General features: G+C 57.1%; 37 protein-coding genes, 2 tRNA genes and 2 pseudogenes. 15 read left to right on the top strand and 26 right to left on the bottom strand.

Translation table 11 applies throughout. The features are described 5' to 3' along the window. Positions 1–32: 32 nt before the first annotated feature. Positions 33–1,134 (bottom strand): annotated as a pseudogene (locus BM160_RS19205) (IS3 family transposase). A gap of 263 nt (positions 1,135–1,397) precedes the next feature. Further along, the gene (locus tag BM160_RS19200; RefSeq protein ID WP_092007779.1) at positions 1,398–4,610 is read right to left on the bottom strand and encodes a VanZ family protein; all 3,213 of its coding nucleotides are present in this window, start codon (positions 4,608–4,610) and stop codon (positions 1,398–1,400) included. A gap of 248 nt (positions 4,611–4,858) precedes the next feature. Between BM160_RS19200 and BM160_RS19195 the strand changes: the two genes are divergently transcribed. From BM160_RS19195 to BM160_RS19160, 8 genes are all read left to right on the top strand, one after another. Further along, complete coding sequence (locus BM160_RS19195; RefSeq protein ID WP_092007774.1) at positions 4,859–5,947, top strand: right-handed parallel beta-helix repeat-containing protein; 1,089 nt, start codon at positions 4,859–4,861, stop codon at positions 5,945–5,947. A 12-nt stretch (positions 5,948–5,959) separates the two neighbouring features. Next, positions 5,960–7,525 (top strand): asparagine synthetase B family protein, encoded by a 1,566-nt coding sequence (locus BM160_RS19190; RefSeq protein WP_255369007.1) that lies wholly within the window; start codon positions 5,960–5,962, stop codon positions 7,523–7,525. A 301-nt stretch (positions 7,526–7,826) separates the two neighbouring features. Next, the gene (locus tag BM160_RS19185) at positions 7,827–8,054 is read left to right on the top strand and encodes a hypothetical protein (RefSeq protein ID WP_092007773.1); all 228 of its coding nucleotides are present in this window, start codon (positions 7,827–7,829) and stop codon (positions 8,052–8,054) included. 9 nt (positions 8,055–8,063) lie between these two features. Then, positions 8,064–8,270 (top strand): MBOAT family O-acyltransferase, encoded by a 207-nt coding sequence (locus BM160_RS19180; RefSeq protein ID WP_143093291.1) that lies wholly within the window; start codon positions 8,064–8,066, stop codon positions 8,268–8,270. A gap of 404 nt (positions 8,271–8,674) precedes the next feature. Beyond that, on the top strand, positions 8,675–8,890 hold the full coding sequence (locus BM160_RS19175) for a hypothetical protein (protein WP_092007771.1): 216 nt from the start codon (positions 8,675–8,677) through the stop codon (positions 8,888–8,890). Positions 8,891–9,391: 501 nt separating this feature from the next. Continuing rightward, positions 9,392–9,808: an IS66-like element accessory protein TnpA gene (locus BM160_RS19170; protein ID WP_255369006.1), complete on the top strand. Its 417-nt coding sequence runs from the start codon at positions 9,392–9,394 to the stop codon at positions 9,806–9,808. Then, the gene (gene tnpB, locus BM160_RS19165; protein ID WP_143093290.1) at positions 9,775–10,122 is read left to right on the top strand and encodes an IS66 family insertion sequence element accessory protein TnpB; all 348 of its coding nucleotides are present in this window, start codon (positions 9,775–9,777) and stop codon (positions 10,120–10,122) included. The genes BM160_RS19170 and tnpB overlap by 34 nt, the downstream gene beginning before the upstream one ends. 9 nt (positions 10,123–10,131) lie before the next feature. Then, on the top strand, positions 10,132–10,383 hold the full coding sequence (locus BM160_RS19160; protein ID WP_092007770.1) for a hypothetical protein: 252 nt from the start codon (positions 10,132–10,134) through the stop codon (positions 10,381–10,383). A gap of 136 nt (positions 10,384–10,519) precedes the next feature. Here the strand turns inward: BM160_RS19160 and BM160_RS19155 are convergent, their stop codons facing one another. The 18 genes from BM160_RS19155 to BM160_RS19070 form a co-directional block, all read right to left on the bottom strand. Then, positions 10,520–11,464, bottom strand: a complete 945-nt coding sequence (locus BM160_RS19155; RefSeq protein ID WP_092007769.1) for a polysaccharide deacetylase family protein — start codon at positions 11,462–11,464, stop codon at positions 10,520–10,522. Positions 11,465–11,467: 3 nt separating this feature from the next. Then, positions 11,468–12,772: a putative O-glycosylation ligase, exosortase A system-associated gene (locus BM160_RS19150; protein ID WP_092007768.1), complete on the bottom strand. Its 1,305-nt coding sequence runs from the start codon at positions 12,770–12,772 to the stop codon at positions 11,468–11,470. Then, on the bottom strand, positions 12,765–14,108 hold the full coding sequence (locus tag BM160_RS19145; RefSeq protein WP_092007767.1) for a phenylacetate--CoA ligase family protein: 1,344 nt from the start codon (positions 14,106–14,108) through the stop codon (positions 12,765–12,767). Before BM160_RS19145 ends, BM160_RS19150 begins: the two co-directional genes overlap by 8 nt. Before the next feature lie 15 nt (positions 14,109–14,123). Continuing rightward, positions 14,124–15,218 (bottom strand): glycosyltransferase family 4 protein, encoded by a 1,095-nt coding sequence (locus tag BM160_RS19140; protein WP_092007766.1) that lies wholly within the window; start codon positions 15,216–15,218, stop codon positions 14,124–14,126. After that, positions 15,215–16,417, bottom strand: a complete 1,203-nt coding sequence (locus tag BM160_RS19135; protein WP_092007777.1) for a TIGR04063 family PEP-CTERM/XrtA system glycosyltransferase — start codon at positions 16,415–16,417, stop codon at positions 15,215–15,217. Before BM160_RS19135 ends, BM160_RS19140 begins: the two co-directional genes overlap by 4 nt. A gap of 2 nt (positions 16,418–16,419) precedes the next feature. Then, on the bottom strand, positions 16,420–18,360 hold the full coding sequence (locus BM160_RS19130; RefSeq protein WP_092007765.1) for an XrtA/PEP-CTERM system amidotransferase: 1,941 nt from the start codon (positions 18,358–18,360) through the stop codon (positions 16,420–16,422). A gap of 5 nt (positions 18,361–18,365) precedes the next feature. Then, the gene (locus BM160_RS19125) at positions 18,366–19,544 is read right to left on the bottom strand and encodes a TIGR03088 family PEP-CTERM/XrtA system glycosyltransferase (RefSeq protein ID WP_092007764.1); all 1,179 of its coding nucleotides are present in this window, start codon (positions 19,542–19,544) and stop codon (positions 18,366–18,368) included. A 27-nt stretch (positions 19,545–19,571) separates the two neighbouring features. Then, on the bottom strand, positions 19,572–20,852 hold the full coding sequence (locus BM160_RS19120) for a nucleotide sugar dehydrogenase (RefSeq protein WP_092007763.1): 1,281 nt from the start codon (positions 20,850–20,852) through the stop codon (positions 19,572–19,574). A gap of 50 nt (positions 20,853–20,902) precedes the next feature. Then, positions 20,903–22,486, bottom strand: a complete 1,584-nt coding sequence (xrtA, locus tag BM160_RS19115) for an exosortase A (RefSeq protein ID WP_092007762.1) — start codon at positions 22,484–22,486, stop codon at positions 20,903–20,905. Then, on the bottom strand, positions 22,483–23,736 hold the full coding sequence (locus tag BM160_RS19110; protein WP_092007761.1) for a TIGR03087 family PEP-CTERM/XrtA system glycosyltransferase: 1,254 nt from the start codon (positions 23,734–23,736) through the stop codon (positions 22,483–22,485). The genes xrtA and BM160_RS19110 overlap by 4 nt, the downstream gene beginning before the upstream one ends. A 10-nt stretch (positions 23,737–23,746) precedes the next feature. Then, the gene (locus BM160_RS19105; protein ID WP_092007760.1) at positions 23,747–24,808 is read right to left on the bottom strand and encodes a FemAB family XrtA/PEP-CTERM system-associated protein; all 1,062 of its coding nucleotides are present in this window, start codon (positions 24,806–24,808) and stop codon (positions 23,747–23,749) included. Next, positions 24,792–25,655 carry an XrtA system polysaccharide deacetylase gene (locus BM160_RS19100; RefSeq protein WP_092007759.1) on the bottom strand — a complete coding sequence of 288 codons (864 nt, stop codon included), beginning with the start codon at positions 25,653–25,655 and terminating at the stop codon, positions 24,792–24,794. Before BM160_RS19100 ends, BM160_RS19105 begins: the two co-directional genes overlap by 17 nt. A 42-nt stretch (positions 25,656–25,697) precedes the next feature. Next, positions 25,698–26,831: a non-hydrolyzing UDP-N-acetylglucosamine 2-epimerase gene (wecB, locus tag BM160_RS19095; protein ID WP_092007758.1), complete on the bottom strand. Its 1,134-nt coding sequence runs from the start codon at positions 26,829–26,831 to the stop codon at positions 25,698–25,700. Beyond that, positions 26,828–27,934 (bottom strand): XrtA/PEP-CTERM system-associated ATPase, encoded by a 1,107-nt coding sequence (locus BM160_RS19090; RefSeq protein ID WP_092007757.1) that lies wholly within the window; start codon positions 27,932–27,934, stop codon positions 26,828–26,830. Before BM160_RS19090 ends, wecB begins: the two co-directional genes overlap by 4 nt. Before the next feature lie 3 nt (positions 27,935–27,937). Further along, a complete protein-coding gene (locus tag BM160_RS19085; protein WP_092007756.1) occupies positions 27,938–29,497 on the bottom strand; it encodes a TIGR03016 family PEP-CTERM system-associated outer membrane protein in 1,560 nt (519 codons plus the stop codon). 2 nt (positions 29,498–29,499) lie between these two features. Continuing rightward, positions 29,500–30,420: an XrtA-associated tyrosine autokinase gene (locus tag BM160_RS19080; RefSeq protein WP_092007755.1), complete on the bottom strand. Its 921-nt coding sequence runs from the start codon at positions 30,418–30,420 to the stop codon at positions 29,500–29,502. Positions 30,421–30,427: 7 nt separating this feature from the next. Beyond that, positions 30,428–32,002 carry an XrtA system polysaccharide chain length determinant gene (locus tag BM160_RS19075; protein WP_092007754.1) on the bottom strand — a complete coding sequence of 525 codons (1,575 nt, stop codon included), beginning with the start codon at positions 32,000–32,002 and terminating at the stop codon, positions 30,428–30,430. Between the two features lie 80 nt (positions 32,003–32,082). Next, on the bottom strand, positions 32,083–32,652 hold the full coding sequence (locus BM160_RS19070) for an XrtA/PEP-CTERM system exopolysaccharide export protein (protein WP_092007776.1): 570 nt from the start codon (positions 32,650–32,652) through the stop codon (positions 32,083–32,085). 319 nt (positions 32,653–32,971) lie between these two features. Between BM160_RS19070 and BM160_RS19065 the strand changes: the two genes are divergently transcribed. Then, positions 32,972–33,286, top strand: coding sequence for a hypothetical protein (locus BM160_RS19065; protein ID WP_092007753.1), 315 nt, complete (start codon positions 32,972–32,974; stop codon positions 33,284–33,286). A 451-nt stretch (positions 33,287–33,737) separates the two neighbouring features. Here the strand turns inward: BM160_RS19065 and BM160_RS19060 are convergent, their stop codons facing one another. From BM160_RS19060 to BM160_RS19050, 3 genes are all read right to left on the bottom strand, one after another. Next, entirely contained in the window at positions 33,738–34,226 is a 489-nt protein-coding gene (locus BM160_RS19060) for an Arm DNA-binding domain-containing protein (protein WP_255369005.1), read from the bottom strand. A 164-nt stretch (positions 34,227–34,390) separates the two neighbouring features. Further along, positions 34,391–34,467: transfer RNA gene (locus BM160_RS19055), tRNA-Arg, on the bottom strand. Between the two features lie 42 nt (positions 34,468–34,509). Next, positions 34,510–34,586 (bottom strand) — tRNA-Pro (locus tag BM160_RS19050). A gap of 210 nt (positions 34,587–34,796) precedes the next feature. Between BM160_RS19050 and BM160_RS19045 the strand changes: the two genes are divergently transcribed. From BM160_RS19045 to BM160_RS19020, 6 genes are all read left to right on the top strand, one after another. Next, positions 34,797–35,195 carry a DUF488 domain-containing protein gene (locus BM160_RS19045; RefSeq protein WP_092007752.1) on the top strand — a complete coding sequence of 133 codons (399 nt, stop codon included), beginning with the start codon at positions 34,797–34,799 and terminating at the stop codon, positions 35,193–35,195. A gap of 86 nt (positions 35,196–35,281) precedes the next feature. Continuing rightward, positions 35,282–35,773: a flavodoxin domain-containing protein gene (locus BM160_RS19040; protein WP_092007751.1), complete on the top strand. Its 492-nt coding sequence runs from the start codon at positions 35,282–35,284 to the stop codon at positions 35,771–35,773. A 195-nt stretch (positions 35,774–35,968) separates the two neighbouring features. Next, positions 35,969–37,003: an amino acid ABC transporter substrate-binding protein gene (locus tag BM160_RS19035; protein WP_092007750.1), complete on the top strand. Its 1,035-nt coding sequence runs from the start codon at positions 35,969–35,971 to the stop codon at positions 37,001–37,003. A 149-nt stretch (positions 37,004–37,152) separates the two neighbouring features. After that, positions 37,153–38,328, top strand: a complete 1,176-nt coding sequence (locus tag BM160_RS19030) for an amino acid ABC transporter permease (RefSeq protein ID WP_092007749.1) — start codon at positions 37,153–37,155, stop codon at positions 38,326–38,328. A 15-nt stretch (positions 38,329–38,343) separates the two neighbouring features. Then, positions 38,344–39,450 (top strand): amino acid ABC transporter permease, encoded by a 1,107-nt coding sequence (locus BM160_RS19025; protein ID WP_092007775.1) that lies wholly within the window; start codon positions 38,344–38,346, stop codon positions 39,448–39,450. Between the two features lie 39 nt (positions 39,451–39,489). Then, complete coding sequence (locus BM160_RS19020) at positions 39,490–40,233, top strand: amino acid ABC transporter ATP-binding protein (RefSeq protein WP_092007748.1); 744 nt, start codon at positions 39,490–39,492, stop codon at positions 40,231–40,233. An 82-nt stretch (positions 40,234–40,315) separates the two neighbouring features. Here the strand turns inward: BM160_RS19020 and sbcB are convergent, their stop codons facing one another. From sbcB to BM160_RS19005, 3 genes and pseudogenes are all read right to left on the bottom strand, one after another. Then, the gene (sbcB, locus tag BM160_RS19015; RefSeq protein WP_092007747.1) at positions 40,316–41,758 is read right to left on the bottom strand and encodes an exodeoxyribonuclease I; all 1,443 of its coding nucleotides are present in this window, start codon (positions 41,756–41,758) and stop codon (positions 40,316–40,318) included. 637 nt (positions 41,759–42,395) lie between these two features. Then, positions 42,396–42,812 (bottom strand): VOC family protein, encoded by a 417-nt coding sequence (locus BM160_RS19010; RefSeq protein WP_092007746.1) that lies wholly within the window; start codon positions 42,810–42,812, stop codon positions 42,396–42,398. A gap of 586 nt (positions 42,813–43,398) precedes the next feature. Next, positions 43,399–43,641: pseudogene (locus tag BM160_RS19005) on the bottom strand (group II intron reverse transcriptase/maturase); the annotation flags it as partial.

Genomic DNA, 43,641 nt, shown 5'->3' with positions numbered 1-43,641 from the left:
TGACCTGCTCGGTTTAATCGAGACATTTATAACTAGAAGACGGCAGGTTGCAGGTCTTGGCGAAGTTGCTGCTTGAACTCCGCCGGGGTCAAGTATTGCAGACTGCTGTGTGGACGGAGCTCGTTGTAGTGAATGCGCCAGGATTCGATCAGAACGACGGCTTCGCGGCGTGAGCGGAACCACTCCAGCGACAAGCACTCGTCGCGAAACTTTCCGTTGAAGCTCTCGTCGGTGCCGTTCTGCCTGGGTTTGCCGGGGTCGTTCAGCACGGTGGCGATGCCGCAGCTCGATATCCACTCCAAGATGGCCTGGCTGACGAACTCCGGCCCGTTGTCCGAACGCATGAACAGTGGCGCACCGTGCAGGCTGACGAGCCGCGAAAGCACCTCGATCACCCGCGTAGAGCGAATGGCCCCAGCCACATCGATGGCCAGGCATTCCCGTGTGAACTCGTCCACGACCGTCAAGCACTTGATCTGCTGGCCGCTGGCCGTGGTGTCGAAGACGAAGTCATAGGCCCAGACCATGTTGGCTTTGAACGGCGTGTGGATGCGTGGTCGCACCGACGAGATGCGTTTGCGCGAACGCTTTCTGGGCACCAGCAGGCCCGCCTGGCGCCACAGGCGATGCGTGCGTGACCAACTCAGCTCCAAGCCCTGGCGACGTAGAAACACGCGGATACGGCGTAACCATAGCGGGGATATTGCGCCGAAAGCGCCTTCATCGCCGCGAGCACCGGGGCATCCTTGGCTGGCAGGCGCAACTGGTAGCTTGGCGTGGCACGCGACATACCGATCAGCCCGCAGGCCCGGCGCAGACTCAAGCCCCGTGCGCGCACGCAGGCCAGTTGCTCACGCCGGCCCTGCGGGCTCACCATTTTTATGCGTTGATCTCCTTGAGGATCTCGATGTCCAGCGCCGCTTCCGCCAGCAGCTTCTTGAGACGGCTGTTTTCAAGCTCCAGGGTCTTGAGCCGTTTGACATCGGCCGCCTCCATCTGTCCGAAGTGCTTGCGCCAGGCATAGATGGTGGCCTCGCTGACCTTGTGTTTCTTGGCGGCTTCGGCCACCGTGGTGCGATCCGCTTCACGCAGGATCGTGACCATTTTCTCTTCTGTGAATCGACTCTTTTTCATGAGCTCCTCTTCGGATGGGAGCCATCTTCCTAGAAATTAGTGTCTCGGAGAAACCGGGCAGGTCATCTTCTCAAATTTTATGGCGACAACCGTGTCTTTTTGCTGCTGGTCGATGACCCGCACCGAGACGTTCGGCGGAAAAAAATCGATCCCTTCTGCGGTCATCGAACCTCCAAGCCATGCGTCTTAATTTGCCGCCGATCATTGCGGTCGTGATCACTGGCGCGGCCGGGCCGCCATGCCCTGGAGGATGCAGCCGTTCGTCAAGCCACTGCATTTTTCGACACCATGTCGTCATCTGGCGGCGGCGCCGACTGGTAGCAGGCCCAGGCAAGAAGGAAGAGCAACAGCAAGAAGCGCGGCGAATCTATCAAGGTGTCGGTGAGCCCCACGACCAAAAAGCCGCTTAGCGCGGCAAGTGAGGCTCCGGCAATACTGTTGCTGCTAAAGGCGCTTCTGGCGGCCCCGCCCCATGCCAGGATTAAAAAAGCGCTCATTGCCACCAGCCCGAACCAGCCCTGGTCAAAGAGCACACCGTAGAAGAGACTCTTGACATGCCATTGGAGGTGGCTCTCACTGTTAAAAAACCAGTAATCCAGCCCATGGGAAAAGTCGCCATTGCGCAGCAAGTTGGTGCCATTCGCGGACTCAAGGCGCACGTGGTCAATATCGATGGTCGAGTTGGGTACGTCGTAATAAAGCGAGAGCTTGACAGGTCTTCGGCTGTACCAGGGTCTGATGGAAAGCTCTTGTGCCGTGAACGACGATTCGACACGACGCCAGGCGCCAAACTGTTTACCCAGCTCGATAGACTGTCGGATGCAGTCGTGAGAGGTCAACATCCACTTCTCACAAATGGGGATTGAAATCCTAGCGTCTGGGCGACTGGGGCGCACATCGAGCTTCAGCACGTACTTTTGCCCCGGTTCAATGGATACCAATTGGTCGACGAAAATAGGGTCCCCCGAGCCCAGGCGCAAATAAGTATTGCCCGCTTCGCGTTGCAACCCATAGGTGCCCGATCTCGGGTTGACGGCGCTGCGCCAAAAGCTCGTTTCAGGAAAACGGCCGATCCCCATACCAAACAGTGAGGTCTCCCAGTCGGGATTGCGAATATTGAGTGAATCTCTCCAATGCTCCTGACGCACCGCAAGGTCGGCGCTTACAGTGGCCATACGCGATTGCGCGAACTCGTCATTGAAAATTGGCACGGCTATCAAGAGTATTGCGCCAGCCATTCCAGCAAAAATGCAACCGCTTCGAACAAGTCGCTTCGTTTTGAGCATCGCTGCCACAAGCACAATAGAAACGGCAACCGCGTATGACAAGTAGCCGCCTCGGGAAAAGGTGACCATCAGTGCGTAGGTGGTGGCCACCAGGAGCAAGGCGCCTGCGAGCCCGACCAGCCAGTGTCGTTTCTCAAGCATGAGAGCAATCAAAAAAGGCGTCGCTACCGCAAGAAAGCACTCAATGTATGCGCCTCCAGTTTGCATGGCCGAGATCGGTCCCGTAACGCGATAAGTGTCGGAGAAGTTCAAAAGGCCGCTGAACGCAACTCGTTCCCACAAAACGACTGTAACCGTCAGCGCGAGCCCCAAAGCCATACCCCACGCAAATGGTCGAAGCGCATCAAGTCGCTCGGCCGCAAATCGCCTTGATAGCCCAAAGGTCAAGAATGCCCAAAAAACGCCTTTGACAATTCGCAGTGCGTTGTACGGGCTGTAGTAATTATTGAAGGAGTTGGCATCAGGCAGTTGAAACGGCAGCAAGCCACGCATGGCACTGATGGCAAAACTCAATGCGAGAAGGGTAACCGCCGTGGTAAAGAGGACATCCTTCTGTGATCGGCTGCCGGGCGACACCGGCACTCGACTGTAGGCGACAGCCAAGCAAACCAACAAGAGCGCATCAAATTCATCCAAAAAAAAGCGCCCGCTCCATGGCGCGAGATCAAACACCGGCAACGCTGCAGGAATAATGGCAAACACCCACACGGGCCGATGCCAGACGATGGCCGCGCAGGCAACCAGCACTACGCATACTAATACAGGAAAGGCGGGAAAGGTGGCCGTCCAAACCCCGGTAGCTACCAGACAAAGGAGCAGCCAAACAGGAACTCCCTTCGAGGGCTGTAAACGCTGCCCGCTTGTTTTTATTGGGGGCTCAGCGTCAACGGGCGTTCGTTCTTTCCGAAAAAGTTGGCGCATGAGGCTCACCGTAACCCAGCTTGCGGCGCAGGCGAGCAACAGGTTGGTAGGATCGGGGTGGGCTGGCTGCAAGAAGAGTTTGCTGGTTTCGACGCCCGCGGAAAGCCATAAGGACACGACAACAGCAAACCCGGATGAACGTCGATATGCCCAAGCAAAAAGGGCAACGGGCACGTATGAGAGGCAAACTACCAAAAGGCTCAACAGCGCCTGAGCTTCACCGGCATAGTAGTGGTAATAAAAAGGAACGAAATTGACTTGGGCCAATTGCGTTGCAGCAAAGTTCAAGCCATGCCAGCTTGAAGCAAACCATCGGTTGATGTACAGCAACACGAACAGATAAACCACACTGACTGGAATCGTGTAGCGCCTCAGCATCAAGGCCAAGTGGTCAGCTGTCCACCGATCACCGTATTTGCAAAACGCTACGCCGCAACAGACACCCAGCGCCCTTGAGAGTACTGATAAACCCTGCGAGATACCTGAGTACAAAAAAAACTGCGCAACTTCGATGAAACCGCCTAACAGTGTCCCTACAAGCGCAGCGTGCCGGTAGCTGGTGCCGCTTAAACCCGAAATACGAACCAGCAATATGCCCAACGGTACGGTCAGCACAACTTCAGCAAGCAGGTGAAGGCTGATGACCATGAACCTTGGGGAATCTCCCGCAACCAGCCAACCCCACGCGTTGGAATCAATTTTTGCCTGCAGTTCCGGCCACGACGACAAGATGTCATAAGGAAAAAGCGCGACAGCCAGGTAAACGAAGGCGTACCCCTCAAGTAGTCGCAACTTCAACCGTTGCGGGTCATTCCAAAATGATCTGACCAGTGTGTTGAACCAATCCAGATACCGGATGGAAAGTGCGAGCCCCACAAAGGTGCCCAACCATTCGGACAGGATGTCGTTTAGCTTGACTGTGCGCGGTGGAAAGAAAAGCTGGGCAAATTCAACTGCCACAGCCAGCAGCGCTGAAAAGGCACCAGCAATGGACAGCAACAGCAGCAGGGGCGGTTTTCTGAAAGTTTGCGTCAACAGGTAAGTAGTTAAAAACGCGACCGGAACGAAGAGCGTCCCATTGGCGATCAAGTCGGCATGGAGGTCGACGCTTAATGCGACAAATGGGATTTTTTGAAATGCAGCCCATGCGTCGGCCAGCGAACGGGCATGGTATTGGAGTGGTACCAGGCCGGCGTAGGCAACGAAAAGAACATAGCCGAGCCACAAGAAAAGTGGCACGCTTGATTGGGTGGACGATTTATTGTTCACGTTCAAGGTTCTGGCATAGGATATTGTTGTCAAACGCTTGGCTAGTATTGTCAGTCGGACAATCGACAAACTGCAATGAAATCAGACCGCCTTAAACCACAAATGCCAGACAAAGCCGAAGGGGCGATTTCACGATGGAGTGGAGTGCGTGCTCGTGATGATGCCGGTTCGCGATGGCAAGACTTTGGTTGTCATGCCGCCAATACTACCCGCGTAAATTGCCTGTTAGCCACCGAAAGGCGCCCGACATGATCGCCCGGCGCCTGCTCACTCAAACAGGGACCTCGCTGGCGCTGCTCTTCCTGATGAGTGCGCTGCCGGGCACCGCGCGCGCCGACACCGCCGGGCCTGCTCCGCAGGTCATCCATGCAGGCCCCCATCAAGCTATAAAAACAATAGCTGACACCGCACGGCTGGAAAGGGCTGGAACCACTATTGATGTAGATTCTGGCACCTACGCGGGAGATGTTGCCGTGTGGACGCAGGACAACATCACGCTGCGCGCCGTGGGTGGGCGCGTGCGCCTGCTAGCCCAAGGCGCGGCGGCGGAAGGCAAGGGCATCTGGGTGGTGCGCGCGCACGGCATGGGTGTGGACGGCTTTGACTTCGAAGGTGCGGCGGTGCCCGACCGCAATGGCGCGGGCATCCGGCTGGAGAGCGGTTCACTGCTGGTGCGCAACTGCCGCTTCATGTACAACGAAATGGGGCTGCTCACCAACAACGACCCCGCCACCGTGCTGGACATCGAAGACAGCCATTTTGCCTACAACCAGCGCCCCGACGGGCACAACCACAACCTGTACGTGGGGCGGATTGCGCAGCTGACGGTGACGGGCAGCTATTTTCATCATGCGCACATCGGCCATCTGCTCAAGAGCCGCGCGGCCGTGAGCCGCATCGTCAACAACCGGCTGGTCGACGGCGCCGGCGGCACGGCCAGCTACAAGCTGGAGTTTCCGAATGGCGGCATGGCCTATGTGGCGGGCAACACCATTGCGCAAAGCACGACGACGGAGAACCAGACCCTGATCTCGTTTGGCGCCGAAGGCTACAAATGGCCCCGCAACGAGATCGACCTGGAAAACAACACACTGGTGAACCCGCTGCCGCTCAGTGGCGTGTTCTTGCGGGTGGCGCCCGGGGCCGACGCCATACGCGCCGTGAACAACCGGCTAGCCGGCCACGGCACGCTGGAGTCAGCCGGCCCCGGCGAGTACCACGACAACATTCCTATTGACCTGCGCGACGCAGGTAGACCACCGATCGATTCCACGCATAATCCACTGACAGCAATGACAGCGCCCGTGCCGCGCAAGGCAGCTTCTCTGCCGGACTAGGACCAAAGACTCATGAGCGATGATGTTGGCGACCTGATGCCCTTGACCGACCTGGCCCCTGGCATGGGCTTGCGTTGGGCCGATGAGCCCAACGCCCTGAAGGTGGACCGGTTCGGCATCCACTCCCTATGCTACCGCGTGGACGGCGGCCAGCTGCGTTTTGCAGCGCGTGCCGATGAACTCGCCGATGCCAGCACCGAAATCGACCCGCAGGCGATTTTTGACTACCTGTACTTTCACGCCATCCCGTCGCCGCGCACTATTTACAAAGACATCTACCGACTGCCGCCCGGGCACCGCGCGGCGATGGGAAACGGCCAGCTCACGGTGACGCCCTACTGGCAGCCGCGCTTCGAGGAACAGCGCAAGCCCTCGTTTTCCGCCTTGAAGGATGAGTTCCGGCAACTGCTGCAGCAGGCCGTGGCGGCCCAGCTTGACGGCAGCAAGCCGGCCTGCTTCCTGAGCGGCGGCACCGACAGCTCGACCGTGGCCGGCATGATCGGCCTGGCCAGCGGCAAGGCGGCTGCCTCATACTCGATCGGCTTTCACGCGCAGGGCTACGACGAGATCGAATACGCGCGCCTGGCGGCCAGACACTTCAAGACCGAGCATCACGAGTACTACGTCACGCCCGAGGATCTGGTGCGCAGCATCCCGGCCGTGGCCGCGTATTTCGACCAACCTTTTGGCAACTCCTCGGCCCTGCCCTCTTACTACTGCGCCACGATGGCGCGCGAAGATGGCGTCAGCAAGATACTGGCGGGCGACGGCGGCGACGAGCTGTTTGGCGGCAACAGCCGCTACGCCAAGCAGCGGGTGTTTGGCTGGTATGGGCATGTGCCGGGCCTGCTTCAAAAAGGACTGATGGAGCCGCTGCTGGGCGGGCGCGCGGCGCAGGCGCTGACGCTGACGCGCAAGGCGGGCAGCTATGTCGAGCAGGCCCGCGTGCCCATGCCCGACCGCATGCAGATGTACAACCTCATCATCCGCCTGGGCGCCAGCGAAGTGCTCACGCCGCAGCTCATGGCGCAGATCGACACGACCGCGCCGCTGGCCTTGCAGCGCCGTGTGTGGCAAGCGCCGCAGCAGGCCAGCGCCCTGAACCGGGAGCTGGCCTACGACTGGCGCTTTACCCTGGCCGAAAGCGATTTGCCCAAGGTGCTGGGCGCCACCGGCTGCGCCGGGCTGGCGGTGGGCTTTCCGATGCTGGACCAGCGGCTGCTGGACTTTTCGCTCAAGCTGCCCACCGACTACAAGCTCAATGGGCTGAAACTGCGCTGGTTCTTCAAGGAAGCGCTGCGCGGCTTCCTGCCCGACCAGACCATCGCCAAAAAGAAACAGGGTTTTGGCCTGCCTTTTGGCGTGTGGGCCAACACGCATCCGGCTTTGAAGGCCCTGGCCACCGACTCGCTGCACAGCCTGGCCCGGCGCGGCGTGGTGCGCACTGATTTTGTGCAAACCCTGCTGACGCAGCGACTGCCCGAGCATCCTGCCTACTTTGGCGAGATGGTGTGGATCCTGATGATGCTTGAGCAGTGGCTGGCGGCCAAGGCGCCGAGTTTCAGCGTGCCCGCTTGAGGCCTGGATATGCTATCGAGTAAGTAGCTTTCCGCACCCATAGATAAGGGCTGAAGGCCTGTTTCATGCTTGATTCTTAAAAAACCAACGCACCGTACTGTTCACAAGCGCCGCCTTCATCTGCTTTTTTTTTACCGACCATCCTGATCGGTTTTTTTTGCCTTGGGCGCTTCAGTCATCCGGCGGCGGCGCTCTGGTTATTTGTGGCGTCAATGTTTGTCTAGGGCTACTGGATGCCGGAGTTCACCCTGCTCTTGCTGGCCTCGATTACCGGCAATTTTCTGGTGGGCAAAAAATTTCCTTGCTGGCCAGTGCCGACGATGAGCGCAAGCGCAGGCAGGCCAAAGGATGGATGGTTTTTGGTGTCGCAGCCAACCTCACGCTACTGGGCTACTTCAAGTACGCCAACTTTTTTCTGGACAACTTCAACACGGCAACCGGGTCAAGCTGGAACATAGGCCGCGTGATCCTGCCCATTGGCATCTCCTTTTTCAGCTTCACGCAAATTGCCTTTCTGGCCGACGCCTAGCGCAAGGGCATACGGGAATACCGGTTTGTGCATTACGGCCTGTTCGTCTCGTATTTCCAGCACCTGATCGCCGGTCCGGTGCTGCACCATGCGCAGATGATGCCGCAGTTCAGGGACGCGGCGACCTATCGCTTCAACAGCGGCAACTTCAGCGCGGGACTGGCCATCTTTGCCCTGGGAATGTTCAAGAAGGTGGTGCTGGCAGATGCCCAATAGCAACACCATCGGCGAGTACCTGCTGCGCCGCTGCCGCTGGCGCGACCCCCTACGCCCTCCTGATCGCGGGCGCCAGCACTGCCGCAGTGGCGTTTTTGCTACTGATGAACATCACCCGTGATTCGATCAGTGCTTTTATCTACTTCAACTTCTGAGATGCCGAAAAGCTTTTCCGGTGCTTGGCGGGCATGGCCGGCTTTCTGCTGCTGGAAGTTATTTTCCGGCTGCTGCCGGTCTCCACGTCGACAGAGACGGGCTATTAAATCGACCCGCTCATTCTGAGCTACCCGCCCCATCATCACTGGACCACGTCGACCGGATGGGACTTGCGCAACGCGCAGCGGCTTGAATCCAACAACCGGGGTTACGTTGCCGACCACGATTTTGCGTAGAACGACAAGACAGTGGCCTTGATCGGTGACAGTTTTGTCGAGGCTTCCATGCTCGCCGCCCCGGACCGACCCGGCGCGCAGCTTGAACGCGCGCTAGGCACGCGCCCCGTGTCTGCCATGGGCAACCCCGGCACCGCCCTGGTCGACTATGCCGAGCGCATCCGCTTTGCGCATACGCATTTTGGCGTGCGCGATTTCGTGGTGCTGATGGAGCGTGGCGATGTCTAGCAGTCCCTGTGCGGCTCCGGCAATATCAATGGGCCCTGCCTGGACGGGGCCACCTTCGCGCCACGCCTCGAAAAGCAACCGATGGATCGATGGGTGATCCGTGGGGCGCGGATGTCGGTACCCGAAGGTAAAAAATGAAGGCAAAACCTCAACGCCAATCATGAGTACCGTTCAGCATGCGCATGGCGTCGGAATTGCTGATCAGAAGAGCCGGAATATGCACTCTGGAGTCAGGCGATCGGTCCGCGGCAAGCGATCGCCGCAGCATCGCCCGCCCAGATCGATGGCGGGCTCACAGCGCCCCCTGCCGCCGCGCCTTATGTGGACGTCGTGACGGCCACTTTCTTCCAACGCACCAAACCGTACACGACGGGACGCCTGGTGATTGTGATTGACAGCAACAGGAGCGCGCTGTCGCAAGGTCAATCGTAAGCACGCGGTGATCCCATCTTGAATCGATAGACATGAACGGGCATCGTCCCCACGAAGGAGATCGTGGAGATGATGGATCAAGTGTCGACAGTGACGCGCCCCCGGCGGCGCGAGTACAGCGCAGAGTTCAAGGCCTCGGTGCTGGATCAATGCAGGCAGCCAGGCGCGTCGGTTGCCGGGATCGCACTGGGCTACGGCATCAACCCGAACATGGTGCACCGATGGATGCGCGAGGCGCGCCAAAGCCAGATGCTGGCCGATTTGCAGCAGGGGGCCACCGCCTTCGTGCCGCTGCAGTTGCAGCCGTCACCGATGGTTGATGCAGACCCCTGGCCGACAAAGCTCGATGCGCCGCTCGCCAGCCAAAGCGTCGCCGCAGAGAGCATCCGCATTGAACTCACGCGCGCTGGTGGCACGGTGACCGTGTACTGGCCGCTGGCGGCGGCGGCCCAATGCGCGCAAGTGCTGCGGGACTTGCTGCGGTGATCCGCATCGATGCAGCCTGGCTGGCCACTGCGCCGCTGGACATGCGCGCTGGCACCGACACAGCGCTGGCCCGGGTGATCGACGTCTTCGGCGCCGCCCACCCCCACCACGCCTACCTGTTTGCCAACAAGCGCGCCAACCGCATCAAGGTGCTGGTGCACGATGGCATCGGCATCTGGCTGGCTGCTCGCCGGTTGCACCAAGGCAAGTTCATCTGGCCTGCAGCCGGTGGTGTCCTGACACGGCTGCCCACGCACAAAGCCAGCCGGGTTGAGGAGTTACTGCCATATCACTGGCAGCTCATCACTGTCTGAGCAATAACCATGACCGCTGACAGCGGTCAATATGGAATCGCCGCGCGCTTACGGTCAATCGATGCCCGACCCATCACGCACGCGCTTCATGGCGCTGACGGCACCGCAGGTGCTGTCGTGGTCGACACCGAGCCGCTCTTCAAGGCCCATTTCGCCCGCTCGAACCTGAGCCTGGACATTGGCCCTTATAACGGCCACTTCAACCCCCTGGGCGTGAAGCTGGTCACAGCAGCGGCGGCGAATGCTCAGCGCGAGCCTTAGGCAAAAGGCCGGCGGCCTGCGGCGGATGCGATGGCCGGCGGCTTCGGCTTACTACCATTCATATAGCTACTCACGCCCATACAGAAAGGGCTAGAGGCCAATTTAATGCTTAACCCAACAAAAACCGGGTTCCTGATCATGCGCTGCGCAGGTTGGCCAGCATTCGGGCACCGAAACGAAGGCGGGTCTTGTCCCATGGGGTAAAACGCCGCAGTTCCAACGGCTCATCATTTTGACGCGAGGCACCCCACGCGGTGCTGAGCGCGGCATCAAAATCGAGACTGCGCACCACCGCCACTGTTTGGGGTGAGTAGTCTTCACCCGGCTTGCCGTTGGGGTAGGCAAACAGCCCTACGCGCTCGCCGAGCAGTTTTTCGAGAAAGCGCTTGCTGTCACTGATTTCCTGGCGTGCTTGGGCGTCGGTGAGCGAGGCCAGGATGGGGTGAGACACCGTGTGCGCGCCGATCTGCATACCGGCCTGGCGCATGGCCTTGAGCTGTGGCGAGCTCATCATCAGGTCCGATGGCAGCGCCACCCTGGCCAGGCCAGCGATCTGCTCCGTCAGACTGACACGCTGAGCCCGCGCGCGGTATTTGATCTTATCGATCAGTAGCGCAATAGTTGCCTGCTTCTCAGCCAGAGTCGTTAGCGGATACTGCCCCAGCCCGAGCGAAGAACAATCGAGCCGTGCGGCGGTGCTGCCTCTTACCGTCTCGATCAGGGTGTCGTTCCACATGCGGCCGCCATCGAGAAAACCGGTGGCGATAAAAAACGTAGCAGCAAGTCCATGCTGCTGCAGTATGGGCAGGGCCACCTGGAAATTATCCACATAACCGTCGTCAAAAGTGATGCAGGCGGCCCGCGCCGGCAGCGTCCCTGCCTTCAGCTGCATAACAGCCTGATCCAGCGGCAACACGTTAAACCATGACCTGAGCCAGCCACACACCTCGGCAAACCGGCGCGCATGCATCTCGCCAGGAAACAACAAATCGGGTTCAGGCAACACCCGATGAAAGATCAGCACAGACAGGCGGGCTTTTGCGCCTGCGGGGGATGCCCACCCCAGGAATTGCTTCAGCATGATTCAATCCGATTTCGCTGAAGTGGCCAGGCCAGGAATGGTCTTCCAGCCCGGCACATAGACAGGCTCCGTTTGCCAGCCCTTCTTTTCAACCCAAACCCGCGTCAGAACCACCATGACCATGATGTCGTAAGGCAGGTCAAAATAGGCAAGGCTCAAAAACGCACCGCCAACCGCATAGGCGACCAGCGCCACTTGGCTCATGGCACCAAGCTGGTTGCACCACAAGGCCTCTGGCACAGAAAATTTCTGCCGCCTCAGCCAGCCGGCCGAACGCCAGGTCGCTACGAATAAGCCCAGAAATAAAAACAGCCCACCGAAGCCATGATTGCCCAGTACCTGGAAATAAATGCTGTGAGCCGCGCGTGCTAAGTCGTGGTACGGCGAGTACAAGTCAAACAGCTCCTGGCGCGCCGAGTTGAAACCTGCGCCAAACGGGTAATGAAAGGCGCTGTTCCAGGCACTCCACCAGGCGCTGATGCGGCCCATGGCGGACGCGTCCTGTTCGTAGGAACCAATGGTGGCCATGCGTGCGTCCCACGACTCGGGCATGAACATAACGAGTGGAATGACGAACAGCAAAATTGCCACGCTGATGCCCAGTTTGTTTTTACTGTGCCACCAAAAATAAAGCCCCATCACTCCCATTGCCAATAACGCCCCGCGGGATTGGGACCCCAGAGCCGATGCGACACACAGAACCATCGCGGCCGTCATGCCATAACGCACCCATGATTTGCCGAGTTGAAGCTGCAGGAACCTGAGCAAGGGGATGGTCATCACCAGGGCGACCGCAAATTCGTTGTTATCTTCAATGAATGAGCCGGGTGGGCCCAACACGTGGAAGTCACCACCCGATGTAAGCGTAAAAATCCCACCCTTGATGCCCAACAGGGCCAGCGAACCGGCGCAAACCCACATCAACGCGAATATGTGTTGCTTGCTATTGAGCACCGCCAGGGCCAGCAAAATCATGACGTCAATTTTCATGACCTTCTTCCATTGCGCGTAGTCCTCCACTGGTTCAATGCCTGCCCGCCAGGACAACGTCATCCAGAGCATGAACAACACCAGCCAGGTGACGGGGCTCGCCCTGAAGGGCGATTCACTCTCTTTTGTCATGAGTACGCCCAGCAGGGTAGCGGCCACAGTGATCGCAGCCAAGGGCGCGTCATAAGCCAAGCCCCATGTGTAACGGTGCGGGTTCATGATGCTGAGCCAAGTCCATAGCATGATGCCTACCCAGGGCCGGCGCAGCGCAGCTAGGGCGCCCAATAAAACAATGGCGATGACGAGGACGTCACGCATGGCTGATGATGTACCTGAATTTGCCGGATTTCTCGGCAGGGATGTTATCTACGAACTCGACATTCACTGACACGTCAGCTCCCAGGCGCTGTCTGAACCCGCTAATGATTTTCGCTGCGCCATCGGGCGCAAAACCTTCCTCTGTCACCAGCAACACCCGGATAAGTTCCTGTGACTCCTGAACGACCTTGAACGCATTCACACCTGGCAGGTCACGCAGAATGTAGATGAGCGACAGGCCATGCATGACAGTGCCGTCTGCGGCCGTCACAAAATCGGTGCTGCGGCCCTGAATGTCTTGCAGCAGCGGCAAACCACGGCCACAACTGCAGCGCGTGGCGCCCAGCACGCCGATGTCACCCGTGCGGTAACGGATGAAAGGGAAGTCATTGGTAGACAGGTGTGTGACGACGATTTCTCCAGCCACTCCGGGGGGCTGAACTTGCCCGGCGTCGTTGACGATCTCCACCACGGTGTCATCGGCCGTCAGGTGCATGCTGCCTGCGGGGCATTCGTGGGCAATAAAACCTGCGTCTCGCCCACCATAACCATTTGCTACCCTACAGCCAAACACCTTGCTGATCGTGTTGCGCTGCTCGTCGTACAGGCGCTCGGAGGTAACAAAGGCCACCTTGATACCCAGGTCTGTCATGCTCACCCCCCGTTTTTCGGCATGTCGGGCAATATGAGTCAGGGCCGAAGGGTAGCCAAACAGCATACGAGGCTTGACGCTGCGGATGGTGGAAATGAACTGATCGAGTTTGGTCTCGGACATCTCGAACGCCGGCAACAACTGGGTGCGCAGCAGTTTGTCGCGCCAGTGCTTGAAGTGATCCTGCTTGGCCAGTTCGATCGGTGAGCCCCAGACCACGATTTCCGGGTCGCCTATGTCGACACCCCACCAGCGGGTGGCGCGCCACTTGGCGGCTACGTCATGGCTGACGCGTTTTTTTCCAATGAAAAAGACCAGGGGTTCACCGGACGAACCACCGGTGTTGAAGCGCGCCAAGCCCTGTGCTTGGGCATGCCTGAGCGCGTCGGTATTGGCGCGGATGACGGGTTTGGTGAGGAACGGCAGGCGCTGAAGGTCAGCGGTGCTTTTAATACTGGCGGCATCAAACCCTAGCCGTGCGAACAGGTCACGGTAATACGGCACATGGGCGGCCGCGTCTTGCAGGAGATCGCGCAGCCGCTGCAACTGGAATGCCGCGAGGCGATCAGCGGGCCACCACTGGACCTCTTCCATCTGGCGCCGCAGAGCCACCGTGTTGTGGCGCTTGAAGCGCTCATGCACAGGAAACAATAACCTGGAGACGAACGACGTGTACAAAGCCATGTCAGATCCGGTTGGTCAGCGGGTTAGCGCGATGGCCTGCCTGTAAACCCTGGCGAGCACGGGCTGGACGAAAAACCAAGTGTAGCGTTGTGCCTCCTGCAGTCCAGCCTGTGCGCGTTGTTGCCAGAGCGCCTCGTCGGATAACAGAGCCACGCATGCCTCAGCCATAGCAGCCGGGTCCGCAGGGGGTACCAGGGAAGCGGTCACCCCATGCTGCGCCAGGTCGGGAATGCCGCCTACATTGGTGCTGACCACAGGCACACCGCTGGCCCAGGCTTCCAGCACGGAGTTGGGCATGTTGTCGGCCAGGCTTGGGTTGAGCATGAGGTCTGCCGTGCGGTAGAGCATGGCCATCGCATCGCACTCAAGACGGCCGGTGAACTGCACGGCATCCGTCAGCCCCATCTCCTGAACAGACTGGCGCAGGCCTGGCTCATCGGGGCCGCTACCGGCAATGGTCAGGCGGGCTTGCGGAAAGCTTGCTTTTACCTTCTGAAATGCCCGAATGGCGGTCAGATTGTCATACAGTGGCTCCAGGTTTCGCGCTACCAGTAAATGAGCCGTACCCGAGCGAACCAACTCACGGGAACGAAAACGACTGAGGTCGATGATGTTGGGAACAATGCCGGCAGACATGCCAGACCGGGCGAAGACTCTCTGCAAAAAACCCGACGGCACCACCAAGGAGCTGGTCTGGCGCATGGTGAAGCGAACCAAAGCCCCGGCGCGCAGCAGAAACTCGGCGGCCTCGCCACCCCGGTAGTTCACAACCGCAGCGATGCCGCGGCTGCGCGCTGCCCAGACGGCAGGGGCGGCAAACAAATGCCACGACCAGCCGGAGTTAGCCATGATGTGAAAAATATCCACCTGCCCCGCCGTACGGCAAAGCGTCGCCAGATAAGGCATAAGTCTGAACACCGAACGCAACACAGGCACGCGGGCCACCCAGTGCGGCCAATACGGGGCATTGACCTGCACAGTGATGACGGTGGCACCCGCTGCAGTTAACAACTCGGCCAGTTGCCGGGTCTGGTTGGCCATGCCGCCTGAAGGAGGCGGTAACGGACCAATCAGGCCGATGCGCAGTCCAGAAAGGCCGGGCAATGTCATAGTATTTCCGCCAACGAAGCATAGACCCGGGCATAGTTGGACACACTGGCAGTCCAGTTGCGTTCGTCCTCCACAAATTGACGCCCTGCTTCGCGCATGGCTGGCCAGCATGCTTGATCCGCAAAGAGACTGACCACGGCTTGCGTCAGCGCCTCAGTACTGCCGGCCTTAAACAACATGCCGGTCTCGCCATGACGAATCAACTCCTTGTGGCCACCGACGTCGGAGGCGACCAGTAAACGGCCCTGGGCCATGGCCTCCAGCGGCTTGAGTGGGGTGACCAGTTCGGTTAGGCGCATGGAGCGACGCGGGTAGGCCAGCACGTCCACCAGGTCGTAATAACGCTGCACGTCGGCATGCGGCACGCGGCCGGTAAAGACGACCGTATCGGCCACACCCAGACGCTGCGCCTGGGCCTTGAGAGCGTCTTCTTGTGGACCACCGCCTACAAGAAGCACGCGCACCTCCGGCCGCTGAATCAGAATGCTGGGTAAGGCGTCCAGCAGCAGGTCCAGCCCCTCGTAGGCGTAAAACGAACCGATGAAACCGATCACACTGGCGCCATCCAGGCCGAGCCGGGTTTTGAGCGCGGCATCGGGCTGGCCGCCGGGCTCAAACGAGTCGATATCAACCGCATTGGGGATGACCGTGACTCTGGTGGCGTGGATACCGCGGGCCACAATGTCGCTACGCAGACCTTCGCAAATGGTGAACACATGCTGGACGCGCTTGAGCGTCCGGGTTTCAAGCCAGCGGGTCAGGTCATAGCGCAGGCTGCCCTCGGAGGTAGTGCCGTGATCAACCGCGGCATCCTCCCAAAAAGCGCGCACTTCATACACCACCGGAATGCCCAGGCGCTTACCCACACGCAGCGCAGGCAAAGCGTTCAGCACCGGGGAATGAGCGTGAATGATGTCAGGCCGTAGCTGCCTGGCCACCTGTAGCAGACGGTGTTCCAGCTGGCGCATGAGGGCAAATTCACCGACGCCGGGCAACGGGCTGACGGACGCGGCCGGGGTACGGTAGAAATGCCAGCCGTCGACATTCTCCTCCTGCTCCTTGCAATTGATTTGCTTGGAGCTGGTGAGGTGATGGGTGTCCCAGCCGAGCTTGCGCTGCTCGCGCAAAATTGAAAGGGTGCGAAAGGTGTAGCCGCTGTGCAGCGGAATGGAGTGGTCCAGCACATGGAGAATGCGCAGACTCATGGGACGGCCTCCGCGACTGCAGCGACATCAACCTCCGCCACGGGAGTATCGACCACTTGGCGCAAGAAGGCTTCAAACATCAGCAGTGTCCACAGCGGCGCGCTATGGTCGCTGGCACCGGACTGATGGGCGTCGACCAGATGCCGCAAATAAGCGGGATTGAACCATCCGGTGGAAACCAGCCGCTCGCCCAGCACCGCGTCGCGCACGCGCTGTTTCAGGGGGCCACGAAACCAACGCGCAAGCGGCACAGCAAATCCCATTTTTGGCCGGTACAGCACGTCGTTCGGCAGGTAGGGCTCCATCGACTTTTTGAAGATGTGCTTGCCCTCCTGACCATTGATCTTGTGGCTGGATGGCAGGGTGGCGAGCCATTCGACCAGTTCATGGTCCATCAGCGGTTCACGCACTTCGAGGGAATGCGCCATGCTGGCGCGGTCCACCTTGGTGTTGATGTCGCCGACTAGGTAGGTTTTAAGGTCCAGGTACTGAATGAAGGCCAGCGGGTCGTCGGTGCCCGCCCGGGCAGCGTGGCGCTTGAACACCTCCTGCGCGTTGTAGCCAGCGAGTTCGGTTCTGAAACTTTGGCTGAACAGAGCCTCACGCATAGGGCCGCGCAGGATGGAAACGGTGTGAAAGTAGGCCTCAACCGAACTGCGGGCCAGCCCCTCAAACGTGGTCTTGGCGCGAAACATGCGCGGCGCCCAGTCGGCCTTGGGGTAAAGCTTGCCCAGCGTTCCGAACAGCGAGCCACGCATCCCCTGGGGCAGCGCGGAGCGCATGCGATCTTCCATCAGGTGCATGCGATAGCGTCGGTAGCCACCCATGGCTTCGTCGCCACCATCGCCCGACAGGGCTACGGTGACATGTTTACGCGCCAACTGGCAGACCCGGTAGGTGGGGATGGCGGAACTGTCCGCATAGGGCTCGTCATACAAGCGGGCTAGCGTGTCAATAAGGTCGAAATCGTCACTCTTGACGACTTCAAGGCGGTGGTTGGTGCGGTAACGGTTGGCCACCTTCTGGGCAAAGGCGGATTCGTTGAAGGCCGGATCGTCAAAGCCGATGGAGCAGGTGTTGACAGGCTCGGACGACAAGCCGGCCATGACGGCAACCACCGCGCTGCTGTCCACTCCCCCCGACAGGAAAGCGCCGAGTGGGACCTCGGCAATCATGCGTAAACGCACGGACTCCTTGAGACGCAGCACCAGTTCTGCCTGGGCATCGGTTTCTGAGATGGGGTTGTCAAGGCTGAACCTGACATCCCAATACGCCACGGGTTCAACCAGGGGCTGGCCGCGGCGAATGGTGAGACTGTGGGCGGGCGAGAGTTTTTGGGCCTGCTTGAAGATCGTACGTGGCTCGGCGACGTAGCCCAGCGCAAAGTATTCTTCTACCGCCAGCGGGTCGATATCGCGTCGCAGACCGCCGTGCGCCAGGATGGACTTGAGCTCGGAGCCAAACAGCAGGGTGCCGTCGTCGAGCAGCGCGTAGTACATGGGCTTGACACCCATGCGGTCGCGCGCCATGAAAAAGGTTTGCTGGTTCCGGTCCCACAGCGCGAAGGCGAACATGCCGCGAAAGCGCTTGACGCAGTCGGCCCCCCAGGATTCCCACGCGTGGACGATGACCTCGGTGTCGCTCCTGGTATGAAACACGTGGCCGAGTGCCTGCAACTCGAGGATGAGCTGCTGGTAGTTATAGATTTCACCATTGAAGACGACAACCACCGAGCCGTCTTCATTGAACAGTGGCTGCTGCCCGGTGGCAATGTCGATGATTGACAGGCGCCGATGGCCCAGGCCCACGCCAGGCTCGATGTGCAGACTGCCCTCGTCGGGACCGCGGTGCAGCTGCGAATCGTTCATGCGCTGGAGGACGGCCCGGCTAATATCACTGCCGCCGCGGGTGTCAAAGATGCCGGTGATGCCGCACATGGTGTTCAGCTTTTTTGAGGGATGGAAAGGGAGGTCATTTGGCGACGCAGCGACTGGTCGTACACACGCTGGTAGGTGGACACCATGGCCTGCATGCTGAACGTCGCTTGCACACGCTGGCGACCCGTCCGGCCCAGGCTGCGCGCGCTCTCAGGATGGGAAGCAAGCTCCACCAGCCGAAGGGCCATGGCCTGCGGGTCGGTAGGAGGAACGATATAACCGGTTTGCCCGTGCAACACCAAGTCGGCGTTGCCACCGACAGCGGTGGCAACGACCGGCAAAGCGCTGGCCATGGCCTCCAGAATCGTGTTGGAGATGCCCTCGGCCAGCGACGGCAGGGTAAAGACATGCAGACCGCGCAGAATGTCCGCCACATCACTTCGCTCGCCGGGCAGCCAGGCCAGCGCACCCAGGCCTGCGGCGTCGAGCACGGCTTGCGCTTGCGCACGCAAAGGCCCTTCCCCCACCATGACCAGGCGCATGCCCTGCCGCAGCTTGGAGTCCAAAATGATGGCCTGAACAAACGCATGCGCCAGCATGAGCTGGTCTTTCACTGACTGCATGCGCCCTACGGTACCCACTAGCCAGTGTTGCGCCGGATTGAAGGGACAGCCCGCGATGGGTTGCGGCCCATAGGGTGCCGGACTGAAGCGATCGGTATCGACGCCGTTGTAGGCCTGGGTGATGTGTTCTGGCGAAACATGCACCTTGTCCACCAGGTAGTCGGTCAGATCGCGCGACAGGGCCATGTAGTGCTGAACGAATGGTCTGTAAAAACGGCGAACGCGCTGGTAGGTGACATTGCTGCCGTCCAGATCCTCCACGTCACGGCCATGTTCACCATGAATGCGAACCGGCACGCCAGCGGCCCAGGCAGGAACTTGTACCTCGAGTGCCGCGAGGTTGCGGCTGTGCACGATGGTAGGCCGCAATTGGCGGAACAACTTGAATAGTTTGGGATACTTCCAGACGCCGTGGCCCGGTCGCTTGTGCAAGGAGATGAATTCAACATCTTGGCGTTGAATGCGCTGACTGAAATCAGTAACCTCGGTCAGCGCCAGCACGGCGTGCCGATAGGCATCAGAAGGCATGTGATTGATCAGGTTGACAATGCCATTCTCCAGTCCGCCGGTGTCAAAGCGGTACATCACATGAAGTACAAGCGGACGAGTGTCACCTTGCATGCACAGCCTTTGTAAATTGCATTGCTCTTAAAGACGCCAGAGTTTGTACCCAGCGCCCTCAATGGCGCTGCGATCAAATGCGGCCTTGACGTCGATGAACGCGCCACCCTTGACCAGTTTTTTGGAGAAATCCTCCACGCTGAGCGCAGCAAACTCCTTATGCGCCACTGCTGCCACGATGGCATCGGCTCGCGGCAAGTCGTCCCAGGACAACAAGGGCACCCCATATTCATGCACGGCTTCAGCCGACTCGGCCTGCGGGTCTGTCACAAAAACTTCGACGCCATAAGTCTTGAGTTCGTTGATGATGTCGATGACTTTGGAATTACGCAGGTCGCCACAGTTTTCCTTGAAGGTGAGCCCAAGCACATTGACTTTGGCGCCCTTGATGTAGCTGCCACCGGCGATCATGTGCTTGATCGTCTGCTCGGCGATGAACTTGCCCATGCCGTCATTGATGCGGCGCCCAGCCAGGATAACCTGCGGGTTGTAGCCCAGCATCTCTGCCTTGTGGGTCAGGTAATAGGGATCAACGCCAATGCAATGGCCGCCCACCAGGCCCGGCTTGAATTTGAGGAAATTCCATTTCGTCCCAGCGGCTTCGAGCACCTCGGTGGTATCGATGCCGAGCTTGTCAAAGAGGATGGCCAGCTCATTCATAAGCGATATGTTCAAGTCGCGCTGGGTGTTCTCTATCACCTTGGCGGCCTCGGCTGCCTTGATGCTAGACGCACGATGCACGCCAGGCACGATGATGGTTTCATACAGCCTGGCCACCCTTTCCAGCGTCTCAGAGGTATCACCCGAGACAATTTTCAAGATTTTTGTGAGTGTGTGCTCTTTGTCACCCGGGTTGATGCGCTCGGGCGAATAACCGACGAAGAAATCCTGCTTCCACTTCAGGCCAGACTCGCGCTCCAGTACGGGGATACAGACTTCTTCCGTAGCGCCAGGATAAACCGTGGATTCATAGACCACGGTGGTGCCTTTTTTCATGTGGCGACCGACGCTTGTGCTTGAGCCGATGAGGGGGCGAAAATCTGGAATATGGGCGTTATCGACCGGTGTCGGGACGGCCACGACGATGATGTCGGCCTCGGCCAGCAAGGTGGGATCAGCCGTGTACACCGCCTCGGGCGAGGCGCTCATTTCTTCGTCTGACAATTCACGGGAGGGGTCAACGCCTTTGAGGCATGACTCCACTTTGGACACAGCAATGTCAAACCCGATGGTGCGAAAGTGTTTGCCAAACTCCACCACCAGTGGCAGACCGACATAACCCAAACCGATTACAGCAACCACAGTCATGACAAAACCTCCACAGCATTTATGAAGCTAAAGGGCGATCAAAATACTTGTCACTCACTTTTTTTCCGAATCTTCAAAAATAAGTCATTGATGGTGACGTAATTGGTTGTCAAAAAAGACTCCAACACCGCTTCATCGTTTTCAGCATTGCCCTTAGGGGTATAGACAACGATGACCGCAGAGTCATCGCTTCGACCTGTCAACTGATAGTAGGCGCTATAGACTTTGGCTAAGTAGTCACTAGATGTCAACAAGCCATTGACCCAATAGACCTGCCAGACTAGGAGCCGACTGCTGCCTGACTGCTCGGTCAACCCGGGAGCGCGCAACTCAGCGACGCGCAGGTCAACCGGTTCTCCTCCAAGCACAAGTTCACGCCTTGCGCTGGCCACTTGGGCCCATTGGCGGTCATTGCTGGCCACGAGCACATTGTTGGAACTGACCAGTTTGCGACTGTAGTCCTGCTGGCGGTAGTAGCCTAGGTAGAGCCCCACGGTACGATTCTGGCTGGCATAGCTGCTATTGATCTCGGCGGATGGATTCTGGAACCGGGGTTTGAACGCCAATAAGCCTTCATCAACAACCCGCCAATCTGCCGCCAAGGATGCTGGCGCCTTGAGCGATACGAGGCCAGTGCCTTCGCCCTGGTTAATTACCGATAGGGTAATCTGGGGCAATGCCACCAATAGAGCAAAGCAGGCCGTCACCAACCAGAGTGCTTCAGCCGTTGCGGTCGCTTGGACTGGAGAATGCAAAAGGCTTGGGAGGACCCCCTTTTGAGGCTCTGCCCATCGGGCGCCAACGATGAACATCAGCATGATGACGACGCCAAAAAAGACCCAGCCATAGATCAGATGATCAACCCCGACAGCAATCTTATTGTCAGAAAAATGTCCTAGCATGACGATCATGTAGGCACGCAACCAGTTGGCGACGATGGGCACCAGAATGGAAATGAGTACGAAAAGTAGACGGCGCGTGGTGGACTGGTAGTTGAGATAGGCAAACAAAGTACCCACGGTGAGCGACGCAATCAGATACCGCACGCCACTGCATGCCTCAACCACCGACCAGTTGCCGGAGGGGATAACGAACAGAAGGCCTTCCCGATAGACCGGTACGCCGCTTAAGCGCAATGCAATAACGGTGAAGTTGGCTGTCCACTCCATGAACTGGGGCAAAAGAAATTCACCTATGGGCACTGCGAAAAACAGGAAGCCCAGCGGAAAGAGGATGAGCCGCGTAATTGGCCATCCAAGCGTCGCCGGCACCGCCAGAACCAGCAAGGTCACAAAAGCCAATTGAGTCACTGCGTTAATGGCAACTAAATCACCCAGCAGCCAGACAAACGCCGCACTGGCAACTGGCAGCATGACCAAAAACAAGGGCTGAGGCATCTGCACTGCAATCACCCGGCGTTGACGCCAGATAAGCCACAACGCAATGGGTGGAACCAGAAAGCCGTGGGTAAAGGTTTCTGACCTTGACCAGATCAATACCATCCCGACAGCGGTGTCACGGTACAGAAAAATTATCCAGACAAGAAGCAAGGCCAACGCAAAAAGTGCTCGCGGCCATGAGGACACCACATTGGATCGGTCATTGAGCATGGTTGAACTTGCAAGCTGCGTCATGCGCTTACTCGCTCGGATGGGTTCACATCCAGATATCGGTCGATCTCTGACAAATGGGCTGGCCAACTATAGCTGCTCACTACTCGCTGTCGTCCAGACTGGCCAACCAAGGCAGCCCAAGCAGGGGCATTGAGCAAGGTGTCAATCTTGTCGACGAAATCGTGGGCATCGCCGGCAGACAAAATTTCAGTCCCGTTGTGGACATCAATGGCATCCACACACGACGAAGTCGCCACCACAGGACGCGCCATAGCCATCGCTTCCAGAAGCTTGTTCTGGATGCCTCTCGCCACTCGTAAGGGCGCTACAACAACTGCTGCGTGTTGCAAATATGGGCGAATATCAGGCACTGTGCCGGTGACCACTACCGAGTCAGATGCCAAAGCCAGAACGGATGGTGACGGGCTGCGCCCGACGATATAAAAGCGTGCTTGAGGCCACATCTTGCGCAGTGCAGGAAGAATATCGCTCACAAACCAGATGGTCGCATCAATATTGGGCCAGTAATCCATGGCACCGGTGAACACCAGTGGGATTTCTGCTGGCTGCAACTGTTCACGGATGACTGCCAAGGAAAAGGGCGAAATGCGAGCAGGATCTGGTGAGAAATAGTCGGCATCCACACCGTTGCTCATAGATGTGACCCTCTTGGCGCATTCGGGCGCCATTTTTAGAAACAGCGTGGTTTCGTTTTCCGTGACAAAAAAAGAGTGTTGGGCGCGGGCGGCCACTTGGCGTTCATAGCCCAGTAGTCGTTCGCCTTCTCGACCGTATAGCCAAGACATGGGCCAACTGTGCTTAGTCGCGTACTGTGTCCACTTTGCAGAGTCAACATCGACAAAATCTATGAGAACAGGAGGACCGTTGCCATCCAACATCTCATCCACGTATTGCACCATGACGGATGAAAAAACGACGATAGCGTCAATTTTTTGATCGACCAGTATCTGCCTGACCCAGGATCGCAGACCAGCGTTGCGGTAATACCGCAGGCCGAGCGCCTGTTGGGTAAGCAAGCCGCTGAGGCTGCGGAGCTTAGCGATACGGGGGTGGAGACGGGCAATATGGCTATCCCGGCAGAACTGCCGCACCACCTCAACGTAAGCTTCGTCGGCAGGATCGTCTACAAAGGTGCCCAAATAGACGTGATGCTGCTTTGCGAGGTGTTTGAGTAAATGGTAAGAGCGAACCTTGTCGCCCTTATTGGGGGGATAAGGCAGACGGTGCACCAAGTAAAGAAGATTGCCCATGGTGGTGGGGTCAGCCGAGGTTGCGAACGACAAAAGGACCCAACCAGTTGGCCAGGGAAAGAGGCATGCGCCGCCAAGCGCTGATCATGAGTTGGTATTTTGCGTTGCTGGGATTGTTTTGCGGTATGGCGTCACGCTTGTAAAGGCAATACTGATAGTGCAAGGGTTTCGGCTCAAATCCCCAATTTTTCTTGAACGCATAGGGACCGGTGCCCTGCTTGCTTCGGCCGTAGTCAAACACCTTGAGGCCACGAGCGCAGGCACGGCGCATGAGCTCCCAATACTTGAAGTCATTGGCTGCGAGGTCTCGGGCTGGTTCAAAGTCGCCTGCGTAGTAAGGCAAAACCTCGTCGCGAAAGTAAAAACTGATCACGCTGCTCAAGGGACGCCCATCGGGCGCAACGACGGTGAGTACTTCACAGTCAGAACCAAACACGGTCATCAACGCCTTGAAATACTTTTTTGGCAACGCAGGGGTGCCATGTCGATGAACGTTGTCGGAAAATAGGAGAAAGAACCTGTCAACGGTGTCATCAATTTCACTCGTCAAAGCATTCTTGATGCCTTTGCGCACCATGGCGCGCTGCTTGCGTGGAATGGCAAGCATATTGGCTTCCTCTTCTGCCAGTATTTCTTTGCGAAAGGTAACGTACAGATCCTGGGTGGGCCAGTCGATGTGACGCAGGTTGACGTTGCGTAGTTCAAGATGCGCTACACCGAGCCGCTTGGCGATATGCTGGGCTTCAAGCTCTAGCGCTTCAGCCGCCGGCGTATTGATCGCGGCCACACCGCCATACACCGCGAACGGCAGGCTGGTGAGCGCACTTCCAAACAACCAGCTATTAACATGTCCAAGAGGCAGTACGCCCTGAATACGGCCATCCATCTCTGCGTACAGAAAATAGGTGTCATGGTGAAAAACATCGCGTACGATATTTTGCCAACCGGCACGATGAAAAAATGTGGCCTCGGGGCACATCAGGACGAATGCGTCCCATCGCGCTGCCGTGGCGACGTCTTGTGTGGCTAGGCGCCTTATCGTTAGCAAGGAGTCATCAGGTAACAGCGACATGTTTGGCAAATTTCTCTGGGAAAATTTGATCCATTCGACCCCATTTGAAATCACCCAGTAGTTGATTCAGCCGACTTTCCATGCGGTTAATGTTGACGTAATGCCGAAAGCGCGTCTTGCTGCTGATACCCGCAATTCGAGGCTGGTCGGTGTCAATCTCCCAGGGATGAAAATAGAAGACGCCGGATTCACGATCGTCAGAGTTGACTCGGCCGAGCATCCAGCGTGACAGAGCGTAGGGCAACAATCTGAAATAGCCTCCCCCACTGCATGGCCAGTTACGGTTGAGTAGCCGCAAAGTCGTGATAGGGATTTCCGTCAACCCCGGACGCACCTCGTAGGCAAAGCGCGGTGAGTTCGGCATGCCATAGTGGTCATGTCGAATAGGATAAACACTTGAACTGTAGCGATAACCTGCACGTGCCAAGCAGTCAAAAGCCCAAAGATTTCCCGTTCCAATCGAGAAACTGGGTGCGCGATAGCCATTGACCTCACTGCCAGCCACATCCTCCAGAACTATTTTGGCCAGATGAATATCGGTAAAAAAAGCCTCTTCGGTCTGCTCGCTGGCGCGCTCGTGACCATAGCCGTGACTGGCCAGTTCATGCCCCTCCTGAACGATTTTCCGCACTAACTGGGGGTAACGCTCGGCAATCCACCCCAAGGTGAAAAATGTAGCCTTGGTGTCGCGACGTGCTAGCATTTCGAGAATGCAATCGATGTTGCGCTCTACGCGACATTCACGGGTATTCCACTCAGAACGCGCTATGTACGGTGCAAATGCCGAAACCTGAAAGTAATCTTCGACATCGATCGTCAACGCGTTGATGATGGTGGAGGCTGGCATGCCGATTTTCTAGTTAGTAACTGATCGGAAGGCCATTCAAGCTTACTTTTGTTTTAACCATTGGTACAAGTCCGCCGTAATACGTTCGGCGGCATGCCCATCCCAAAACTCAGGAACACGGCCACGCTTGCCCCGTCCAGCCAGGATTTCTTGTATAGCACCAACAATGACACTACGGTCGCGCCCAACGAGGATGTTGGTACCCTGCTCCACAGTGATCGGACGTTCAGTGTTTTCTCGCAGAGTTAGGCAGGGCACGCCGAGCGCTGTGGTTTCTTCCTGTAGACCACCCGAGTCGGTTAGGACCACAGTAGCGCCTGCCATTAATCCCAGCATTTCAAGGTAGCCCAGAGGCGGCAATAAAACCATACGTGCTGTATCAACCAAGTCGGACAAACAGAAGCTGTCGATATTGCTGCGGGTGCGGGGATGCAGGGCAAGCACCAACGGCAACTTGGTGGCGACCTCCCCCAACACGCGCAGCAAAGCACGCAGTATTTCAGGATGGTCCACATTGGAGGGACGATGTAACGTTACCACGCCATAACCGAGTGGATGACTCAATACCACAGGATTGACATTGTTGGATTGCAGGGTTTCCTTCGCGCTGCGAGCATTTTTCCGCCCCAAAAAAACCGAATCAATCATGACGTTTCCCGCAAAACAAACTCTGCTTGACGGAATGCCCTCCCGCGCCAGGTTATCTCCGGCTGTACGCTCTGTGATGTAGAGCCTGTCAGAAATCTGGTCTGTGAGGATGCGGTTTATTTCCTCGGGCATGGTTCGGTCGTAGCTTCTCAGTCCCGCCTCAATATGCACCACTGGCACATTTTTTTTAACAGCAACCAGGGCGCACGCCAGCGTTGAGTTGACGTCCCCCACCACCGCCACGCAAGAGGGCTTATGTGCATCGACGACGGGCTCGAAATTACGCATAATTTCGGCAGTCTGAATGGCGTGAGTGCCTGGCCCCACTTCAAGATTGATGTCAGGCCGCGGCAGGTGAAGGTCTTCAAAAAAACGCTCACTCATGCCTTTGTCGTAATGCTGACCGGTGTGCACCAACCGTACCGGCAAGGGCGGTACATGGGCTGCCATGGCCCTGAGAATCGGGGCCATCTTCATAAAATTGGGTCGTGCACCAACAACGCAAAGGACCGGCCCAGAAATACTCATTGGTTGCTCTCCTGGCTAGGCTTTCTAACCGCGGCTACGAGTTGTTTCAGCATACCTAGGCACTCAAGGTTGATGCGCTCCAGACGCAGGACACTTCGCTCCAGACGCCGCAAGCGGCTGTCGTACTGTTCGACTTCCAAGCCGTCAACTTGACTAGAAATAGCATCTGCCAATTTCGGCGTAACCTGCAATTTGGCGAAATCAATATCAACTGCCCCGGTCGGTTTCCGAGCTTGAATACCTGCATCGTCCCAACCCGCGCCCTCCCCCTCAATCATATTCTCAGGGACGGTTGATTCATCGTGAATTTCGCAGACTACCTCATTGACATCATCAAGACCAAATGCATCTTTGCTGCTTAGGAAGCCAAGTAACAACAAGCGGTCACAAATCAGGTTGATACGGCGGGGAATACCTCCAGAGGCTTTGAAAACTCCTTCGAAAGCGTCCATATTGAAAGTAGGCCGACCAGAGGAGCCCGCGCACTTCAACCGATGCTCGATATAGCCCCGCGTTTCGTCCAGATCCAGCGGCCCGATATGGCAAGTCGCGGTAACGCGCTGCCTGAGTTGCTGCATGGTAGGGCTTTGCAAAATAGCACGAAACTCGGGCTGCCCAACTAAAAACGTCTGTAGCAGCGCTTGCTGGCCAAACTGAAAGTTGGACAACATACGGAGCTCCTCTACCGCCCGGGCTGTCAGGTTTTGAGCTTCATCGACAATCAGCAGGCAGCGCTTTCCCTGGCTCGTCTGGTTGATCAGATACGCCTCCAGCGCCATCAGTACGTCGGCCTTGGAAACATCTTTGACCCGCACACCAAAGGCAGCACCCACCATGCGCAAGGTATCTTCAGCATCCAACTGCGTGGTAACGAGATTGGCGGCAACAACCTTCATAGAGTCCAGGCTCTCGAGCAGGCCTCGAACTATGGTGGTCTTACCAGCGCCAACCTCCCCGGTGATGACAATAAAACCTTCGTTCCGCTGTACACCGTACTCGAGATAGGCCTTAGCCCGTCGGTGCTGTTTACTACTGAAATAAAAACTGGGATCAGGGTTGAGCTGGAAGGGCTTGCTGCTTAATCCGTAAAAAACTTGGTACATAAATCAGAACCGCACAATCAAGTTGGCGGTAATGGCGTTTTCAACGTAAGGTGAAGTACCTCTGGAAATAACATGACGGACTCCCACAGAAACAGTCGCCTGTTTTCCGACTTTGCCTGTGATGCTGACATTGAGAAAGCGAATTGTGCTGTCTTGCAAACTCGACACCCCTGATGTTCTTTGCTGCGAAGCAAGAACACCCAATGAAAAGTCTGGGGTCAAGCGATGTGCGTAATTAACGCTGAAGCCGCGCTGGCGAACCACGTCAGACCTATTGAAGTCATCGACGCCCGTCGATACGGTGTCAAGCCTGGAGCTTTCGCTTTTCGTGGCAATAAACGTTATGGTGTCTCTCACACCAAGCAGCGCAAACGACAAGTCTTGCCGCCGCTGTAATGACAAAGCTGACGTCAAAAAACTGCTAACAACGACTGCGTTAGGACTAATTCCATTGGCCAGCAAAAAGGCATTGACCAGCTGTGCGCGCGCTGTCGGGTTGGGCTCAAGAGATGCAAACTGGCTGTAAAGGAGGTCGTAGATGGATCCGAGGCTCCCAACAACCGTCTGATTTGGCGTTGCTGACGCATCCTTTATATCGCTGAATCTCCACGCAGTGCGTGCCGTTCGGTGCTCAAAACTAAGGCGATGGGCGTCTCCGAATGAGCGACGGTCGCGAGATGCTGACAACCTTGTCATTTCCGACGGAGACCAGTCTACTCCGACGCCGCTAGTACTAAAATTTTGCTTGTCGAGGGTGGTGTAGTTATTTGCTTCACGCCCTGCATTGGCAGACACCTTCAATTGGGGCGTGATCGAATAGAACAAGCCCAAGCTGAAACGATCCGCGTCGGTAGCGCGGCCAGCGTTGAAATCAACCCTTTGTTGGCTAACATCTGCCGACCAGCCAAGTTTCGTGAAGGCACTGTCGCCCTTGAAATTTACGACACCATCAACCGTTGTGAAGCCCGATGTCCCCGCAGCATCAGTATTCGTGACAGCTCGGCTGTAGCGAGCGTCATAGCTCGCCCAATCGCCCAACCTGCCACGCACATAGGGCGAAATACGGTAATTTGAAACCTCTGTTCGATTGGCGTTTACAGACGTATTGTCAATTGACTGCGTTCCAAAGGCGGACACAGCCTGCTGAGAAATGGAGCCACTTAAATCAATAAATGCCCAGTTATCAATAGCCTCCAGCGTGCCAAACGTATTCAGCGCATTTTGGGATCGATTGGGTGACGCGCCTTCAGAGTACAGAATCTGATTCAAGGCGTAATCAAAATAACCCTTGAGTCGGGCGCCGGCAATATTCATTCGAATACCGGGACTGACTTCGGTAATCAGTGCTGATTTCTTACTGGCACTGCTAAGGTTCACGTTATCCGTCAGGGTCTCAGTGATCGAAACACGCGGCTCAATTGTTACCGTTCGCTCTGAACTTGACTCCAGACCGGACTCTTGAGCATATATGCCACCCGACGCCATAGCCATACCAGCTGCCACCGGCACTAATGTGGCCGTGGTTCGCAGCCCCCTTAAAGAAAGCAGACCATACACCATCATGACTAGAATTGATGCTGAGGGTAGCCAGACTTTCCACTACTCATGTCTGCGCCATATCCATAGTTATATCCACCATATCCATATACCCCTTTAGAAACAGCTCTTGCCTGATTGAGGAGCATCAATTTAACGGGGCACGCCTCAATGGTGGCCAGCGCATGCCGAACCTCTGACTGCAAGGTTCTTTCCGCCTGTACAACCACCACCACTTGGCCCATATGGGTGGCCAAGACCCGCGCCTCAGTGGTGAGGAGAAGTGGCGGTGAATCAAAAACAACGATGCGGTCCTTATAGCGCCTAGCCATTTCATCCAACAGGCGGATCATTGCATCACTGGCCAGCAGCTCGGTGGCACGGGCATGCGGAGTTCCCGAGGGCAGAATGGTCAGCTTATCAATGTTTGTCTTCAATAGCATGCTGGACATGTCCGTGGACTCATCCAATACAAGGTCAAGCAAGCCTTGGCCATCGGGTAAGCCCAACTTTTTCATTACAGAAGGACGTGCAACATCGGCATCTACCAGCAACACCGTGTTGTCCAATTCGGTGGCAATGCTCATGGCCAAATTGATGGCGGTAAAGCTCTTGCCCTCACCAGGCAAGGCGCTGGTCACCATGATCAAGTTGCCATTGACAATGACTGATGCACTTTTCCCCATGGCATTGCTGATGAGCGGACGCTTGATCACTCGGAATTGATCTGCTATTTGGGAACGAGGGGCAGTTGGGCTGACAATACCTACCGCAGAAAGTGCATCCAGATCAATTTCAACATATCGGGAAAGGGGGATGGACTGCGCCTCGATCGCAGACTTCTTGACTGCATCAACCGCAGATGCCAATGGCGGCGAAGTTGGCATATCAACGCCCGCCTGGCGAAGCTGCTCCATACGTTGCGCTGCCTGCTCGATCAAGCTACTCATAATTGAATCATCCTGCCCGTCCTGACATGAAAGACAAAAAGATCATCCCCGCAATAAAAACCGCAAGCAATCCACATGAAGCGCCTAAAAACTTCTTCAACTGAGTCTTTTCTGTCTGCGCAGCGTTCTCGCCCATCACGAGAGTGACTACTCCCAAGAGAGGTAACCCTACCGCATCACGCAGAGAAGATGCATCGTAAAAAACGGGGCGCAGTTGACTTGCGATAAAGGCCGCTGCAAGTCCTGCGCCTAAGGCAACCAACAAGACAATGGGCATCAGCAGCAGACGGTTAGGTGCAACCGGCTTGGGTGAGGCACGAGGTGGGTCGATTAATCGGAAGTCCGCAACACCACCGACACCATCCAGATCGCCTGACAGCGTTGCCGACTCTCTGCGGGTAACCAGATCGTTGTAGTTTCTCTTGTTGATGTCATAGTCCCGATTTAATTGAGCGAATTCAGCTTCAATTTGCGGGGCGGTCTTCATCAATTCACGCGCCCGATTAAAACGCATTTCGTACTCACCAACTCTTGCTCGCAAAGCTGCAACTTGTACCTCAGAGGTGGCCAGCATGCGATTGAGTTCCTGATAGGCAAGGCTGTTGGTCGACGTCACTGCCGGGTTAGCCATCGCAGTCTTGCGCAATTCTTGCACTTCTTTTTGCTTGAGTGCTTCCAGTTCCTTGATCAGACGCCTAGCCCCTTCAACATCAGGATGTTGCTCGGTAAAGCGCTGTAGCAACCCATCCAGATTACGCTTCTGCGCCTCAATGCGTGCATCAATTTCAGGCGTCGATATCGACAAGGCAGATTCTTGAAGAAGACTGCGCGACGTGATGTCCGCATTTTGTGATTTTTCGGTATCCAACTGGCGTTTGGCTGCCTCACGCGCATTTTCGGCCTCTCGCAAATCTAACCGGGCTTGATTCAGTTGACTACTCAAAGTACCGAGCTGCCCAGCCATATCCTTACCGTCGGCAGTTTGGAGTTCAATGTTTTTAACTTTGAATTCCTTCAAACGTTTTTCAGCCTCTTCGAGCTTGGTCACGTAGGTTTTGATCTGTTCATCGATGAATTTCTTGGCCGTATCGGAGTCTTTGCGCGTACCCCCCAGGCTTGATTCGACAAAAATTGATACTAGGGACTGTATGACTCGTTTCGCCTTATCGGGGCTTGTATCTCGATACGAGAGTACGTAAAGGTTGTCGCGGCCCACATTTTTAATTTCCAGCGATTTCATCAAATCATCAATCAGCGCCTCTTGCGCTACCTTTGATTGACTTTTCAAATCAAGGTCAGCCATGCGAATCAACTTTTCAACATTGGGACGACTGATCAGAGTCCGACTGAGCATCATCACCTGTTGTTCTACATTGGGTTGCACCGCCAAACCAGACATCAAAGGCTTCAAAATAGACTGCGTGTCGACAAAAATACGGGCAGATGCCTCGTATTTATCAGGCACTGAAAGCACCACGAACGTACCGATTGCAGTGACGACCCAAGCAACCAGCAGGCCAAGCCAGCGATGCTTCCACATGCCTTTGGCTGCGGTAAATATTTGGCGAATCAGTTCATCCATCAGATAGCGCCCTTCTGATCAGAATGCAAACACGGCAAAGCTTTCATCAAGCGAAGCACGAAACTGGGACGAGCGAGAACTTAAAACCAGCCTTGCGGAATAATCAGAATGTCACCGGGTTTCATTTCCACATTGGCAGATATATCGCCGCGTTTGATGAGATCTTTGAGACGCACGGAATATCGCTTGTCACCTTCCGAAGCACGCGTTATAGATGCCCCATTGCCATCAGCAAAGTCAGTCAAGCCACCAACAGCAATCATGACGTCAAGCAAGGTCATTTTTTGCTTATAGGGCAAGGCTTGGGGCTTGGCTGCCTCGCCTACGACTCGAATTTGTTCGCTGTATGGGCCAACGAAGCTGGTAACTATGATTGTCACAACAGGGTCGCGTACCAATTTGCTTAACGCTTTTTCGACGTCACGGGCGATCTCCATAGATGTTTTTCCCTGGGCGACGAGCTCATCGACTAGTGGCGTTGACACTTTACCATCAGGGCGAACCGGAACCGACATGGATAACTCGGGATTACGCCAAACGATGATGTTTAAGGTGTCACCAGGGCCAACGATGTAGTTGTAGTCCTGAGTGGCCGCGGCAGCCGGTGCGGGTGGATAGTTGGTCGAGTAACCGGCACATGCAGCGAGCAGACTGATTAATGCCCCCTGCGCGACCCAACGAAATGTGGTTTCTATAGTGATAGAAAAATTTTTCAAAGCATATCCCCTGAAAAAACTGCAACCAAACGCATAGGTACGAAATCAGTATATAGCTCATTTGGCCAATCAATCAACTACAAAAAACTGAACCGCCACACACAGTGATTTTCATGAGGAGCGTATTTCCCTTACCCATTAGAACGTCCGCGTAGCGCAAGTCAGAAGTGCCCCGCAAATCCGAACAACGCTATAAATGGAAACTCTGGGTATTACGCTGGGCCCAACGTAGTCCGGCAAGAAACAGGCTGTCATGGCCAAGAAATTAGCGCGGTACACCCGCCACACGCACAGTCCCGCATTCAAGGCCAGGGTGGCTTTGGCCGCATTGCGCGAAGACCAGGGCATTGGTCGAGCCGTGCAAGTAGTTCGAGCTGCCCCCAACCAGATCACCGAATGGAAGCGGCAATTGCTTGAGCATATGAGCGATGCACTCGGTGGTGGCGTAAAAGCAGCCGAGCCGGTGGACCTTGCACCGCTGCACGCCAAGATCGCCCAGCTAACACAGGAGAGTGTTTTTTTAGAGGGCCCGCTCACCAAGGCGAGATTGCTGAGTGCAAAGCGATGATCGGCCGTAGCAACCAATGTCCCATCCTACGCCAGGCCAAGTTGCTGAGCATGAGCCGGCGCGGTCTACTACTGTCCCGACCCATCAGCAATGCAGATCTACGCACATTGACGAGCTGCATCTGGAACCCACTTCATGGGGCGCATACGGGATGATTAACTGGACCGTGAGAGTATCCACGTTGGGCGGAGTCAAATCAGTATACACATACTTCACATGGGCGTTTAGGCTTTGGCGCCCCAGCCAGGCACCAGTAAACGTGCGGCTGGGCAAACGATCTATCCCTACCTACTGCGCCAAGCTGGCTATCACGCGCGCCAATCCGATCTGAGCGCAGTACCCACCTACATCCTGATAGCCCGAGGCTTTTTCCACCTCACCACCGTGGTGCATGTGAGCAGCCACCGGGTGTTGACCCACAAGATGGCGATCACGCTGAAGACTTGCCGCTTCAGGGAGATTCCCCGCTTTTCAACCCGGCGCAAGGCATCCAGCAGAACGGGTGCCGTGATGGTTGCCAGCGGCAACGCGCCAAGATAAAGAAACAGGTCTTTCTCCAGCCCCCTGAGCCACTTTTCGGCGTAGCTGGTTGACCAGGCGTCGCCCATGCTCTTGTGGAACTCACGCGCCACCAGCTCGAAGTGTTGGCCGCCGCCACCGCCGTAGACTGCTTTTCTTCCCGCTTGGCTGCGCTGGGGTCGATGCCGTCCGCCAGCAACTCACGGGCCTTGTCGCGCCGCTGCCGGGCCTTGGCCAGCGATACCGCCGGGTACACGCCCAGGGCTAGGGTCTTGCGCTTCTCTGCGTGGGCGTAATCCATGCGCCAGTACTTGCCGCCCGCCTTCACCAGCAGGTACATGCCGCCGCCGTCGGTGTGCTTGTCGTCAGCAGGTTTGCCGGTGTGCTTTACCGGCCTCACAAAGGTATCTGCCAATGCCATTGATGCCCCTTTAACGGTATCTCTGTTTGAGGTACCGTGAGATACCATCACAGATACCGTATTTTTGACGGTATCTCATGGTATTAGGTGAAATGGCCTGAGACAACAAAAAACCCGCCATACCAATAAACATGCGGGTTCTGAGACTTTATGAAATGACGGCTTGGCCTGTCCGGAGGGGATCGAACCCCCGACCCTCAGCTTAGAAGGCTGATGCTCTATCCAACTGAGCTACGGACAGATATAAAAAAAGCCCACATAGTGGGCTTTTTTTATTTATTGTTGGTCGGAGTACAAGGATTCGAACCTTGGACCCCCTGGTCCCAAACCAGGTGCGCTACCAGACTGCGCCACACTCCGAAGATCATTATTCTAACCGCTCAAAACACCAAATGCACGTTACCGTGCAAATTCTTCTATTCTTTTGTCAAAATTTTTTAGTGCCTATGCCGCCAGCCCCATAGCCAAGGCCTGCCACACCCCTGTAACTGGGATCATTGGCACTGCACAGCGGCTCTCTGGCTGGGATGTCACAAAAGCGGTAGATTTCAATGAAAGAAGGAGTAAAAAATGGCAGTGAGCATCATCAGGCTGGGCACGCCCAGAAGTACTCAAGAGGGGCTACGCATCGGTACTGTGCGCCGGCCACCACGTGGCGTCCCGAAAGCCGAATTTGCGTCGCAAAACTGGTACGACGTGTGGTATCCAAATCTTGCGCCACACGCCGACACCATGAAGCTGGCACAAGCCGCCCAGACAAATCATGACGCCGTGGCCTGGGCTGAGTTTCTACGAAAATTCCGCGCCGAAATGCACGAACCGGACGCCAGTCGCAGCCTGGACCTGCTGGCGGCCCTATCGCACCACGCCCACTTTTCGATCGGTTGTTACTGCGCGGACGAGGCCCACTGCCACCGCTCGCTGTTGCGCGAACTGCTTAGCGAGCGGGGGGCGCTGATCGCGAAATAAGAACCCGTCTTAGCCCCCTATCCCGGCGCAAGCTTTATTAAAATTCAGCTTCATTCCCCGGACGCCCTTTTCCCACACAGACTTCGATGAAACTGACCATACTCGTAGGCACCATGAGCAGCACCGCCAACTCCGTGGCGCAAGCCGTCCAACTGGCCTGCTCAGACCTGGTCGGTGACATCGAGGTTACGCTGATGGATGACCTTGATATTGGCATCTTTGAGGCCGGAAAAGTTGCCAATACGCTTTACCTTATCTGCAGCTCTACTTACGGCTCGGGCGATGTGCCAGACAACGCCCGGACACTTTTTGAGTCGCTGAGCGCACAACCACAATACCTTGGTCATGTGCGCTATGGCGTGATGGCCCTGGGGGACAGTTGCTATCCGCAGACATTCTGCTTTGGCGGCAAGCAATTTGACACTGCGCTACAAGACCTGGGCGGCCAGCGCCTCGGCGAAATTTGGTGTCATGACGCCAGTAGCGGCATTCCGCCCGAAACCGATGGCGCCGCATGGGGCCACTTATGGCTGAGCAGCGCGCTGCAAACTGTCAGCGTCTCTTCCGCCGCCGCCTGAATTGGCAAAAAACTGAGCACCACTCGCCCCATGCTGGGCTTGAGACATACCGGCATTGTCGGGATGCAGCCTCAGGGTCAGCCCTGATAGCCCACCGTGTTTTTTCGGCGCACCATCGCCCGATGTTTTGTGGCAACGGCACTTCCGCCAGCCTCAGACATGGTTCATTCACCCTTTAAATAGGACGCATCACCCATGAAAAAGTTCACCCAACAATGGCTTGCTGTGGCGCTGGCGACAACCGGTTTGATGGCGGCGGCACCCGCGATGGCGGGTAAGACACTTGACGCGATCAAGGCCAAAGGCCAAGTCGTGTGTGGTGTCCATACCGGCCTCGCAGGTTTTTCCGCAGCGGACTCAGCAGGTAAGTGGGCGGGCCTGGACGTTGATGTTTGCCGAGCCATAGCGGCGGCAGTCCTGGGTGATTCCGAGAAGGTGAAATATGTGCCATTGACGGCGCAGCAGCGCTTTACCGCGCTGCAGTCGGGCGAGATTGATGTGCTTTCACGTAACACGACATTCACGCTCACCCGCGACGCCTCGCTGGGCCTGAATGACACCGTTGTGACCTATTACGACGGCCAGGGTTTCATCGTTACCAAAAAGAGCAACATCAAATCGGCAAAACAGTTCAAGAATCAAACGGTGTGCGTGCAATCTGGCACCACTACCGAGAAAAACCTGACCGACTATTCCAAGGCCAACAACCTAAACATCAAGACCGTGGTGTTTGAAAAGGAAGAAGCGGCCACCGCGGCCTACTTTGCCGGTCGCTGCATTTCCTACACCACCGACGCCTCGGGACTGGCGTCGATTCGCAACAAGGTAGCCACCACACCAGCGGATCACGTCATTCTCCCCGACCTGATTTCCAAGGAGCCCTTGGGCCCCCTGGTGCGCCGTGGCGACGACGAGTGGTTTGCCATCGTCAAGTGGGTCATCTACGGACTCATCGAGTCCGAGGAATACGGTATCACCCAGGCTCAGGTTGATCAACTCAAAACCAGCAGCCAGGACCCAGTCGTCAAGCGCATTTTGGGCAGCGGCGAAGACTCCGGCAAGCTGCTGGGGCTGGATAAGGACTGGATGGCCCGTGCCATCAAGGCCACCGGCAACTATGGTGAGATTTTCGAGCGCAATGTTGGCCCCAACTCGGCCCTGGGCCTGCCGCGCGGTATCAACAACCAGTGGAACAAGGGGGGCTTGATGTACGCCCTGCCCATCCGCTGAGCCTACTGCTGCGCCCTTGAGCGTTACGTCGCTGGTGTCTTGCCTGCAAGGCACCAGCGGTTTGCGCAAACGCACGTCGGCCCTGGCGCCGTCACCCTCCCCATTCTGGGTTGCAACGCTGAGTCGTGAATCCCCCAACAGAGGCTTCCATGTCACCTAAAAGCCCACCCAAGAAAAGTAGCTGGTCCTGGCGCAGCCAAGCCTTCAGAGGCTTGGTCTACCAGATCATTGCCATAGCACTGATAGGGCTGACGGTCTGGTTCCTTGTTGGCAACACGCTGTACAACATGCGGGTCCGCGGCATTCAAAGTGGATTCGACTTCTTAAACCAGCCGGCCGGCTTCTCGATTGGCGAGAGCCTTTTCCCTTTTGATTCCTCAGAAAATTACTGGCGCGCCTTTCTGGTCGGTATCACCAATACTTTGCGCGTTGCCGTGGCCGGCATCATTGCCGCGACCGTTCTGGGTACGCTCATTGGCGTGGGCCGGTTTTCCCGCAACGCCCTTGTACGGGGACTGTGCAAGGCTTACGTCGAGTGTTTCCGCAACATTCCGGTTCTGCTTCAGTTGCTGATGTGGTACTTGGTGCTGACCGAGATATTCCCGTCGATTCATGAGGCCTGGAAAGTCGGTCCTTTCTTTCTGAGCAAGGGCGGCGTGAATTTCCCCATCCCCATCTGGGAAGCAGGCCAGGCTTGGGCGGCCGCAGGTCTGGTCGCGGGCATGGCCCTGGCCTGGGTCTATCGCCGCTGGGCCAGGCAACGGTTTGAAGCCACGGGCAAGCCCCCAAGCATGTTCTGGGCACCCCTGGCTATCGTTCTGGCAAGCGGGGTTTTGGGCTGGCTGCTGGGGGGCGCACCCACTGCCATGGACCTGCCGGTCAAGGGCGAGTTCGCGGTGGAAAACGGCGGCGCCCTCACCCCGGAATTTCTGGCCATCCTGATGGGGCTGACGATTTACACCGCCGCCTTTATTGCCGAGGTGGTGCGCGCCGGTATTGCCTCGGTGCCCGCCGGTCAGGCCGAAGCCGCCGCCGCGCTCGGCCTGGATCCTGGCCTGGAAATCCGATTGGTGATGCTGCCCCAGGCCTTGCGCGTGATCATTCCGCCGCTGACCAATCAGTATTTGAATCTGACCAAGAACTCCTCCCTGGCCGTGGCCATTGGCTATCCCGACATCGTCTCAATTGCCAACACCGCCATGAACCAAACCGGACGTGCCGTTGAATGCATTGTCATTTTGATGGCGGTCTACCTCAGCCTGTCGCTGCTCACGGCGGTACTGATGAATTGGTACAACGCACGCGTTGCCATCCAAGAACGTTGATTGGAAACCTGCATCATGAGCGCACCACCCTATCACCTCATTGCCCCTCGCCCCGCCCCCACCAATACCGGAGGCCTGCTGAGCTGGCTGCGCCTGAACCTGTTTGGCGACTGGAAAACCGCGACCGCCACCGTCATCCTGGGAGGCCTCCTGCTATGGTTTGTGCCGCAAATTCTCAACTGGTCGCTGTTCAGCGCGGTCTGGCTACCCGACCTCAAGGCCTGCCGAGCGGCCGAGGGGGCCGGTGCCTGCTGGGGCGTGGTCGCCGAAAAATACCGGCTCATCATTTTTGGCCGCTACCCCTTTGAGCAGCAATGGCGTCCGCTGGTCGCCACGCTGCTGATGCTGGCCATGCTGGTGGCCAGTTGCATGCGGTCTTTCTGGAAGCCCTGGCTGCCAGGACTGTGGATAGTGATGCTGACGGTCTTTTTTGTGCTGATGTACGGCAATGTGCTGGGCCTGAGCAAGGTGCCCACAGACCGCTGGGGCGGCCTGCCGCTGACCATACTGCTGTCCACCCTGTCCATCGTGATGGCGTTTCCGATTGCCCTGGTGGTGGCGCTGGGGCGTCGCTCCAACCTGCCCGCCATACGGGTTTTCTGCACCATTTATGTGGAGCTGATTCGCGGCGTGCCGCTGATTTCAGTGCTCTTCATGGCCTCCTTCATGTTTCCGCTGTTCATGCCTGAGGGCATGACCATCGATGTCCTGCTGCGCGTGCTGGTAGGCATCACCTTGTTTTCCGCGGCCTACCTGGCAGAGGTCATACGCGGCGGCCTGCAGGCCATCCCCAAAGGCCAGATCGAGGCCGCGGCGACCATAGGGCTGTCGTACTGGCAAACCCAGCGCAAGATTGTTCTGCCGCAAGCGCTGGCCATGGTGGTTCCCAACATCGTGAATAGCTTTATTTCCATTTTCAAGGACACTTCCTTGGTCAGCATCGTGAGCCTCTACGAGCTCACAGGCGCACTTGACATGGCCATCAACGCCGATGCCGACTGGAAGCCGTTCAAGCTGCAAGGCTATCTTTTCATTGCCCTGATTTACTTCGTCTTCTGCTTCTCGATGTCACGCTACAGCCAGTGGGTCGAAAAGCAGGTCAACAAAAGCAAGCTGCGCTAAGCACCGCCAGGTCGCCAGCCACCAACCTCCATACCGTCCATGTCTGAACCCATCATCTCCTTCGAAAAAGTCAATAAGTGGTACGGCAACAACTTCCATGTGTTGCGCGACATCGACCTGCAAGTGGCCCCTAGTGAACGCATCGTGGTTTGTGGCCCTTCCGGCTCTGGCAAGTCCACGCTGATACGCTGCATCAACCGGCTCGAAGAGCACCAGCAAGGACGGCTAATGGTCGACGGCGTGGAGCTGATGGACGATGTCAAGGCGATTGACCAGGTGCGCAAAAAAGTCGGCATGGTGTTTCAGCAATTCAACCTGTTTCCCCACCTGACGGTGCTGGAAAATCTGACTCTCTCGCCGATGTGGGTGGGCAAGTTGCCTAAAAAAGAGGCCACGGAAAAGGCCATGCAGCAACTGGAACGCGTGCGCATCGCCGAGCAAGCCAACAAATACCCGTTGCAGCTCTCCGGCGGCCAGCAGCAGCGCGTGGCCATTGCACGGGCGCTTTGTCTGACACCCAAGATCATGCTGTTTGACGAACCCACTTCGGCGCTGGACCCGGAAATGATCAAGGAGGTGCTTGACGTGATTGTGGAGATGGCGGATCAGGGCATCACCATGATCTGCGTCACGCATGAAATGGGCTTTGCCAAAGCTGTCGCCGATCGCGTGATCTTTATGGATCAGGGGCAGATCGTCGAGCAAAACAATCCAAACGATTTCTTCAACCATCCGCAAAGCGAACGCAGCAAGGATTTCCTATCGAAAATCCTGGGCCACTAAGCGGCCAAACGGCAATTTGAAGCACGACCTCGGCGTCCGCTGGCACCGGGGCGCCTAATCCCACATCCTAGGTGAACTGGAATTACAGCTCAGGCGCAATCGCCTCGGCATAGTCATAGAGCGCGCCCAGAATCGCTTCGCCACGCTCGTCGGCGCCTTCTTGCAGCGTGTCGATCTCGGCAAACAGCGCATCCACGCCGCGGGCACCGCCCTCGCCTTCCAGCAGACGCGCCACGCGGTGCGCCTCCCAGCGTTGCGCTTCTTCGGGCGTCAGGGTTTCGGGAAAGTTGCGGGCGCGATAGCGAAACAGCAGCTCCCCCAGGCGGTCGTCGTCAAAGCCGGTGCGGTTGTGCGCCATTTCGGCGGGCGACAAGGCTCGCAACTGGTTGAGGCGCCGGCGATCGCTATTGCCTATGAAGCCGCCGTACAGGTCTTCGTCCACATCGGGCGTGCCCTCTTGGGGGCGATGAAACACCTCGGGCCAGAGCGCGCTCATGTCGGGCAGGCCGGCGGCCTTCTCCGCGTTTTGCATTGCGGCGGCCATGTCCACGCCCCAGCGCGCCGCCATTTGCGGCGTGAGCGTGTTGAGGTTGCGCACCACCATGGGCGACTTGTTGAGGTGTACCGATTTCATCGGCAGCCGGGTCACGCCTTCTGGCAGTTCGGCTGATTTGCTGAACAGACGCTGGCGCAGCGTGGCCACATCCAGCATTGCCAGCTCACTAGGGTCGTGCGCCAAGTCCCAGGCCAGCAGCTCGTTTTTATTGGTCGGATGCGTGGCCAGCGGCCACATCACAGCCAGACAGCCGCGCTCGGACGCAAACATCCCCGAAACATGTAAAAACGGCCTGGCCGTCATGCGACTTGCGGGCAGGCCCAACTCGGCGGCGACACGGTCTTTTTTGTGCAGACCCAGGCAAAAATCAAACAGTTTGGGCTGCGCGGTGCGGATCAGCCGCGCCAACGCGATGGTGGCGCGCACGTCGGACAGCGCATCGTGCGCGGCCTCATGCAGCAGGCCGTTGGCGCGCGCCAGGTCTTCGAGCTTGAAGCTGGGCTTGCCGTCTTCCTTGGTCGGCCAGACGATGCCCTCGGGCCGCAAGGCGTAAGCCATGCGCACCACGTCGAGCAAGTCCCAGCGTCCGCAGTCGTTTTGCCACTCGCGCGCATAGGGATCGATCAGGTTGCGCCAGAACATGAAGCGCGTCACCTCGTCATCGAAGCGTATGGTGTTGTAGCCCACGCCTATGGTGCCGGGCTGAGCCAGCAACTGCTCGATCTGCGCGGCAAAGGAGTGCTCGGCCACACCGTGCTGCAGACAATGCTGCGGCGTGATACCGGTGATCAGGCAGGAGGCTGGATCTGGCAGATAGTCATTGGCGGGCTGGCAATAAATCATCAAGGGCTCGCCGACCTCGTTCAGCTCGGCATCGGTGCGAATGCCGGCAAACTGCGCCGGCCGTTCGCGCCGGGTATTGAGGCCGAAGGTTTCGTAGTCGTGCCAAAGAAAGGTGTACGGAGCCATGGATTGGATTTTCAGTAATTTTTAAGAGAAATAGGCCTGTAGCGCATATGAATCAGGCGCAAGCAGCTATTGTTTTTATAGCATCACAAAAAAGGCCGATAGCGTGATGCTACCGGCCTTTGCCAGCGCTTTTCAGCGCAGTTGAGAAATGGCTGCTGCCAATGACTATTTATTGCTTTGTGTGCAGATGCTGATAATCATTGACCATCATTCCGGTACCTCCAATCCAGGACGGAGCCAAGAACGCACCTCTTCAAAAGTGGCGCTTCGCCAAGTGCCATGCGCACCATGGCAGCCACGTTTGATGTGGTATCCCCGCCCGTCTCTCCTGGCCTCTAGCCAACACTCCGCACCGCCGGGCTCAGGAATCAGAATCTGAACGCCTGGGGGCATGTGAGCAAGGAATGCATCCAGTTGCTGCTCATCCTGCGAACATGCGTACTGCACACGCGAGCCGAATATCTCTCTAGTTGAGGACGTTGCTATTCCTAGTTCATTGAGATTCATAAGGGATATTTGCCTCAAGTAGGCTGACTCGGGGGCATCGTGGAATGTCCGATTTTGGCCGCACTCTGCCAGATGGCTGAACGTCCGGTTCTGGCCGCACTCAGGCGTCCGGGACAGAACTGCGTGAGCTTCAGCTGGGGGCGCTACAGCACACTTCATTGCGCTCCCACGCCGCCTGCTGAAGCACAACGCGGTAGCCATCGAAATCGGCAAACGTGCGACCGCGGCGTTGCCAATACGGATTGAAGGAGGAGACCTCGGTGAATCCGGCGGCAAGCATGGCTCCGGATAGGCGCTGCCATTCCGCAAGGTCCGGTATATAGAAGACGGCAAGGTCATCTACTGTTGGAGCCGGAATTACCGGATGGTCGCGGCAGTGCGTGAACGCGAAGTGGTACGACAAGCCAGGAAACCCAAGTATTGCCGCATCAAACCCTTGGTGGTCTACAAACCGGTCGAGTTCACGCAGGCCGAGGCCATCGCAATACATGGCGAGCGAGCGCTCCACGGAACTGACTGGGCGAACGATGCGAAGCTGAACAGTCATGCGCAAAAATCTTCCATAGACGAATTGAATCTGCACCGCAAAACAGTATGACACGTGCGTGGTCCAACGCTGCTGCGTGGTTGTGCGCTCACCTCGTTATCCGCGCGAGGGGATTGCCCACCGCTTCCAGTCTGGCTTTGCCGCAGCACTTAATGTCAGCTCCTGGCCGATAGAACCAATTCGCTCTGTCGTGCTCGAGCCGTGTGCGTCACCGCTCCACATGGACAACACCAGAATTTTTGGGGTTACTGGTCAACGATTACCGGCACGGATGATCAACTAGAACGGAATACGCATTTGTGCGCCTGCTACCGGATCTTGCCTGGGTCTGGACCTCACGAACTTGTCAGTTCGGGCTAAGGCATGGCGCGTGCAGGTGCTGCGGGTACACCAACACCGGCCAGGGCCAGGGCGCTGGTGCGAACTATCAGAATTTTGATAGAAAAAGCCTATTTCGGCCGTGGATAGTGCGCAAACAGCTATCGTATTCATAGCATGATCGGCATAGGGGGCCTCCATTCTTGGAGGCACCCCTGCCACACCACCCGGCATGCGGGTCCGCACCGGGCGGTTCGAGCGCTTGAGGTCAGGACAGTCTTGGCACCCCCAGCCCATTGAAGTACGCAATCGTCAGCACGATCTTGATGACCCCATTGCTGTTGCGCCACCAACGGTGGCAGTTTCCCGCCACCTGCTTGGCAACGTCTTCGCTGGCACCCATCGCCTTAAGCCCCCGGTAAATCGTCCTCGGCCGCTTCCAATGCCACAGCTGGATCGCCCTCAGGCGGTGGCGCAACCATTTGTCCAACGTTCGCCAGACTTTTGGCGT

It is taken from the genome of Polaromonas sp. OV174 (genome assembly GCF_900112285.1).
GTDB lineage: Bacteria > Pseudomonadota > Gammaproteobacteria > Burkholderiales > Burkholderiaceae_C > Polaromonas.
The sequence above is the reverse complement of the archived record's forward strand: the minus strand, read 5'-3'. Positions and strand labels throughout refer to the sequence as shown.

Coding starts and splice junctions, on each gene's coding strand:
- BM160_RS19195 (WP_092007774.1), top strand. CDS start 4,859: ATGATCGCCCGGCGCCTGCTCACTCAAACAGGGACCTCGCTGGCGCTG.
- BM160_RS19190 (WP_255369007.1), top strand. CDS start 5,960: ATGAGCGATGATGTTGGCGACCTGATGCCCTTGACCGACCTGGCCCCT.
- BM160_RS19170 (WP_255369006.1), top strand. CDS start 9,392: ATGATGGATCAAGTGTCGACAGTGACGCGCCCCCGGCGGCGCGAGTAC.
- tnpB (WP_143093290.1), top strand. CDS start 9,775: ATGCGCGCAAGTGCTGCGGGACTTGCTGCGGTGATCCGCATCGATGCA.
- BM160_RS19160 (WP_092007770.1), top strand. CDS start 10,132: ATGACCGCTGACAGCGGTCAATATGGAATCGCCGCGCGCTTACGGTCA.
- BM160_RS19155 (WP_092007769.1), bottom strand. CDS start 11,464: ATGCTGAAGCAATTCCTGGGGTGGGCATCCCCCGCAGGCGCAAAAGCC.
- BM160_RS19150 (WP_092007768.1), bottom strand. CDS start 12,772: ATGCGTGACGTCCTCGTCATCGCCATTGTTTTATTGGGCGCCCTAGCT.
- BM160_RS19145 (WP_092007767.1), bottom strand. CDS start 14,108: ATGGCTTTGTACACGTCGTTCGTCTCCAGGTTATTGTTTCCTGTGCAT.
- BM160_RS19140 (WP_092007766.1), bottom strand. CDS start 15,218: ATGACATTGCCCGGCCTTTCTGGACTGCGCATCGGCCTGATTGGTCCG.
- BM160_RS19130 (WP_092007765.1), bottom strand. CDS start 18,360: ATGTGCGGCATCACCGGCATCTTTGACACCCGCGGCGGCAGTGATATT.
- BM160_RS19125 (WP_092007764.1), bottom strand. CDS start 19,544: ATGCAAGGTGACACTCGTCCGCTTGTACTTCATGTGATGTACCGCTTT.
- BM160_RS19120 (WP_092007763.1), bottom strand. CDS start 20,852: ATGACTGTGGTTGCTGTAATCGGTTTGGGTTATGTCGGTCTGCCACTG.
- xrtA (WP_092007762.1), bottom strand. CDS start 22,486: ATGACGCAGCTTGCAAGTTCAACCATGCTCAATGACCGATCCAATGTG.
- BM160_RS19110 (WP_092007761.1), bottom strand. CDS start 23,736: ATGGGCAATCTTCTTTACTTGGTGCACCGTCTGCCTTATCCCCCCAAT.
- BM160_RS19105 (WP_092007760.1), bottom strand. CDS start 24,808: ATGTCGCTGTTACCTGATGACTCCTTGCTAACGATAAGGCGCCTAGCC.
- BM160_RS19100 (WP_092007759.1), bottom strand. CDS start 25,655: ATGCCAGCCTCCACCATCATCAACGCGTTGACGATCGATGTCGAAGAT.
- wecB (WP_092007758.1), bottom strand. CDS start 26,831: ATGAGTATTTCTGGGCCGGTCCTTTGCGTTGTTGGTGCACGACCCAAT.
- BM160_RS19090 (WP_092007757.1), bottom strand. CDS start 27,934: ATGTACCAAGTTTTTTACGGATTAAGCAGCAAGCCCTTCCAGCTCAAC.
- BM160_RS19085 (WP_092007756.1), bottom strand. CDS start 29,497: ATGATGGTGTATGGTCTGCTTTCTTTAAGGGGGCTGCGAACCACGGCC.
- BM160_RS19080 (WP_092007755.1), bottom strand. CDS start 30,420: ATGAGTAGCTTGATCGAGCAGGCAGCGCAACGTATGGAGCAGCTTCGC.
- BM160_RS19075 (WP_092007754.1), bottom strand. CDS start 32,002: ATGGATGAACTGATTCGCCAAATATTTACCGCAGCCAAAGGCATGTGG.
- BM160_RS19065 (WP_092007753.1), top strand. CDS start 32,972: ATGGCCAAGAAATTAGCGCGGTACACCCGCCACACGCACAGTCCCGCA.
- BM160_RS19060 (WP_255369005.1), bottom strand. CDS start 34,226: ATGGCATTGGCAGATACCTTTGTGAGGCCGGTAAAGCACACCGGCAAA.
- BM160_RS19045 (WP_092007752.1), top strand. CDS start 34,797: ATGGCAGTGAGCATCATCAGGCTGGGCACGCCCAGAAGTACTCAAGAG.
- BM160_RS19040 (WP_092007751.1), top strand. CDS start 35,282: ATGAAACTGACCATACTCGTAGGCACCATGAGCAGCACCGCCAACTCC.
- BM160_RS19035 (WP_092007750.1), top strand. CDS start 35,969: ATGAAAAAGTTCACCCAACAATGGCTTGCTGTGGCGCTGGCGACAACC.
- BM160_RS19030 (WP_092007749.1), top strand. CDS start 37,153: ATGTCACCTAAAAGCCCACCCAAGAAAAGTAGCTGGTCCTGGCGCAGC.
- BM160_RS19025 (WP_092007775.1), top strand. CDS start 38,344: ATGAGCGCACCACCCTATCACCTCATTGCCCCTCGCCCCGCCCCCACC.
- BM160_RS19020 (WP_092007748.1), top strand. CDS start 39,490: ATGTCTGAACCCATCATCTCCTTCGAAAAAGTCAATAAGTGGTACGGC.
- sbcB (WP_092007747.1), bottom strand. CDS start 41,758: ATGGCTCCGTACACCTTTCTTTGGCACGACTACGAAACCTTCGGCCTC.
- BM160_RS19010 (WP_092007746.1), bottom strand. CDS start 42,812: ATGACTGTTCAGCTTCGCATCGTTCGCCCAGTCAGTTCCGTGGAGCGC.